Origin of the sequence: Xanthomonas sp. NCPPB 2922 (assembly GCF_041520885.1) — a bacterium.
GTDB classification, from domain to species: Bacteria; Pseudomonadota; Gammaproteobacteria; order Xanthomonadales; family Xanthomonadaceae; genus Xanthomonas; species Xanthomonas campestris.
In genome coordinates this window covers 1-47,051 of record NZ_JBGOFY010000027.1, presented here as the reverse complement: position 1 = coordinate 47,051, position 47,051 = coordinate 1, and the positions used below count along the sequence as shown (strand labels likewise).

Annotated in this window: 30 protein-coding genes, 1 other RNA gene, 1 pseudogene and 1 riboswitch; of the genes and pseudogenes, 18 read left to right on the top strand and 14 right to left on the bottom strand. The window is 65.2% G+C overall.

Annotated features, from left to right (window positions below; genetic code table 11):
- Nucleotides 1–405 precede the first annotated feature (405 nt).
- The 3 genes from ACD584_RS19915 (at nt 406) to mdtD (ending at nt 3,931) form a co-directional block, all read left to right on the top strand.
- Nucleotides 406–657, top strand: a complete 252-nt coding sequence (locus ACD584_RS19915) for a WGR domain-containing protein (protein WP_011037968.1) — start codon at nt 406–408, stop codon at nt 655–657.
- A 12-nt stretch (nt 658–669) separates the two neighbouring features.
- Nucleotides 670–1,734: a uroporphyrinogen decarboxylase gene (gene hemE, locus ACD584_RS19910; protein ID WP_076036604.1), complete on the top strand. Its 1,065-nt coding sequence runs from the start codon at nt 670–672 to the stop codon at nt 1,732–1,734.
- 775 nt (nt 1,735–2,509) lie between these two features.
- Nucleotides 2,510–3,931: a multidrug transporter subunit MdtD gene (mdtD, locus tag ACD584_RS19905; RefSeq protein ID WP_076036602.1), complete on the top strand. Its 1,422-nt coding sequence runs from the start codon at nt 2,510–2,512 to the stop codon at nt 3,929–3,931.
- 614 nt (nt 3,932–4,545) lie between these two features.
- On the opposite strand, the gene ACD584_RS19900 is transcribed toward mdtD, so the two are convergent.
- The 3 genes from ACD584_RS19900 to ACD584_RS19890 all read right to left on the bottom strand — a co-directional run bounded on the left by ACD584_RS19900 (nt 4,546) and on the right by ACD584_RS19890 (nt 15,822).
- Nucleotides 4,546–8,031: an ATP-binding protein gene (locus ACD584_RS19900; protein ID WP_181921312.1), complete on the bottom strand. Its 3,486-nt coding sequence runs from the start codon at nt 8,029–8,031 to the stop codon at nt 4,546–4,548.
- Between the two features lie 606 nt (nt 8,032–8,637).
- The gene (locus ACD584_RS19895; RefSeq protein WP_175611600.1) at nt 8,638–12,198 is read right to left on the bottom strand and encodes an ATP-binding protein; all 3,561 of its coding nucleotides are present in this window, start codon (nt 12,196–12,198) and stop codon (nt 8,638–8,640) included.
- 63 nt (nt 12,199–12,261) lie between these two features.
- Nucleotides 12,262–15,822, bottom strand: a complete 3,561-nt coding sequence (locus tag ACD584_RS19890) for an ATP-binding protein (protein ID WP_076036600.1) — start codon at nt 15,820–15,822, stop codon at nt 12,262–12,264.
- A gap of 96 nt (nt 15,823–15,918) precedes the next feature.
- Here ACD584_RS19890 and ACD584_RS19885 point away from each other — a divergent pair, with 96 nt between their 5' ends.
- From ACD584_RS19885 to ACD584_RS19875, 3 genes are read left to right on the top strand one after another with little or no spacing between them, the layout of a single operon-like run.
- Entirely contained in the window at nt 15,919–16,596 is a 678-nt protein-coding gene (locus ACD584_RS19885; protein WP_076036599.1) for a YceI family protein, read from the top strand.
- Nucleotides 16,593–17,156, top strand: a complete 564-nt coding sequence (locus tag ACD584_RS19880) for a cytochrome b (RefSeq protein ID WP_014508516.1) — start codon at nt 16,593–16,595, stop codon at nt 17,154–17,156. The genes ACD584_RS19885 and ACD584_RS19880 overlap by 4 nt, the downstream gene beginning before the upstream one ends.
- Nucleotides 17,157–17,166: 10 nt before the next feature.
- A complete protein-coding gene (locus tag ACD584_RS19875) occupies nt 17,167–17,736 on the top strand; it encodes a YceI family protein (RefSeq protein WP_011037976.1) in 570 nt (189 codons plus the stop codon).
- Between the two features lie 74 nt (nt 17,737–17,810).
- On the opposite strand, the gene ACD584_RS19870 is transcribed toward ACD584_RS19875, so the two are convergent.
- Nucleotides 17,811–18,047 carry a glutaredoxin family protein gene (locus ACD584_RS19870; protein WP_076036598.1) on the bottom strand — a complete coding sequence of 79 codons (237 nt, stop codon included), beginning with the start codon at nt 18,045–18,047 and terminating at the stop codon, nt 17,811–17,813.
- Nucleotides 18,048–18,131: 84 nt separating this feature from the next.
- Between ACD584_RS19870 and ACD584_RS19865 the strand changes: the two genes are divergently transcribed.
- A complete protein-coding gene (locus ACD584_RS19865; RefSeq protein WP_040940899.1) occupies nt 18,132–19,514 on the top strand; it encodes an L-serine ammonia-lyase in 1,383 nt (460 codons plus the stop codon).
- 20 nt (nt 19,515–19,534) lie between these two features.
- Here ACD584_RS19865 and ACD584_RS19860 read toward each other — a convergent pair.
- Nucleotides 19,535–19,612: non-coding RNA, sX9 sRNA (locus ACD584_RS19860), on the bottom strand.
- Between the two features lie 495 nt (nt 19,613–20,107).
- Between ACD584_RS19860 and ACD584_RS19855 the strand changes: the two genes are divergently transcribed.
- Nucleotides 20,108–21,103 (top strand): alpha/beta fold hydrolase, encoded by a 996-nt coding sequence (locus ACD584_RS19855; RefSeq protein WP_012437747.1) that lies wholly within the window; start codon nt 20,108–20,110, stop codon nt 21,101–21,103.
- Between the two features lie 277 nt (nt 21,104–21,380).
- Here the strand turns inward: ACD584_RS19855 and ACD584_RS19850 are convergent, their stop codons facing one another.
- Genes ACD584_RS19850 through ACD584_RS19840 form a run of 3 tightly spaced genes read right to left on the bottom strand, consistent with a single transcriptional unit; the run spans nt 21,381 to nt 24,711 of the window.
- Nucleotides 21,381–22,469 carry a homoserine dehydrogenase gene (locus ACD584_RS19850; protein WP_175611599.1) on the bottom strand — a complete coding sequence of 363 codons (1,089 nt, stop codon included), beginning with the start codon at nt 22,467–22,469 and terminating at the stop codon, nt 21,381–21,383.
- Nucleotides 22,466–23,683 carry an O-succinylhomoserine (thiol)-lyase gene (locus tag ACD584_RS19845; RefSeq protein ID WP_070690229.1) on the bottom strand — a complete coding sequence of 406 codons (1,218 nt, stop codon included), beginning with the start codon at nt 23,681–23,683 and terminating at the stop codon, nt 22,466–22,468. Before ACD584_RS19845 ends, ACD584_RS19850 begins: the two co-directional genes overlap by 4 nt.
- Nucleotides 23,680–24,711, bottom strand: a complete 1,032-nt coding sequence (locus tag ACD584_RS19840) for a homoserine O-succinyltransferase (protein ID WP_076036597.1) — start codon at nt 24,709–24,711, stop codon at nt 23,680–23,682. The genes ACD584_RS19845 and ACD584_RS19840 overlap by 4 nt, the downstream gene beginning before the upstream one ends.
- A gap of 71 nt (nt 24,712–24,782) precedes the next feature.
- A riboswitch (SAM riboswitch) is annotated at nt 24,783–24,903 on the bottom strand.
- A 139-nt stretch (nt 24,904–25,042) separates the two neighbouring features.
- Here ACD584_RS19840 and ACD584_RS19835 point away from each other — a divergent pair.
- From ACD584_RS19835 to ACD584_RS19820, 4 genes and pseudogenes are all read left to right on the top strand, one after another.
- Nucleotides 25,043–25,933: a M23 family metallopeptidase gene (locus ACD584_RS19835; RefSeq protein ID WP_076036596.1), complete on the top strand. Its 891-nt coding sequence runs from the start codon at nt 25,043–25,045 to the stop codon at nt 25,931–25,933.
- A 115-nt stretch (nt 25,934–26,048) separates the two neighbouring features.
- Nucleotides 26,049–27,653 (top strand): peptide chain release factor 3, encoded by a 1,605-nt coding sequence (locus ACD584_RS19830; protein WP_076036595.1) that lies wholly within the window; start codon nt 26,049–26,051, stop codon nt 27,651–27,653.
- 75 nt (nt 27,654–27,728) lie between these two features.
- A pseudogene (locus ACD584_RS19825) lies at nt 27,729–28,372 on the top strand (hemolysin III family protein).
- Between the two features lie 42 nt (nt 28,373–28,414).
- Nucleotides 28,415–30,379 (top strand): AsmA family protein, encoded by a 1,965-nt coding sequence (locus ACD584_RS19820; protein ID WP_372357325.1) that lies wholly within the window; start codon nt 28,415–28,417, stop codon nt 30,377–30,379.
- 9 nt (nt 30,380–30,388) lie between these two features.
- On the opposite strand, the gene ACD584_RS19815 is transcribed toward ACD584_RS19820, so the two are convergent.
- The 3 genes from ACD584_RS19815 to mtgA are packed head-to-tail and all read right to left on the bottom strand — an operon-like array spanning nt 30,389 to nt 32,572.
- A complete protein-coding gene (locus ACD584_RS19815) occupies nt 30,389–30,817 on the bottom strand; it encodes a CBS domain-containing protein (RefSeq protein WP_076037809.1) in 429 nt (142 codons plus the stop codon).
- Nucleotides 30,777–31,820 carry a glycosyltransferase family 2 protein gene (locus ACD584_RS19810; RefSeq protein WP_076037808.1) on the bottom strand — a complete coding sequence of 348 codons (1,044 nt, stop codon included), beginning with the start codon at nt 31,818–31,820 and terminating at the stop codon, nt 30,777–30,779. The genes ACD584_RS19815 and ACD584_RS19810 overlap by 41 nt, the downstream gene beginning before the upstream one ends.
- 11 nt (nt 31,821–31,831) lie before the next feature.
- Complete coding sequence (gene mtgA, locus ACD584_RS19805; protein WP_050912107.1) at nt 31,832–32,572, bottom strand: monofunctional biosynthetic peptidoglycan transglycosylase; 741 nt, start codon at nt 32,570–32,572, stop codon at nt 31,832–31,834.
- Nucleotides 32,573–32,644: 72 nt separating this feature from the next.
- Here mtgA and ACD584_RS19800 point away from each other — a divergent pair, with 72 nt between their 5' ends.
- The 3 genes from ACD584_RS19800 (at nt 32,645) to ACD584_RS19790 (ending at nt 37,674) form a co-directional block, all read left to right on the top strand.
- Complete coding sequence (locus tag ACD584_RS19800; RefSeq protein WP_011037990.1) at nt 32,645–33,535, top strand: Hsp33 family molecular chaperone HslO; 891 nt, start codon at nt 32,645–32,647, stop codon at nt 33,533–33,535.
- Between the two features lie 153 nt (nt 33,536–33,688).
- Nucleotides 33,689–34,522, top strand: coding sequence for a hypothetical protein (locus tag ACD584_RS19795; RefSeq protein WP_175611831.1), 834 nt, complete (start codon nt 33,689–33,691; stop codon nt 34,520–34,522).
- Between the two features lie 242 nt (nt 34,523–34,764).
- Nucleotides 34,765–37,674, top strand: coding sequence for a TonB-dependent receptor domain-containing protein (locus ACD584_RS19790; protein ID WP_076036592.1), 2,910 nt, complete (start codon nt 34,765–34,767; stop codon nt 37,672–37,674).
- Nucleotides 37,675–37,778: 104 nt separating this feature from the next.
- Here ACD584_RS19790 and ACD584_RS19785 read toward each other — a convergent pair whose 3' ends face one another.
- The gene (locus ACD584_RS19785; RefSeq protein WP_011037993.1) at nt 37,779–38,387 is read right to left on the bottom strand and encodes a TetR/AcrR family transcriptional regulator; all 609 of its coding nucleotides are present in this window, start codon (nt 38,385–38,387) and stop codon (nt 37,779–37,781) included.
- 138 nt (nt 38,388–38,525) lie between these two features.
- Here ACD584_RS19785 and ACD584_RS19780 point away from each other — a divergent pair, with 138 nt between their 5' ends.
- Entirely contained in the window at nt 38,526–39,449 is a 924-nt protein-coding gene (locus tag ACD584_RS19780; protein ID WP_175611596.1) for an alpha/beta fold hydrolase, read from the top strand.
- Nucleotides 39,446–41,920 (top strand): acyl-CoA dehydrogenase, encoded by a 2,475-nt coding sequence (locus ACD584_RS19775; RefSeq protein WP_076036590.1) that lies wholly within the window; start codon nt 39,446–39,448, stop codon nt 41,918–41,920. Before ACD584_RS19780 ends, ACD584_RS19775 begins: the two co-directional genes overlap by 4 nt.
- A 688-nt stretch (nt 41,921–42,608) precedes the next feature.
- Here the strand turns inward: ACD584_RS19775 and ACD584_RS19770 are convergent.
- Entirely contained in the window at nt 42,609–42,962 is a 354-nt protein-coding gene (locus tag ACD584_RS19770) for a DUF1304 domain-containing protein (protein ID WP_076036589.1), read from the bottom strand.
- 56 nt (nt 42,963–43,018) lie between these two features.
- Nucleotides 43,019–44,383: an NTP/NDP exchange transporter gene (locus ACD584_RS19765; protein ID WP_076036588.1), complete on the bottom strand. Its 1,365-nt coding sequence runs from the start codon at nt 44,381–44,383 to the stop codon at nt 43,019–43,021.
- A gap of 375 nt (nt 44,384–44,758) precedes the next feature.
- Between ACD584_RS19765 and ACD584_RS19760 the strand changes: the two genes are divergently transcribed.
- Nucleotides 44,759–46,102 (top strand): serine hydrolase, encoded by a 1,344-nt coding sequence (locus ACD584_RS19760; protein WP_014508534.1) that lies wholly within the window; start codon nt 44,759–44,761, stop codon nt 46,100–46,102.
- Nucleotides 46,103–47,051 lie beyond the last annotated feature (949 nt).

The following is a 47,051-nucleotide window of genomic DNA, read 5'->3' as shown; positions in this document are numbered from 1 at the left end:
CCCAGGCACCTAACGAAGGCGCTCGCCGGCCGCTAGGCCGCCGTCACTCATCTGCAGCACGCAACCGCAGCGCCGATACCCGGAACTCGTAGGAGCGCGCTTGCGCGCGATAGGGCTCCCCGGTAACGCCCCTCGCGCGCAAGCGCGCTCCTACAGAGCAACATCGACCTGATGGGTCATGCCCTGCCCGGCCTGCCAGACAACTCAACAAGACGCTGCGCGTTCACTGCACGCGCTCGCAAAGGCACTGCCATTACGCGGCGCCGTCCTCTGGCCTTGTAGCTGACAACCCGCCGCTCATCCGCCAGCCGCCCGCCACCCCCACATGCAAGGCCTTCGCGATCATGGCAATCGCCCCGCACCCAGCCCACGCAGCCTTCAGCAGCGCCCGGCTACAATTGGCCCATGCGCATCCTCCTGCAACACGATCCGGGCGGCAACGAGCCGCTTCGCTACGTCCAGCTGACCCTGCAACCGGATCTGTTCGGTGGCTGGGAACTGCTGCGCGAGAGCGGCCAGATTGGCGGGCGCACGCAACTGCGACGCGACCAATACCTGCTGCAGGACGAGGCGGACCGGGCCTTCGAAAAAGCCCGCGACACCCAGCTCAAACGCGGCTTCCATGTCATCACCGGCGGCGCCGACGCGCCGCGCTGAGGAATCACCTCCATGCTCAAGAACGACCGTCTGTTGCGTGCCCTGCGCCGCCAGCCCGTGGACCGCACCCCCGTCTGGCTGATGCGCCAGGCCGGCCGCTATTTGCCGGAATACCGCGCCACCCGCGCACGCGCCGGCAGCTTCCTGGGCATGGCCAAGAACCCGGACATCGCCTGCGAAGTCACCCTGCAGCCGCTGGAGCGCTTTCCGCTGGATGCGGCGATCCTGTTCTCCGACATCCTGACCATCCCCGATGCGATGGGACTGGAGCTGTATTTCGTCGAAGGCGAAGGCCCCAAGTTCCGCCACCCGGTGCGTGATGCCGACGCCATCCATCGCCTCGGCGTGCCGGACATGGAAACCGAGCTGCGCTACGTGATGGACGCGGTGCGCTTGATCCGCCGCGAGCTCGATGGCGCGGTACCGTTGATCGGCTTCTCCGGAAGCCCGTGGACGCTGGCCTGCTACATGATCGAAGGCGGCGGCAGCAAGGAATACGCGCGCATCAAGGCCATGGCCTTCAACGCGCCGCAGCTGCTGCACCACCTGCTCAGCACCGTCACCGATGCGGTGATCGCCTACCTGTCCGCACAGCGCGCGGCCGGTGCGCAGGCGCTGCAGGTGTTCGATACCTGGGGCGGCGTGTTGTCGCCGGCGATGTACCGCGAATTCTCGTTGCCCTACCTCACCCGCATCGCGCAGGAACTGGAGCGCGGCAGCGGTGAAGAGCGCACCCCGCTGGTGCTGTTCGGCAAGGGCAATGGCGCCTATGTGTCCGAGCTGGCGGCCAGCGGCGCCGAAGCGGTGGGTGTGGACTGGACGATCTCGCTGGCCGACGCCGCCGAGCGCGCCGGCGGCCGTGTCGCCCTGCAGGGCAACCTGGATCCGGCCACGCTGTACGGCTCGCCAGAGGCGATCCGCAGCGAAGTCGGCAGGACCCTGGACAGCTACGCGTACGGCAACGGCGGCTCGCGCGAAGGCCACGTCTTCAACCTCGGCCACGGCATGTCGCCCGACATGAATCCGGATCACGTTGGCGTGCTGGTGGAAGCGGTGCAGACGCTGAGCAAGCGGTGAAGTAGCAAGCGATCGACAGCCACTGCTGTCGATCGTGCACGACATCGGTCTGGGCCGATGGTGAAGACCGATGTCGTGTGATGGGGTGCTGTCCGCGCGATGCGACAGCGACTGGTGAGCCCACGCCTTAACCCATGAAAATGGCGCTCAAACAAGCCTACTGACATATACCAAGCTGGCGAACATACTGCCGTGCGTTTCACACAGGTGCGCACAAAAAGCACCGACGCGGACGCCGAACGCCTGGCCCCGGCGCAGTGTCCAGCAGTACAACCAAGCGTCAATCGATGCAGCCCCGCACGACCGTTGGGAACACCAAGACACTGGCAAACGCCGAACGTCGGCGCGGCACCACGCGATCGACAGCACCACCCACTCATCGATTGCTCACGCTCCGCATAACCATTGAGCACGCAAGCTTGAGGCGCAGACGCCGAACACCTGGACTGCCCGCCGCGATGGACGGCACAACCAAGACGCCGATCAATGAAGCCCTGCGCAACCGTTGAGCGCAAGGCAACGACGCAGACGCCAAAACGTTTGCTACGGCACGGCACTGCGTGATCGGCGGCAAGTTAAGTCGACGATCAATGCAGCCTTGCGCAACCGCTGAACCCACCAGACAGGGAGATAGACACCGAATACCGGCCCCGGTGCGGCGCAGTCGAGAGCACAACCAACCCATCGATCGATAAAGCCCCGCAAATGCGCACACCCTTCCGAGTTCCTGCACAGCGCGGCGAGGATAATGCCTCGTCCTCTCGACGGAGCCCCCATGTCTCAGCCCGTTCCCGTCATGCGCGCCTATGCCACCATCAAGCCGCTGTTGTGGCTGGTGTCGCTGGCCATCTTCATGCAGATGCTGGATGCGACCATCGTCAACACGGCGCTGCCGTCGATGGCGCGCAGCTTGCGCGAGAGCCCGCTGCAGATGCAGTCGGTGGTCTTCAGCTATGCGTTGGCGGTGGCGATGTTCATCCCGGCCTCGGGATGGATCGCCGACCGTTTCGGCACGCGCCGCACCTTCCTTGCCGCGATCATCGTGTTCACGCTGGGCTCGTTGCTGTGCGCTGCCGCACAGCAGTTGCCGCAGCTGGTGGCTGCACGCGTGGTGCAAGGCATTGGCGGTGCGATGTTGCTGCCGGTCGGCCGGCTGGCGGTGCTCAAGACCGTGGCGCGCGCCGACTTCCTGCGGGCGATGAGCTTCATCGCGATCCCGGCGCTGATCGGGCCGCTGATCGGGCCGACGCTGGGCGGCTGGCTGGTGGAGATCGCCTCCTGGCACTGGGTGTTTCTGATCAATCTGCCGATCGGCGTGATCGGATTCATCGCCGCACTGAAGATCATGCCGGACCATTACGGCGACGCACGCAAGCGCTTCGATCTGGTCGGCTATCTGATGCTGGCGTTCGGCATGGTGGCGCTCTCGCTGGCGTTGGACGGCATTGCCGAGCTTGGCCTGCGGCATGCGTTCGTGATGTTGCTGGCGATCGGCGGGCTGGCCGCGCTGGCCGGCTATTGGCTGCATGCGGCCAGCGCGCCGGCGGCGCTGTTCCCCTTGGCGTTGTTCAAGGTGGCCAGTTACCGCATCGGCATTCTGGGCAATCTGTTCGCGCGCGTAGGCAGCGGCTCGATGCCGTTCCTGATCCCGCTGCTGCTGCAGGTGGGTCTGGGCATGAGCCCGATGAATGCCGGGCTGATGATGGTGCCGGTGGCACTGGCCGGCATGGCCGCCAAGCGCGCTGCGGTGAAGCTGGTGGGCCGCTTCGGCTACCGCCGCATCCTGATGCTCAACACCGTGCTGGTGGGCCTGGCGATGGCCAGCTTCGCGCTGATCAGTGCGGGCCAGCCGCTGTGGCTACGGGTGCTGCAGCTGGCCTGCTTCGGCGCAGTGAACTCACTGCAATTTACCGTCATGAACACGGTAACCCTGCGCGATCTGGATCGCGACCAGGCCAGCCCTGGCAACAGCCTGCTGTCGATGGTGATGATGCTGGCTACCGGGTTCGGCGCGGCAGCGGCAGGTAGCTTGCTGGCGGCGTTCAACACGCATCTTGGCGACAGCCACGGCGCTACTGCGGCGTTGCACACCACCTTCCTGTGCGTCGGCGCGATCACCTTGTCTTCGACGCTGATCTTCTGGCAGCTCGCCGAAACGCTGCCGCATCCCAAGCAAGTGGAGGAAGTTGCCGAGTGAGCAGGCTTGGGTGATGCGGGTGGTGCCGCGCTGATGGCAGTTGATTGCCGCTGCGACATGCGCGTGCGGTTCTCGTTACGGCAGTTACGTGACTGCAGTAGAAGCCCACAATTTCGGCGCATTTGCGCATACCGCCGTCACGCCGCCGACTATCAGTCACGCTGCCGCGTTGATGCGCGTGGCATCGCGGACACGTGCACTTACGCCTCACCTCCTAATGCATAGCCGGCCACGCTCCCCAGCCGAAACGCACCGGCAACGGATGCAGGCGGCATGCTGCTTCAGCACTTGGACAAGCGAACGTTGCTCCCGCTTTTCTCATGCACGGCATGCCCTGCGGCGCCGAAGGCAATCTCTGCATCACCCGCCATAGCCGCGCTAAAAACGCCGTTCGCGGTGCAAACATCGCAATGCGTTCCAGCGTATCGCCAGTGAGCGGCGTGCTCAGGACAATTCCAAGTCGCCTGTTCCACCTCGCGCGCCAGGCTCAGACTCCTTGCACGGTCGCACACGCCTAATGTGTCAGCACGCGTACCGACCAGCATGTCGCCGTTGACGGGCTGGCGCAGGAAATACCAAAGCCGCTTTGCTCCACTCCGCGCACCAAGCCCGCGCTACAACTCCTCGCGCGGACGCACTCGCCGCAATGCCTCGGCAATCGTATCGGCCAGCATGTCGCCGGTGAGCGGTTTGCGCAGGAAACTGTCGAAGCCTGCCTGCTGCGCCATGGGTTCGGCGGCTTCGTCGGAGCGTGCGGTCACCGCGATCAGCGGCATGTCATAGCCGAAGACGCGCAACTGCCGCGCCAGTGCGAACCCGTCCAGCCCCGGCAGATCCAGATCCAGCAGTGCCAGATCGAATGCGTTATCCGCGGCCTCGGTGAGGGCGGCCAACCCGTGCGGTGCGTGCACCACCGAATGCCCTTGCGCGCGCAGCAGGCCCACGATGACCTCGGCGATGGTGGGTTCGTCTTCCACCAGCAGGATGCGCAAGGGCGCCACGTTCGCGCTGTCGCGTGCCACCTCGCCGGCCAGCACGGCATTGGACGCGACCCAGCGCAGCGGCAGGTCGACGACGAAGCGCGTGCCTGCGCCCAGGCGGCTGATCACTTCGATATGCCCGCCCATCGCCATCGCCAGCTCCTGGCAGATGGCCAGGCCCAGGCCGCTGCCGCCGTAGCGCGAGGTGGTCTTGGCGCCATCGCCCTGCTCGAAGCGCTGGAACAGGCGCGCCTTCTGGTCGGCATTGATGCCCGGCCCGGTATCGGCCACCTCGAAGCGCAGCCCCTGGTAGGAACCGAGCGTACTGAGCTTGAGCCCGACCACGCCGCGCTCGGTGAACTTGATCGCGTTGCTGAGCAGGTTGAGCAGGATCTGGCGAATACGGGTGGAGTCACCGCTTGCGGTAATGTCGCCAAGCAGGCCGACTTCCAGGCTGAAACGCAGCCCGCGCTCCTGCGCCAGCGGCGCCATCAGCGCTTCCACTTCGGCCACCAGCTGGCGCACCGAGAACGGCTGCAGATCCAGCTCCAGGCGACCGGACTCGATGCGCGCCAGATCCAGCGCATCGTTGACCAGCCGCAACAGATGCGATCCGGCGCGCCGGATCGATTCGGTGTAGCTGCGCTGCTTGTGGTCCAGCTGCGTCTTCAGCAACAGCTCGCTCATGCCCAGCACACCGGTCATCGGCGTGCGGACCTCATGGCCGAGCGTAGCCAGGAAGCGTGTCTTGGCCAGCGACGCCTGCTCGGCCAGCTCCTGCTTGTGCACGGCCAGCTGCCAGGCGTTGAGGCGACGCAGGCGGCGGCGATACAGCAGCACCGCTGCCACTACGACACACAGCGCCAGCAGGGTGAGCAGCACCAGCCCCCACGGACTACGCCACCACGGCGGCAGCACCTGGAACGTCAGCGTCTGGCTGGCCGACCAGATGCCGTCGGCAGTGCGGCCCTGCACTTCCAGCGTGTAGTCGCCCGGTGGCAGGCGCGAGAACAGGCGCTCGCCGCTGGGGCCGACATCGATCCAGTCCGGGTCGTAGCCACTGAGACGGAAGCGGTAACTGGACGAATCCGGATGCGTAAAGGTGGGCATGCGCGCCACGATGTGCAGGTCGCGGTCGTCGTCAAGAATGGTGAGCGGCTCCTGCCCGGTGATGTCGAGACCACGCTCGCCACGCCGTACCCCAACGCGCTCGATGAGCAGTGGTGGCCTGCGGGTATTGGGATGCATCGCGGTGGGATCGAACACCACCACCCCATCCGGCGCCGCACCGACAATCTGCCCGCCAGTGGCCTGCACCAGTGTCCGGTTGATCATCAGCGGATTAGGCAGCCCGTCGTGCACACCGTACACGCGCACCAATTTGCTGCCGGGGTCGATCCGGATCAGCCCACGCTGGCTCGACACCCAGGCCACCCCACCGGCATGGACCACCAACCCGTTGGGCGCCACCATCGGGAATTCCTGGTCCTTGCCGATGCTGTCCAGCAGCTTGAGCTGGGTGCCATCCCACAGATACCGGCGTATTTCGCCGACCACGCCCAGCCAGACCACGCCGCCTTCGGCGAACCGAAACACATAGGTGGCCTGGGACGGCGCACCGGGAACCGGCACAAACCGATCCGCACGCGGGTCCCAGCGCCGCAGACCGGCGTTATTGGACAGCCAGACCTGGCCGTCCGGGCCGGTGCCGATGTCCAGAATGGTCAGCGGCTCCAGCCCATGCGTGCCGTTGACGATGGTCCGCACCAGGCTGCCCTGTGCATCGCGCAGCTGCAGGCCGTATTCGAGCACCGACACCCACAGCTGCCCCTGCCCATCCTCTGCCATCCACAGGGGGCGATCGGCGGCCCCCTCGGCATCAGGTGCCACATCTGCACGGATGGGCAACCGTTTGACCTGCCGGGTCCGCGGGTCGTAGCGCACCAGCGTGCCTTCGACGCCAATCCAGACCACCCCACGTGTGTCCTCGAAGACCGAGTCGGGCGGATGCAGCGGGTCGATGTGCTCCAGATGCGTCTGCAAACGGCCGGTGGCAGGGTCGAGCCGTTCCAGCACACCTTTGCTGCCGACCAGCCACACCCCGCCCGAGGCCGAGGCGACAGTCGCCAGAACGGACGTATTGGCCAGCGAGTGAGGCTCCTTGGGGCGATGCGCCAACACCGCAAAAGTGTCCCAATGCGGCAGCAGGTGCCACAGGCCACCTTCCAGCGCGGCAAACCACAGCCCGCCTTCCCGATCTTCGTAGGAGTCGATCCAGTTGCGATTTACCAAACTGTGGGCAGTGAAACTGTAGATCGGCACGCGGACCACGTCGGTGCCGGTCTCAGACAGCGCCATGCCGGCGTTGGTATCGAGCCAATAGCGCCCACGACGATCGCGCAACAAGACGTTGTAGACACGCTGGTTCGCGGGCATGTTTTGCCACGGATGGGGACTGAAACGCCCCTCGGCATCCAGGCGAAACAGCTCGCCTGCTCCATCGGTCACCCACAACGTATTGCCATCGCGCTCCAGACGCAGCCGGCCCACCGTCTGACTGCTTCCCGGCAGCGCCACACGCGTGAACTGCTTGCCGTCCCAGCGCACCAGCCCGCCCGGGGTTGCAATCCACAGCGTCCCGTTGGGCGCCACGCGGAGTGCGTTCACCGCGTCGGCGGGCAGGCTGGCCGAGTCGCCGGGCACATTCAAGAACTGCTGCATGCTGCCATCGGGGCGGCGGCGATACAGCCCGTTCGCTGCAGTGCCGAGCCAGATGTCGCCGTTCTGGGTCTGCGCCAGCGACCACACCGTGATCTGGCGCAATTCGGGGAACTGCGCATTCTCCAGGGGCTTGAAAGTGCGTGTCTTGGCTTCGAGAAACCCGGCACCGCCATTTTCAAAGCCCATCCAGACCCGGTTGTCCTGATCGACGCAGATGGTCCAGATCGCGTTACCGGTCAGGCCTTCTTCCATCCGCCAGATGCGGTAATTACGCCCATCGAAGCGGGCCAGCCCGTCGTCGCTGGCCAGCCATAGGTAGCCCTGCTTGTCTTCGGCCAGCTCACCAATGACGTCCGATGGCAACCCGTCTGCAACCGTGACCTGATTGGGCACCGGCATCACCGGCGCACGCGTGGCCAGTGCCGGTGACACGGTCACGCACAGGCTCAGCAACAATAAGGCGACAACCCAATGGAGAACGGACGGAAAAAGGCGCACTGGACACGTTTCACGACAAGTCGCCGCATAGTGCGGGCCACGCGCTGCGCCGGCAAGCGCGAGCAACCTCAAGCGTTCACGCTGGCAATCCGCGACGGGTTGGGCACCGCACTGCTCCGCTGGGCCATCGGCTGCATGCGTGCAGTGTCTTCCCGAACAGCCGCAGCGAGGCATCTGTACTTGCGAACGCAGAGCGTTGCGCTAGTAGCAACGCATAGCGTTGCGCTAGTAGCGTCAACCGGCTTGCCCGGATCAGGCCGGCAGCGTGTGGCAGCCCGCGGCGAAGCAGCGCGCATGTCGTTACCGACGCGGGACGCATCAAGTCGGTCCTTGTCGAGTGGCAGCTCTACCGCCACTCAGGATCAACTACTGCCAGGCGCGATCGTCGCCACGCACTGCTGGGCGAATCGAAGCACTGCACGCCCGCTCGGCGCCGCGTTGACCAGCGCTACGCCGAGTCTTGCATCCGGTCGCAGTAGAAGATCACCAGTGACAGAAGTCGCCAAGTCACCCAAGCAGCGGCGTTGCCCGGTCACGCTCGCGTGCCACAGCCTGCACGGCGGCGATCGCCTCGACCAGCATGTCGGCAGTGACCGGCTTGCGCAGGAACCCATCGAATCCGGCGGCCTGTGCCTGGGTTTGTGCGTCGCCATCGGCGCGTGCGGTCACCGCCAGCAGTGGGAATGTGTGCCCGAGCCGACGCAGTTGCGCCGCCAGCGCAAAGCCATCCAGCCCGGGCAGATCCAGGTCCAGCAGCGCCACATCGAACTTGCCGTCGACCGCTTCGGACAAGGCCGCCAAACCGTGTGCGGCATGCACCACCCGATGGCCGCGCCCGGCCAACAGGCCGCTGATCACCTCGGCCACAGTGGGGTCGTCTTCCACCAGCAGGATGCGCAGCGGTGCGCCAGCTGGCGTGCGCGCCTCGCCGGCAACCGGACGCAGGGGCGAGCGGTCGATCGGCAACGGCAGATCCACGGTGAACTGGGTGCCGACCCCGAGCCGGCTGCGCACGCGGATCTTGCCCTTCATCGCCACGGTGAGTTCCTGCGAAATGGCCAGGCCTAATCCGCTGCCCCCGTAGCGCGCATTGGTGCGCGCGCCCTCGCCCTGTTCGAAGCGTTGGAACAGGCGTTTTTGTTGCTCCGGCCCGATGCCCGGCCCGGAATCGCGCACCTTGAAACGCAGGCAGTCGCCCTGCTGGCTGACGGTGAGCCCCACCTCGCCGCGCTCGGCGAACTTGATCGCATTGCCGAGCAGGTTGATCAGGATCTGACGCACGCGCGTGGCATCGCCCACCACCACCAGCGCGGCGGGCAACTGGTTGCGATAGTGAAAGCGCAGGCCGCGTGCCTCGACGATGGGATGCATGAAATCGGCCAGTTCCTGGGTCAGCTGCGACGGTTCGAACGGCTGTTGCACCAGTTCCAGCTTGCCGGCCTCGATGCGCGCCAGATCCAGCGCGTCGTTGACCAGCCGCAGCAGATGCGCACCCGCCTTGCGGATCGCATCGACGTGGCTGCGCTGTTTTGCGTCCAGCGGCGTGGCCAGCAGCAACTCGCTCATGCCCAGCACGCCGGTCATGGGCGTGCGCACTTCATGCCCCAACGTTGCCAGGAAATTCGACTTGGCAATCGATGCCTGCTCGGCAAGCTGCTGACGCTGCCGCGCCAGCACCCATTCCTGCTGACGCCGCACCCGCCGCCGCCACGCCCACACACCCAGGCCGAACAGCAACAGGCACACCGCCGCCGCGACCATCTGCGCCGCCGGACTCAGCCACCACGGTGGCTGCACCTGCAGCGTCAACGCTGGTGCGGCGACCCAGTCGCCGGTGCCTGCGCGTGCCTGTACCTGCACCTGGTAGTCGCCCGGCGGCAACCGCGAGATGACACGCTCGCCGGTTGCGCCCTGCTCCACCCAACGCTCGTCGTAGCCGTCCACGCGATAGCGATAACGGGCAAGCCCCGGATCCACGAACGACAGCAGCCGTGCGCTGATGCGCAGGTCGCGGTCACGGGCCTGCAGCACGATCGGCCGCTTGTGTGGCACCTGCTGCGGGCGTTCGGCATCGTTGCGGCGTACCTGTACCGACTGGATCACCAACTGCGCCTGCGGCACCGGGGCGAACGGCCGCGTGGGATCGAACAACACGATGCCGCTGGTGGTCAGCGCCAACACCTGCCCGCTGGGGCCGGTCACTGGCGGACGCATCGAAAATTCGCTGTCCGGCAGGCCGTCGCGTTGACCGAACATGCGCACCTGCGGTTGGCCGCGTCGGTAGGCGAACAAGCCACGCGAGGTGGTGGCCCACACCGTGTCAGTGCCCCCTAGCGCCAGGCCACGGATCTCGGTGGCCGGCATCCCCTGCGCATGGCCCACGCGCTCAAGCAGCGTGGCCTTGTGGCCATCCCAGCCATATCGCTCCAGCGCCCCGGGGCGCCCGGCCCAGAACTCGCGTGGCGACACGAATGCCAGTGCATAGACCTCGTGCTCGGCATCGTCGATCACCCGGCGGAAGCGCTCGCCCTGCCAGACCCACAGGTCATCGCCAGCCGCTACCCAGGCCGAGCCGTCTGGCCGGATGGTGAGCTGCTGCACCATGCCGCCGGGTTCGCTGAGATCGGTCCCGAAGCGGAACTCCGCCAGCAGGCGCCCGTCTGCGGCACGCCGTTGCACGCCACCTCCCACAATCGACAGCCAGAACTCGCCATCGATCCCGCGCGCCATCAACTCCGGTCGCTGGCTCTTGTCCTGGTCAACTTGCAGCCCAAGCCGGCGCTTTTTGCCAGTCGCAGGGACGTAGTGGGTGACGTCATCCCGCAGCGCAATCCACAGGCTACCGTCGGCGTTGGGCAAGACCGATTGCACGGTGTCCCCGCCCAGCGCCGCGCTGTGCACCACCGGCACCACGTCACCCTGCGCACCAAGCCGATACACCCCGTCGCCGGTTGTCACCAGAAAGCTGTCGCCATCGGCAGCGGCATTGACCAGGTACAGGCTTTCCAGCGGTTTGCCCTGGGTCTGCAAGATGGTGGAAAAGCGTTGCCAGTCCGGCGGCAGATACGCCAGGCCCTGTGAAATCAGCCCCAGCCACAGCCCGCCCTGGCGATCCTGCAGCAGATCAAGCACGCCACTTTCTGCGGTGAGAAACCCGCTGCCACGGTCACCGTCCATGACCCGCAACGCGGTCTCTCCGGGGGCCACGCGAAAGAACCCATCGGCGGCAGCGACCCAGTAGCCCCCGTGGACGTCGTGCACCACGGTCCCGGCGCGCACGTTCTCCGCGCCCTTCCACGGCGCAGGCTCCAGCACGCCAGCGGGCGTGACCCGGTACTGGCCCTTGCTGCTGCCCACCCACAACGTGCCATCCGGATCCTTGCTGAGCTTGAAGACCGTGGCACTCAGGCGCTCGGGTGCAATGCGCACGAAACGCTCGCCATCGCGCATCACCAGCCCGCTGCCGGTGCCGATCCACAACCGGCCGCGTGCGTCGGTCAGCATGCTCATGATGGTGTCGCTGGGCAGCCCGTCCGGCGCATCGGGCGTGGCACGGAACACCGTGAGCCGGCCATCTTCTTCGCGCCGGCACAGGCCACCGTTGCTGGTTCCGATCCAGAGTGCGCCCTGCGCCTGTGCCAGCGCCCATACCTGACCGGCGCAGGCGTTGCTGACGGCGGGAAAGCTGACAAAGCCCTCGCGCTCGGCATCGAACATGGCCAGCGGCGAGCCATTGATGCCCAGCCAAACCCTGTCGCGGTCATCGACCAACAGCGTTTCCACTTCGTTGCCGGGGATCGAGCGCGCGCTCAGTGGGTCGTGCTGCCACACCTGCAAGCCGATGCCGTCATAGCGCGCCAGCCCATCGCTGGTCGCGGCCCAGACATACCCCTGCCGGTCCTGTGCCAAAGCCAGCACCATGCGCGAGGGCAAGCCATCGCCCGGACCGAACCGGCGCATGCGTGGTGTTTCGATCTGTTCTGCCGCCAGCGCACTCGCGCCCATCAGCAGCAGCACCGCCGCCAGCACCCAGCTGGCATGTTTCCGCAACTGCACTGTGATCCCCATCGTCCCTGCATTCCCCAATGCCATCCGCCAGTCGCACTGTACCCGCACGCTGGCGTTCAGGACTCAGACCGGCGTCTCCGGCGGCGCCTTGTCCATCGCATCATCGGCCAGGACCTGGGCCAAGGCCTGTGCCAGGAGGTCACCGGTGAGCGGCTTGCGCAAGAACCCATTGCATCCGGCGGCCAACGCCTGGGGCTCGGCATCGGCATCGGCGCGCGCGGTCACCGCCACGATCGGGAAGCGCACGCCGCGTGCGCGCAGCTGCGCCACCAGCGCCGCGCCATCGAGCCCCGGCAGGTCCAGGTCGCACAGGCCCGCGTCGAAGCTGCGCGCGCTCACCTCGGCCAATGCCGCCAGGCCATGCAACACGTGCGTGACGTGATGCCCGCGCCCCTGCAGCAGGCCAACAATCACCTGCGCCACGGTCACGTCGTCTTCGACCAGCAACAACTGCAGCGGCGCCTGGTGCACCGGCGGAACCGCACGCGTCACCACGGTAGTCGAAGGCGCCGGCGTGCTCACCCAGCGCAGCGGCAGCTCCACCACGAAACAGGCGCCCTGCCCCAACGCGCTACTGACGCCCACCGACCCGCCCATCGCCGCTGCCAGCTCGCGACAGATCGCCAAGCCCAGCCCGCTGCCGCCATGCCGCGTGGTCGTGCGCCCTCCTTCGGCCTGTTCGAAGCGCTGGAACAGCCGCCCACGCTGCTCTTCACTCATGCCCGGCCCGGTGTCACTGACCTCCACGCGGATACCGCCGCCGCCCGCCTGCAGGGGCAACACGCGCAGACGCACCTGCCCGCGCTCGGTGAACTTGACCGCGTTGAACAACAGGTTGAGCAGGATCTGCTGGACACGGTTCGCATCGCCATGCAGCGCGCGCGGCAGGCTCTCATCCAGGTGGCACTCGAACGCAAGCTGCTTCTGTTCGGCACTGGGCCGCACCAGGTCGACCACCTGCCGGATCAACTGACGCAGATCGAAATCGCGATCGTCCAATGCCAGCTTGCCCGCCTCGATACGCGCCAGATCCAGCGCATCGTTGACCAGCCGCAGCAAGTGCTTGCCCGCCGACTGGATCGCACTGGCATAGCCCTGCTGGCGCCCATCCAACGGCGTTTGCAGCAACAACTCGCTCATGCCCAGCACACCGGTCATGGGGGTGCGCACTTCATGCCCAAGCGTCGCCAGAAAACGTGTCTTGGCCTGCGAGGCCTGTTCGGCGAGCTCACGCTTGTGCTGCGCCAGTTGCCATTGCGCACGCATACGCACGCGCCGGCGATAAGCGGCGGCGAGCAAGACACCCAACATCATGCCGACCAAGACCATCACGGCGATGCCGAGACGGCTGCGCCACCAGGGCGGATTGACGATGAATTCAAGCGTCTGCACCTTGGAGGCGTTACCCAACGGGTCGATCCCCTGCATTTCCAGCACGTAGTCGCCAGGTGGCAAGGACGAGAATTCGCGCATCCCGCTGGCATCGTGATCCACCCAGCCGGTGTCGAAGCCACTGAGGCGGGTGCGATACCGGTTGGCCATAGGGTCCACGAACGACAGTAGCCGCATGTTGATGCGCAATTGGCGATCATCTGGCGAGAGCGAAAAACCACCGCTGATCGGCAGCATGCGGCGCCGATCGGCAAGCTGCACGCTGACCGTTTCCAGGCGCATTGCCGGGGTGAACGAGGGCACGTCCGGCGCCTGCGTGTCGATCAGCACCGTGTAGCCATCGGCCGTTCCGCCGACGAGTACACCGTTACGGGCCATCATCAGACAGCGGTGGCTGAACTCCAGACTGGTCAATCCGTCGCGCACGCCGAAGCTGCGGATGCGTGCCTGCGGCGTGCGCGGATCGATGCGCCACAGGCCGCGAGGCCCGGACATCCAGAGCCGGCCGGCGCCATCGCGTTCCAGCCCGTAGGCGTCCATCGCCGGAAAACCCTCGGCAGAACGGATGCGGCGTTCCCGTTTCCAGACTTCGCCATCACTGGACCAACGCTCAAGACTGCCTGCGCGATACAGCCACAGGTGCGTTGCATCTTCGACCACGAAGGCCTGAAGCGTCTCGTCCGTCTTCAGCCCTGGCACCGAGACGAAGCGCCGCGTTGCGGCCTGCCACGCATACATGCCGCCGAAGGCGCTCAACCACATCCGCCCATCCGGCCCCTTGCGGATCTGCGGCGACACCACTTCCGTCAGCCCATGCGGATGCTGTTGATTGATCGTCTCCAACAGGCGTCCGGTGGCCAGATCGCGCTGCTGGATGACTTGCTCGTAAGCGGCCCACACCGTGCCGTCGCCCGGTTCACCGATCCACAGTGCCGCTTCGGCCGGGCCTTCGTCGCTGAAGTGCTCCAGCGCGCCGGTGCGCAGGTCCAGGCGCGACAATCCATATTCACCGCTGGCCAACCAGAGCTTGCCGCGGCTGTCTTCCAGCGCGGTGGTGATCTGCATCGTGCCCAGATCCGCAGCCTGGATGCCGGTCTGAATCAGGGCGCCGGATGATGTGTCGTAGCGCAGCAGACGCCCGTTGCCATCGAACTGCCATAGCCCGCCGGATCGCGCTGCCGGTGCAAGACTGCAGGACAGCCCCTTGCCCTGATCGTTGACCTGTTTGAAGGCCGCAGTACGACGCCAGTCTTCACGCAGATAGGCCAGACCACGCCCATGCAGCGGCACCCAGATGCCGCCATGCGGGCTGCGCCAGATGGTAGTGACGTGCCGGTTGGACACCAACGGGGAATCACCATTGTTGACGGGGACCGGTGGCTGCCCGGGCCGTGTATGCCAGAGACCTTGCTCGGTCCCTAGCCAGAACTCGCCATCGCCTGCGTCGGCAACGGTCCACACTCGGTTGCCCGCCGCAAACATCGGCGCCCACGACGGTGTGTGCCAGACGCCGGAGGGATCCATGTAACGCAATCCGGTGTCGGTGGCGGCCCACAACCGTTGCCCCACCCACTGCAGCGCATTGATGCCACTGTCGTCGCCATCCGGGTGCACGCGGTGCGCGGCCAGACCATCGTGATACGCCAGGCCGCCGAGCGTGCCGATCCACATCCGGTCGCGATCATCCAGCGCCAGCGCGTACACCGCGCTGGGCGCCAGCGGGTCGTCCATCTTGGCCAGATCGAGCGAGGTGAACGTCCCCTTTGCATCCAGGCGCAGCACGTTGCCGGTGGACATGCCGAACCAGATTTCGTCGCCGCGCCCTGCAATCGCGTAGACGTCACCAAACGACAACTCCGGCACCTTCTCAGGGAGGTAAGCGGTCAAGGTGGCGCGATCGGCGCTCAACATCGCCACACCGGCTCCGCCCAGCGCCAGCCAGATGCGATCCTGTGCGTCGATATAGATCGCCTGCAGCAGATTGCTTCTTAGCGAGCGTGGGTCGGCTGGGTCGTTGCGCCACACCTTGAACCCGGCGCCGTCGTAGCGGATCAACCCGTCGCCGGTGGTCATCCACAAATAACCGGCGCGATCCTGCGCAATGGCGGTGATCATGGTCGACGGCAGCCCATCGGCCGGGCCCACGATGCGGAACCTCGGAATGGCCGGCACCTCTGCCAACGCAGGAACCCCTGCCAGGACAGCAAGCACGACGAACAACAGCAAACGCATGTGGGCATCCTTTCCACGTCCAGCCCGCATGCTCGCAACGGATCGTTGCGAACGCAAGCCAAGCGCGCGCTGCCGGGATGTGTCTAGAATCCGCCCATGACGCCTCTCGCCCGCCTGCTGGCCTTCCCTGCCCTGGTCCTGACCAGCCTCGCCGCCACCGCCGCGCCGGTGCGCTACGCGCTGGATCCGGTCCACACCCGGGTGCTGTTCGCGGTGGAACATGCCGGGTTTTCCAAGGCGTTGGGCACCGTGTCCGGCAGCAGCGGCACCCTGGTGTTCGACCCGGACGACTGGGCGGCGGCAACGCTCGAGGTCACCGTGCCGCTGCGCCGCGCGGACCTAGGCGATGCGAAATGGAACGAGGCCACCCTGGCACGCAACCTACTCGACGCCGAGCGCTTTCCTGACGCGCATTTCGTCTCCACCAAGGTCGAGGCCAGCGATGCGACCCACGCCAAGGTCACCGGCAACCTCACTCTGCACGGGGTCACCCGGCCGGTCACGCTGGACGTCACCCTCAACGCGCTCAAGCGGCATCCGTTACCGCCATTCCGCCGCACCGCCGGCTTCTCGGCCACGGCCACGCTCAGCCGCGCCGCGTTCGGCGTGGATGCCTGGAAGTCGATGATCGGCGACACCGTCGAGCTGCGCATCGAAGCCGAGGCCGTCCGCGAAGGCCGCGCCGACAGCGACGACGATGGCAGCAAGACCACCGACCCCGCCGCGCCGGAGCAACCCGCGCCAGCGACCACCGATACGGAGAGCGGCCGATGAGCCTGAAGAATGTCGAGCGCTGGGGCGGCGTCAGCCAGACCCTGCACTGGTTGATCGCGCTGCTGATCCTGGTGCTGGGCATCGTGGGCCTGACCATGGGCGAGCTGCCCAAGACCCCCAAGTATTTCTGGGTCTACACCGCGCACAAATCCGTGGGCCTGACCGTGCTGGCCCTGGTCATCGCCCGCCTGGGCTGGCGGCTATATGCCGGCGCCCCGCCACCGGTGCCGGGCACGCCAAGCTGGCAGGAACGCATCGCCGGGTTCACCCACTGGCTGCTGTACGCGATGATCTTTGCGATGCCGCTGTCCGGGTGGCTGTACGACTCCACCAGCGGGCTGCGCCCGTTCCGCTGGTTCGGCCTGTTCAACGTGCCCAAGCTCAGCGCACCGGACGAGCAGCTGCGCGCGGTGTCGCACGCCGTGCACGAATGGGGCTTCTGGCTGTTGATTGCCGTGGTCCTGGCGCATGCCGGCGCCGCGCTTTACCACCATCTCTTCCAACGCGATGCCACGCTGACGCGCATGCTGCCGCGTGGCTGGCTCTCCCCCAAACCGTAAAGGATGTCGCATGTCTTCCAGGCTGTTTGCCTCCCCCCTGCTGGTTGCGTCTGCACTGGTCGCCACCTTCGCCGCCGCCCCGGTGCTGGCCGCCGACTATGTCCAGGCGCCCGGCTCTTCGCTGGTGTTCGCCAGTAAGTACGACGGCGAAGTGTTCACCGGCACCTTCCCGGGCTTCGACACCACGCTGAGCTTCGATCCCGCCAACCTGGCCGGCGCCAAGCTCGATGTGCGCATCCCGCTGGCCGGTGCCAAGAGCGGCAACGGCGACCGCGATTCCACCCTGCAGGGGCCGGACTTCTTCAACGTGGCCAAGTTCGCCACCGCGCGCTACCACGCCGAGAAATTCCGCGCGCTGGGCGGCAACCAGTACGCCGCCGACGGCACCCTGGAGCTGCGCGGTGTCAGCAAGCCAGTCACGCTGACCTTCACCTGGACGCCCGGCGCGCAGCCGGTGCTGGCCGGCAAGGCCACCGTCAAGCGCCTGGACTTCGGCGTGGGCGGCGGCGACTGGACCGATACCAAGACCATTCCCAACGAAACGGCAATCAGCACCAAGGTGGTGTTCAAGGCGAAGTGACGCGCCACTGGCCGCACCAGGACGCGGCCACTGAACGGCGGACTACCTCGTCGGGTCCGCCGTTTTTTTATGTCTCATGCATGGGGTGCAGCGTCCAGCCAGGCGCGCAGACGTGGCGCATCGAATGGCCAGTCCAGCTCCCGCCCTACCGGGTCGCGCAAGACCGGCACACGCAGACCATAAGCGGACTCTAGCGCCGCATCGTCGTCGATGAACACGCTGAAGAACGCGCCTGCGCGCGCCTGGGCCAGCACTTCCACGGCCTGGTCGCAGAGGTGGCAGTCGTCGCGCTGGTAAAGGGTCAGGGCCATGCGGGGTCTCATGCTGCGCTGCAGCCGTGCTGCAATCGCCAAGCGCTTAGAATAGCGGGCTTCTTGCTCACCTCTCCGGCACGCATGGCTGTCAGTACGTTCGACCTGTTCAAGATCGGTATCGGTCCGAGTTCCTCGCATACCGTGGGGCCGATGCGCGCCGCCGAGCGCTTCGTCCACCGCTGGTTGCTAGATACCGGCCGCTTGCAGGAGGTGACACGTCTGCGCGCCGAAGTCTTCGGCTCGCTGGCGTTGACCGGGCGCGGCCATGGCACCGACAAGGCGGTACTGCTCGGGCTGGAAGGGCATCGCCCGAACCTGATCGACCCGGATGTCATCCCCGCCACGCTCGAGCGCATCCGCAGCAGCAAGCGCATCAACCTGATGGGCCAGCACGCAATCAGCTTCGACGAAAAGCGCGACCTGCCGATGAACAAGCGGCAGAAGCTGCCTTACCACACCAACGGCATGCGCTTTACCGCCTACGATGCAACCGAAGCGGTGATCGCCACGCGCGATTACTACTCGGTGGGCGGCGGTTTCGTGGTCAACCAGGACGACGCCGCCGACGACCGCATCGTGGCCGACGAGACTCCGTTGCCCTACCCGTTCCTCAGCGGCGACGAGCTGCTGGCACAGTGCGCGCGCAGCGGCCTGAGCATTGCGCAACTGATGTTCGAGAACGAAAAGAGCTGGCGCAGCGAAGACGAGATCCGCGCCGGCCTGCGGGAGCTGTGGAATGCCATGCAGTCGTGCGTGGCACGCGGCATTCGCGAAGAAGGCACCCTGCCCGGCGGCCTGAACGTCTCGCGCCGTGCGCCTGCGCTGTACCGCGAGCTCTCCTCCAAGCCCGAAGCGGCGATGCGCGACCCGTTGACCACGCTGGACTGGGTCAACCTCTACGCACTCGCCGTCAACGAAGAAAATGCCGCAGGCGGCCGCGTGGTCACCGCGCCCACCAACGGTGCAGCCGGCATCATTCCCTCGGTGCTGCATTACTTCGATCGTTTTTGCCCGGGCGCTTCGGAACAACGCATTTTCGACTTCCTGCTCACCGCAGCGGCAATCGGCATCCTGTACAAGGAAAACGCCTCGATTTCCGGCGCTGAAGTGGGCTGCCAGGGCGAAGTGGGCGTGGCCTGCTCGATGGCCGCCGGCGGCCTGGTCGCCGCGCTCGGCGGCAACCCCGGGCAGATCGAGAATGCAGCGGAAATCGGCATGGAGCACAACCTCGGCCTGACCTGCGACCCGATCGGCGGGCTGGTGCAGATCCCCTGCATCGAACGCAACGCGATGGGGGCAGTGAAAGCCATCAACGCCAGCCGCATGGCCATGCGTGGCGACGGCAAGCACAAGGTGTCACTGGACAAGGTCATCAAGACCATGCGCGACACCGGCCGTGACATGCAGGACAAGTACAAGGAAACCAGCCGTGGCGGGCTGGCGGTGAATGTCATCGAATGCTGAGCCAGTGCGTGGTTTAGAGCGGCTAACAAAACGTAGCGAGCAGTCGTCAGGTGGGTGCGGACGGCGCTGAGGAACCGGAGTGTACGTGGGGGGTACATGCCGATTCCGAGCACCGGCCGCGCCCGCCTGGCGGCTGCGCAGTCGTTTTGATCGCTGCTCTTAGTGCGTGCGTGACACAAGACCGGCCATCATTTGCTGGACGCAAGCGGTGACCGGTTGGACAACATGACAGTACTACGCGCGGACGCTGCGCTTGTTCCAAGCAGCGGCCGTACGGCACCGCGGCGCGCCGTTGATACGTTGATCGCAATCGCCCGCGTGGTGCGCGTGGCACCGTGTTGCCCTCGCACGCGTCTGCGATTCTTCTTTTATTTCTCCACTCGCCTGTTCTGACAAGCGCGCGTCAAATCGCGATGGTCAGCGCGACGCTAGCTGCCAACCAAACCGTTGCTCGACAGTTCGATCCAGGTACAGGCGCGACGCCCTTGTACAGCGCAAGCGTTGAGTGGCGCTCAGTAGCGGCCGCCACGTGCTGTACGCGCTCACCACAGCGCGCTGTGTAGCCTTGCGGCATTGCTCACCTGGAGATCGCGATGCGACACCTTGCCTGCTCTCTCGCCCTGGCGCTGGCCTGCGGCCCGCTGATGGCCCAGGAGGCCAGTTACGGCCCTCGCCTGGAAGGCTTCGATTACCCCTATCCAGTGAAAACTTACGCCTTTACGTCGCAACAGCAGGCGCTGGAGATGGCGTACCTGGATGTTGCGCCAACGGGCAAAGCCAACGGGCGCACCGCCGTGCTGCTGCACGGCAAGAATTTCTGCGCCGCCACCTGGGAGCAAACCATCGCCGCACTGAGCAAGGCCGGCTACCGCGTGATCGCGCCGGACCAGGTGGGCTTTTGCAAATCCAGCAAACCGGCCGCCTATCAGTTCTCGTTCGCACAGCTCGCCGACAACACGCATGCCCTGCTGCAGAAGCTCGGTCTCCAGCGCGCCGTGGTGGTTGGGCACTCGATGGGCGGCATGCTCGCGATCCGCTATGCACTGATGTACCCGCAAGCGACCGAGCACCTCGCGCTGGTCGACCCGATCGGGCTGGAAGACTGGAAGGCCGAAGGCATTCCGTGGCGCAGCGTGGATGCCTGGTACGACAACGAGCTGAAGATCAGCTTCGAGCGCATCAAGAAGTACCAGATGGACGTGTACTACGCTGGCCAATGGAAGCCGGAATTCGAGCGCTGGGCGCGCATGCAGGCCGGCATGTCGCTGGGCAACGGCAAACAGGCCGTGGCCTGGAATCAGGCGCTGACCTACGACATGGTGTTCAATCAGCCGGTGGTCTATGAGCTGCCCAAGCTCGCCGTGCCAACCACGCTGTTCATCGGGCTCAAGGACCGTACTGCCATCGGCAAGGACACCGCACCGCCAGCGGTGAAGGCGCGCGTGGGTGACTACACCAAGCTGGGCAAACGCGCCGCCGAGGCCATTCCGAATGCCACGCTGGTCGAATTCGCCGACCTGGGACATTCGCCACAGGTGCAGGATCCGGTGCGCTTCAATGCTGAATTATTGAAGGCGATTTCCCGCTAGCCAGTTGCGGCGCGCGTGTCCGGACATGCGCGCCGCTAGTACCAGGCGCGTGCGCGATCACCACGCGCCTAACGCCGATTGGGAACACGTGGTTTAGCGCGCAATTCCAATTCTGTCGGAAGCATTCCACGGGGCTGCATGCGGTCACCTACGCGCTGCCCCAGCTCGCACGCACCGCAGGAGCCGACAGCGCAGAGGCGACACCGCACGGGCCGAACCGCAGCATGCTTCGCACGCGACAGCACCAACAAGGCGTCGGGTGCGAAGCACCGCAACCTCAGCCAGCAACGATCCGCAACACATCGTCCAGCAACGCCGCCGCGGTCACTTCGGCACCGGCGCCCGGCCCTTGAATCAACAGCGGCTGGTCGCGGTAGCGATCGCTGCTGATGGCGACACGGTTATCGGTGCCCGCGCCGCCCGCCAGCGGGTGGTCCAAAGCCAATTCGCGCAAGCCCACGCTTGCCCCATGCCCGTCTACGCGGCCGACGAACCGCAGGCAGCGGCCGGCGGCACGGGCCTGCTGCCAACGTGTCTGCACCAGCGCATCGAGCGTTTCCAGGTGCGCGTCCACCGCCTCCGGCGCCACGGACGCCAGCGCGGCAGGCACCAGCGATTCCACATGCACCTGCTCGGCTTCCAGCGGTTGCCCGGCCGCACGCGCCAGGATCAACAACTTGCGCCGCACGTCCTCACCGGAGAGATCGATGCGCGGATCGGGCTCGGTGTAGCCGGCCGCCATCGCCTCGCGGACGCACGCCGAGAACGGCGTACTGCCATCGTAGCGATGGAATAGCCATGCCAACGACCCCGACAACACCCCTTCGATCGAATGAATCTGGTCGCCGCCGGCCACCAGTGCACGCACGCTGCTGAGCAAGGGCAACCCAGCACCCACGGTGGCACTGTCGCCGTAATACGCGCCGCTGGCGTGACGCGCGGCATACAGGTCCTGCGCACGCGACAGTGCCGTGCCCTGGCCCAGCTTGTTGGCGGTCACTACATGCACGCCGCGGGTCAGCCATTCCACGTGCCAATCCGCCACCACGTCGCTGGCGGTGGCATCCACCAGCACATCGCCGGCGCGCAGCGCAGTGGTTTCTGCCCACGGCTGCAGCTCCGCACGGCCACGCGGCGCCGCGTTGGCCAGCTGCAATGCCTGCTCCGCGCCGGCACCGCAATCGTGCGCAATGCGCGAGTTGGCCAGCCAGTCAAAGCGCGGCAGGCGCAACTGACGTTGCTGCAAGGCGGTGTAGCGCGTCACGAAGGCACGCCCCACCTTGCCGGTACCCAACAGGGCGAGTCGCGGTGTGGGCGTCACGGCAGCCACCGGCGAACGGCGCGAGACAGGCAGCACGGCGCTCACGCGTCGACCTGTTTGCGCGCGACCGCACTCAACGCGGCTTCCGCACGTGCCAGGCCGGCGCGCAGATCGATCAGCAGATCCTCAGCGGATTCAATGCCCACCGACAGCCGCAACAAGCCATCGGAAATACCGGCCGCAGCGCGCGCTTCGGCGGTCATCGCCGCATGCGTCATCGAGGCCGGATGCGCGATCAGGCTTTCCACGCCGCCCAGCGATTCGGCCAGGGTGAAATAACGCAGCCCGTCGACGAACGCACGCACCGCCGCCTCACCGCCATTGAGCTCGAAGCTGATCATCGCGCCGAAGCCCTTCTGCTGGCGTGCCGCCAACGCATGGCCAGGATGCGATGCCAGCCCGGGGAAATACACCTGGTTCACTGCCGCGTGTTCGTCCAGCAGCACCGCGATCGCATCGGCGTTTTCCTGATGCACGCGCAGGCGGGCATCGAGCGTGCGCAGCCCGCGCAAGGTCAGGAACGCATCGAACGGCGAACCGGTCAGGCCCAGGGCGTTGGCCCACCACACCAGCTGTTGATGCAGCTCCGCATCACGCGCGATCACCGCGCCGCCCACCACATCGCTGTGGCCGTTGACGTACTTGGTGGTCGAATGCAGCACCAGATCGGCGCCAAATTCCAGCGGCTTTTGCAGCGCCGGCGACAGGAAGGTGTTGTCCACCACGGTCAGCGCGCCCACCTTGTGCGCGGCCTCGATGACAAAGCGCAGATCGGTGATGCGCAGCAACGGGTTGGACGGGGTTTCGATCAGTACCAGCTTGGGCGACTGCGCCAATGCATCGGCCAGCGAGCGCGGGTCGGTGAGGTCGGCGGTGATCAGGGCGAAATGGCCCTTCTTGGCCAGCGCGTTGAACAACCGCCAGCTGCCGCCGTAGGCATCGTGCGGCACCACCAGGGTGTCGCCAGGCTGCAGCAAGGCGTTGAGCACCAGGTTGATCGCACCCATGCCGGTGGAGGTGATCACTCCGCCGGCGCCGCCTTCCAGTTCGGCCAGGGCTTCGCCGAGCAGGTCGCGGGTGGGGTTGCCGCTGCGGGTGTAGTCGTATTGGCGCTTGTTGCCGAAGCCGTCGAAGGAGAAGTTCGACGACAGCACGATCGGCGGCGTCACCGCGCCGTAGGCGGTGTCCCGGTCGATTCCGGCACGGACGGCGGCGGTGGCAGCGCTACAGGGCGCGTCGGCAGGGTCACGAAAGCTCATGCGGTTTCTCCGGTCGTGCGAAGGGCAGTGGTGAGGATCGCGTCGATGCGATCGATTTCTTTGAGGAAGGCGTCGTGGCCGTAGGGCGAGCGCAGCACGCGCAAACTGCCGCGCTGGCCCAGCCCTTCGACCAGGCTGACCAGATCGGCCAGCGGCACCAGGCGGTCGCCTTCCACCGCGACCACCACCGTGGGCACGGCGACCGCGGCCGGGTCGATGCGGTGCAGGTCGATGGACTCGGACAGGCGCAGATAGGCGTTCACCGGCGTGCGCGCCACGTATTGGGCGCCAGCGGCATCCAGATAGTCTTCGGCGGCCACGCGCACGCGGCCATTGATCACTTCCGGCGGCGCATCGAAGCGCTCGCTGAATTCTTCCGGGGTGCGGTAGCTCAGCATCGCGAACTGGCGTGCCAGGGCGAGCCCGTGGTGCTCGGCGCATTGCAACTGGCCAAGCGCCACCGCGCGCCGCTGCAGGGCACGCCATGCGGCGGCATACGGATGAGCCCGATGGGCACCACTCACCGCAACCAGCGTGTGCAGCCGCGCCGCATGCCGGGTGGCGAATTGCAGGCCGACCAGGGCGCCGTAGGAATAACCGACAAAGCCGTGCAGGCGCGCGATGCCCAGCGCATCCAGCAGTGCGGCGATTGCATCGGCCTGGTCGGCGGTGTCGATCGGCGCATCCAGGCTGCCGTCTGCACCGAGAAAATCGAAGGCCAACAGTCGGCGCGACGCCGGGTCCAGCGCGCGGCCGGCACCGACCAGCCCCTCCACCCAACCTTTCTCGGGAAATACCGCGCTGGCAGCGAGATGGCGATGGGCCGAAATTCCGCCCGCCACGAACACCACCGGCGCCTGCTCCGCGCCAACCAGTTCGTAGCGCAGGCGCAGCTCGCGTTGGCCGGCGTGGCGCATCGGTAGATTGATGACGAGCTCGCCGCACACGGCAGGCGGGGCGTCGCCATCAGCGGCGGGCGTGTAGGTGTCGGCGGTGGTGAGTGGCGATGCTGTGGTCACGAGGCTCATGGCGATATCCGGGGTGGATCGGCCATCGAGCTTCGCGGGAGCTCGCGTTCGACGTGCGGAGGGCACGATTCGAACCATCTTTCGGCGGACGCGGAGGTCCCCGCAGGATTTGGCACCAAACGCGGGCGCTTGCGCGCTCCGCTGGCTGCCCCGGCATCAAAGGGCCTGTCCCTCCGCCGGTCTCGATGGTGAGGCTACGATGCCACCGCCTTTTTGCGATGTCAATCTCTTCATGCGGATGGAAAGATATATTTTCATCCGATACCACCTGGCTGTGATGGACCGCATACTTGCGCCCCTCTCGCCCGACCTCGACTGCAGTCGCTCGCCCATGCTTCGTGCCGCCGTTTCCGCCGTCATCCTGCTGTTGTGCATCCCCGCGGCACCGGTCGCCGCGCAGCAGCGCTGGCATTGGCCTGGCGCAGCGGCAGTGGGCGCAACGCCACCTGCAAGTGCGTCGCAACGCGCCGAAACCGCCGCCGCGCCGGGCCCGGCCCTGCAGCTCGAATGGCATGCACCGGTGTATCTGGCCTGGGCCGTCAATCCACTGGACGGCCCGGCCGAAGTGCGCCTGAGCGCGCCGCCCAGCGCCGACTACCGCGCCGTGCCGCAGCTTCCGTTGGTGCAGTCGCTGGGCGCGCGCGAACGGCGCCTGCTGGCCCGCGTGTACCCGGTCAGCCAGCGCAGGCCCCTGGACGGGCTCGGCCTGCGGCTGGAGGTGGTGCCCGGCGACCCGCAGGCGCAACTGCAGGAAGCGCGCTATCAACTGCCGTTCCGCGATGTGCCGATCCAGGTGGACCAGGGCTATGGCGGCCAGTACAGCCACAGCGACGATCCCAACTGGTATGCCATCGACTTCGCCCTGCCCGCCGGTACCCCGGTGCTGACCGCCCGCGACGGCGTGGTCATGGAGATCCAGCAAGGCGCCGACCAAGCCGGCCCGCATGGGCCGGACGCCGGTGGCGGCAACCTGGTGCGCCTGCTGCATGCCGACGGCAGCATGGCGATCTACGCCCATCTGGCTCCGACGGGCGTGCTGGTGCACCCCGGTCAGCGCGTGCGCAGCGGCGAGCGGCTCGGCAGCGCCGGCAGCACCGGCTTCAGCACCGCGCCGCACCTGCATTTCGCGGTGCAACGCAATGTCGGCCTGCGGCTGATCTCGCTGCCATTCCGGATGAGTGGCCCACAAGGCGAGCTTCACTTCCCCTCGCCCGCGCCCTGACGCGTGCCGCCAGCGCCAGCCAGGCTCCCTGGCCTGCCGCAGGCCGGCGCACCGAAGCCGCTATAATCATCGGCTTCCTCAGTTTCCGCAGGCGTCCGACCGGGCGCGCTCCCTCATGTCCGAAGTCTCCAACGAAGCCGCGCGCCGCCGCACCTTCGCCATTATTTCCCATCCCGACGCCGGCAAGACCACGCTGACCGAAAAGCTGCTGCTGTTCGGCGGTGCGATCCAGATGGCCGGCTCGGTGAAGGGACGCAAGGCTGCCCGCCACGCCACCTCGGACTGGATGGCGCTGGAAAAAGAGCGCGGCATCTCGGTGACCTCCTCGGTGATGCAGTTCCCGTACGAGGACAAGATCGTCAACCTGCTCGACACCCCCGGCCACGCCGACTTCGGCGAGGACACCTATCGCGTGCTGACTGCGGTGGACTCGGCGCTGATGGTGATCGACGTGGCCAAGGGCGTGGAAGAACGCACCATCAAGTTGATGGAAGTCTGCCGCCTGCGCGACACCCCCATCATGACCTTCATCAACAAGCTCGATCGCGAAGGCAAGAACCCGATCGACCTGCTGGATGAAGTGGAAACCGTGCTGGGCATCCAGTGTGCCCCGGTCACCTGGCCGATCGGCATGGGCCAGCGCCTGAAGGGCGTGGTGCATCTGATCACCGGCGAAGTGCACCTGTACGAGCAGGGCCGCAACTTCACCCGTCAGGACTCCACCATCTTTCCCTCGCTCGATGCGCCGGGCCTTGCCGAAAAGATCGGCACCCAGATGCTGGACGAACTGCGTGAGGAACTGGAACTGGTGCAAGGCGCCAGCAATCCGTTCGACCTGGATGCCTACCGCGCCGGGCAGCAGACGCCGGTGTTCTTCGGCTCGGGCGTCAACAACTTCGGCGTGCAGCCATTGCTGGATTTCTTCGTCGAGCACGCACCGCCGCCGCAGGCACGCGATACCACCGGCCGCCGCGTCGAAGCGGTCGAGCCCAAGTTGAGCGGCTTCGTGTTCAAGATTCAGGCCAACATGGACCCGCAGCACCGCGACCGCGTGGCGTTCATGCGCGTGTGCTCGGGCAAGCTCACTGCCGGCATGAAAGCGCTGCATGTGCGCAGCGGCAAGGACGTGAAGCTGGCCAACGCGCTGACCTTCATGGCCTCCGATCGCGAGATCGCCGCCGAAGCGTGGCCGGGCGATGTGATCGGCATCCACAACCACGGCACCATCTCCATCGGCGATACCTTCACCGAAGGCGAGTCGCTGTCGTTCACCGGCATTCCCAACTTCGCGCCGGAATTGTTCCGCCGCGCACGCCTGCGCGACCCGCTCAAGCTCAAGCAGTTGCAGAAGGGCCTGGCACAATTGTCCGAAGAAGGCGCCACGCAGTTCTTCCGCCCGCTGATGAGCAACGACCTGATCCTCGGCGCGGTCGGTGTGCTGCAGTTCGACGTGGTGGCCTACCGGCTCAAGGACGAGTACGGCGTGGATGCGATCTTCGAACCGGTGAGCGTCACCACCGCACGCTGGGTGCACTGCGACAACCCCAAAAAGCTCGAAGAGTTCCGCGAGAAGAACGCCGGCAATCTGGGCATCGATGCGGCCGGGCAACTGGTGTATCTCGCACCCACCCGGGTCAACCTGCAGCTGGCCCAGGAACGCGCGCCGGACGTGCGCTTTTCCGCAACGCGCGAACACGCTTACGCCACCGCGGTCGATTGACCGCCACTTGAATCGCCACAAGCCAGCGCCACCGCTGGCGATGCGATTTTTGCGCGGTTACGGTACCTTTTGGGCATGAATGCAGATGCCCCCCCTCCACCGACCTGCGCGATGAAATCGCCAGTGCGGTGACCCACGGCCTGGGCGCGATCGCCGCACTGGCCGGTGGCTCGGTCCTGATCACCCTGGCCGCGATTTACGGCGATGGCTGGCAGCTGGCCACCACCATCGTTTTCAGTGCCACGCTGATCCTGCTGTATGTCGCATCCACGCTGTTCCATGCCATCCCGCACGTGGGTGCCAAAGCCCGCCTGCAGGTGCTCGATCACTGCGCGATCTATCTGCTCATTGCAGGCACCTACACGCCGTTTATGCTGATCAACCTGCGTGGGCCATGGGGCTGGAGCCTGTTCGCTGCGATCTGGACCATCGCCGCAGCGGGCGTGATATTCAAGCTGTTTTTCACTGGCCGCTTCCGGCTGCTGTCGACCATCCTGTACCTGGCAATGGGCTGGCTGATCATCGTGGCGATCAAGCCGCTGCTGGCAGCGGTCGACACCTGGTCTCTATGCTGGCTGCTCGCCGGCGGGATCTTCTATACGTTGGGCACCTACTTCTACCAACGCGACACGCAGCGCTATTTCCACGCCATCTGGCATCTGTTCGTGCTCGCCGGCAGCGCTTGCCACTTTGTGGCGGTCACCGCGCAAATCGTGTGACCGATGGCGCGTTCGCGCGCCGTGCACGAGGCTTCGCCAACCATGGGTCGGGTGACTACCCCGACCGCTCCCATCGCCGCCCGCCCTTCTCGCCAACCACGCCGACGCCGCTGGTTGATCGGCACCGGCATCGTGCTGGCACTGATCGTGATCCTGGTGCTGGTGTTCGACTGGAACTGGTTGCGCGGCCCGGTGGAGCGCGCAGTCAGCGCCAAGACCGGGCGCGAATTCCACCTGGGCCATCTGGATGTGGATCTGGGCCGCATCGTCACCGTGCGCGGCGAACAGCTGAGCCTGGGCAACGCCGCATGGTCCAAGCGCGGCCCCATGGCGCAGATGCGCTCAGCCGAAATCGATGTCGAATTCTGGCCATTGCTGCGCGGCAAGGTCCGCCTGCCGGAGATCCGGCTAGAGCACGCCAAAGTAATACTGGAAGCCGGCGACGACACCCACCCCGGCAACTGGGTGTTCGAGACGAGCGGCGGCGATGGCACCCTGCCGCGACTGGGCCGGTTGCTGGTGCAGGACGGCCGGCTGCAGTACATCGATGCGGCCAACAAGTCTGACGTGGACGTCGCCATCAACAGCCTGGCACCACCGCGCAGCGATCAGCGCGCCGCACCGATCGGCATCGACGGCAAGGGTCGCTGGAAGGGCTATCCCTTCACGCTCAAAGGCAATACCGCCTCGCCGCTGGAGCTGAGCCAGACCGAGCACCCGTTCCGGATCGACCTGCGCGGCAGTGCCGGGGCCACCCGCACCCACGTGCGCGGCACGCTGACCAATCCGTTTCAGTTCCAGGTGTTCGACCTGCAGATGGCATTGAGCGGCCAGGACATGGAAGACCTGTATCCGCTAACCGGCGTGGCGATGCCCTCCACCCCGCCGTACACGCTGGATGGCCGCCTGCGCCGCAACGGCGATATCTGGCGCTACGAAGATTTCACCGGCAAGGCCGGCGATAGCGATCTCTCAGGCACCGCCGAAGTGGATCTGCGCAACAAGCGCCCCTTCCTGCGCGCCGATCTGGCCTCCAAACGCCTGGATTTCGACGACCTCGCCGGGTTTGTCGGCGCACCGCCCAAGACCGGCGCCAACGAATCGGCCAACGCCGAGCAAAAGAAGCAGGCAGCGCAATTGGCGGCCAACAGCCGCGTACTGCCCGACACGCCCTATGACCTGTCCAAATTGCGGGCGATGGATGCGCAGGTGCGCTGGCGCGCGCAGCGCATCAATGCACCGTCATGGCCACTGGACGACATGGATGCATCGCTGCGCTTGAAGGATGGATTGCTGCAGCTGGATCCACTCAATTTCGGCGTGGCGGGCGGCGATATCCGCTCCACCATCCGCATGGACGCACGCAACCCGGTGATTTCCACCCAACTGCAGGCCGCGATTCGCGGTATCCGCCTGGACAAGCTGTTCCCTGATGCCACCCTGGCCAAGCAGGCGTCTGGTGCGATCGGTGGCGATCTGGATCTGAAAGGACGTGGCAACTCGATCGCCACCATGCTCGGTACCGCCGACGGCTCGATCGGTGTGGGCATGGGCCGCGGTCACGTGGGCAACCTGATCATGGAACTGGCCGGCCTGGATATTGCCGAATCGCTGAAATACCTGGTCACCCGCGACCGGCAGATTCCGGTGCGCTGCATCTTCGGCGACTTCGGTGTGCGCGATGGCGTGATGCAATCGCGCGCATTGGCCTTCGACAGCACCGACACCATCATCATCGGCGAAGGCAGTATCAGCTTGAAGGACGAGCAGCTGGATCTGCTGCTGCGCCCGCGCCCGAAGGATCGCAGCATCCTCAGCCTGCGCTCGCCGCTGCGGATCGGCGGGACCTTCAAGGACCCGTCGTTCCGCCCGGATTTCAAGGCGCTGGGCGTGCGTGGCGCCATCGCGGTTGCACTGGGCAGCATCGCCCCGCCCGCTGCCCTGCTGGCGACCTTCGAACCCGGCCCCGGCAAGGACAGCGACTGCGGCGGCAAGTACGCGCAGTAACGCCTCGCCTCAGCTGGCGATGTAGCGCTGCAACTGGTCGATGTCCTGTTGCTGCGCTTCGATCACCGCCTTGACCAGATCGCCGATGGAAATCACGCCCTGCACGCGGCCGTTATCCACCACCGGCAGATGCCGGAAACGCCCATCGGTCATCAGCTGCATGCAGTGCTCGACCGAGTCTGCGGGCGACACCGTCACCACCGCGTGGCTCATGATCTCGGCCACGCTGGTGCTGGACGAGGAACGGTCCCGCAACACCACCTTGCGCGCGTAATCCCGCTCGGACACGATGCCAACCAGGCGCTCGCCCTCGATCACCAACACCGCAACGATGCCCTTGTCGGCCATCAGACGGATGGCCTCGATCACCGCGGCGTCGGCCGCGACGGAAAACACCTCAACCTGCTTCATCCCCAACAGCTGCCGTACCGTTTGCATGGCCTGCTCCGCGATTGGACTGGTCGCCCGAGAATACTCCCGCCGCGCCGCGATACGTATCGATCAGATACAGCGGCCGTTGCTTGGCCTCGTCGTACAGGCGCCCCAGGTACTCGCCGATCATGCCCAGCGCGATCAGCTGGATGCCGCCCAGGAACAGGATGATCGACATCATGGTCGGCCAGCCGGGCACCGGGTCGCCCATCAGCGCCGCCTTGACGATCACCCAGCCACCGAACCCGAACGCCACCAGCGCCGTCAGCATGCCCAGGTAGGTGGCCGCGCGCAGCGGCACGGTGGAGAAGCTGGTGATGCCGTCCAGCGCGAAATTCCACAGCCGCCACACCGTGAACTTGCTGCGCCCCGACAGGCGCGGCGCGCGCCGGTACGGCAGCGCCACCTGGCGAAATCCCACCCAGCCAAACAGCCCTTTCATGAAACGATGGCGTTCGCGCAATTGCTGCAGCGCCTGCACCACCCGAGGCGAGAGCAGCCGGAAATCACCGGTGTCGGCAGGAATCGGCGTCCGCGACAACTGCCGGATCACCCGGTAAAACGCATGTGCGGCCGCACGCTTCAACCAGCTCTCGCCCTCGCGAAACACCCGCGTGCCGAAGATGTTGTCGTACCCGGCGCGCCACAACGCGACGAACTCGGGAATGAGCTCCGGCGGATCCTGGCCATCCGCGTCCAGCAGCACCACCGCACCCGGCTGCACATGGTCCAGCCCGGCCGAGATCGCCACTTCCTTGCCGAAATTACGCGATAAGCGCACTGCACTGACCTGCGCATCGGCCTCGGTGAGCGCCTGCAGCACCTGCCAGGTGTCGTCGGTGCTGCCATCGTCGACATACAGCACGTGCGTCTGCACGCCGCTCAGGCCAGCCAGGACACCCTGCAGGCGCGGGTGCAGCAACGGGATGCTGGTCGCTTCGTTGAAGGCGGCAATCACCACGGTCAGGCGTTCCGCGGTGAGCGGAGCGTTCTGATCGGCCGGCAGCATCGCGGTCGCGCTCATGGCGCCTGCAGATAGCCGGGGCCACCCAACTGACGGGCCTGGCGCTGGATCCACGCAGTGCGGCGCTGCACATAAGCGCCGGGGCGGCGCGCGTCATAGCGCCGCGGCGATGGCAGTACCGCTGCAAGACGCGCCGATTCGGTCGGCGTCAGCCGCGACGCATCCTTGCCCCAGAATTGCCGCGCCGCCGCTTGCGCGCCGTAGATTCCGTCGCCGAATTCGGCCACGTTCACATACATCTCCAGGATGCGTTGCTTGGGCCAGAACAGCTCGATCAGCAGCGTGTACCAAGCCTCCAGCCCCTTGCGCACCCAACTGCGGCCTTGCCACAGGAACACGTTCTTGGCGACCTGCTGACTGATGGTGCTGGCGCCGCGCACGCGGCCACCGCGCGCGTTGTAGTCGCGTGCCTTCTCGATCGCCTGCAGATCGAACCCATGGTGAGACGGAAACTGCTGGTCTTCGGCGGCCACCACCGAAATCGGCAGGCTGGGCGCGATCTCGTCGAGGTCGCGCCACTGATGGTGCAGCGAGAACCCCGCCTCGCCCTCGCCCCAGGCCTCCAGGTAGCGGCCCACCATCACCGTGCTGATGGGCGGGTCGATGATGCGCAGCGCCAACACCTGCAGCACGCTCGCTGCAGCAAACAGCAATGGTGCCGCCAGCATCCAGCGCAGCCAACGCCGCGCCCGACGCGGTGGCCTGGCCTGCTTGTCATCCAATCCGTCCGTCCCCATTGTTCGCTACGACCTTCATCCCGATGCCTGCCGCATTATCCGGCACTGGCGTCCCTTACGTCCGACGCTCCCATGACCGATCACGATCAGCTTTCCCGTTTCCTGTTGCCTGCCGCCGGCGTGCGTGGCGTGCATGTGCGTCTGACCCAGGCCTGGCGCGACATCCAGGGCGCTGCCCACTACCCGCCATTTGCACGCCAGTTGCTTGGCGAAGCCGCAGTCGCGTCCGCGCTGTTCACCGGCCACACCAAGGTGGACGGCCGGCTGTCGGTACAACTGCGCGGCAATGACCGCCTGCGCACGCTGTTTGCCGAATGCACCGCCGCCGGCACCTTGCGCGGCATCGTCCAGATCGCCGACGGTGCCGATGCGCCCACCGATCTGCGCGAGCTCGGCGACGATGCCCTGCTGGCCATCACCATCGAGAACCCCGGCCTGGACCCGCGCGAACCACAGCGCTACCAGAGCCTGGTGGGCATGCAGGCGCCGGATCTGGCCGAAGCCTTCGAAACCTACTTCCTGCAATCCGAGCAGCTACCCACCCGCCTGCTGCTGGCCGCCGGCCCAGACCAGGCTGCTGGCCTGCTGCTGCAAAAGCTGCCCGGCGACGAAGGCGACACCGACGGCTGGACCCGCGTCGGCGCCCTGTTCGACACCCTGGGCGCCCCGGAACTGCTTTCGGTCGCCGGTGAAGACCTGCTGCATCGTCTATTCCATGAAGAAGCGCCCGAATTGGTGGGCAACAAGGCGCTAAGCTTCGGCTGTTCCTGCTCACGCGAGCGCGTCGCCGCCATGCTGCAGTCGCTGGGCGAAGACGAAGCGCGCGCGGCAGCGGAGCCGACTGGGGAAGTCGAGGTGCGGTGCGAGTTCTGCGGGCGTGAGTATCACTTCCCGTTGACCGAGCTGGACGTACTTTTCAGCGAGGCGCAGCCATCGCAGGATGCGCCAGAACGGTTGCAGTAGAGCATCTGGCAAGCGACGTTCTGGGGAGAGCGAGGACTTGTTAAATATTCATAAACACCCTAGCATCCTCACTGCCCGCTATCGGGAACTTAACACCTGCCTCTGGGTCTGAACTCTGGTATGCGACACCTTCTGCGCCTTCCGCTCGCTCTCTTGGTTGCCTTCGCGGCAGCCAGCGGCGTGCACGCGCAGTCGGCAGCCCAGATCCGTGAAAGCACCATCTTGCCGGTATGGAACAAGGGCAGCGGCAAGGTCGAAGCCTTCCTCTATCTGGAACCGACCGGCGAGCAGAAGGCCGGCGCGCGCTGGCATTTCGGGCGTAATTCGCTCGATGCCGCGTTCGGCCTGACCTCCGGCGATTCGCTCGGCCTGCTGTGCAACAGCAGCCGCGGCACCAATATCAGCGGCCTTGCCAGCCATTGCCTGCTCGCAGGTATCGGCGATGACGAAGAAGACAGCGCGGCCGCTTCGCGCCGTGTGTCTGCCACGCTGGGCTTCAACCGCAACGGCGCACGCGCCGGCGTAACCGCGGGAACCGGCCGCGACACCCTGCCCTCCTGGCTGATCGGTGCCGGCAAGGCCCCACTGACCCGTGTGGAGCAGAACGATCTCACCGTCTTCGGCCAGAAGAACATCGGCCGCGAAGGCTTCGTGTCCATCGGTGGCACCTACGCCCGCGCCCGCCTGGTGCCGCTGGCCGACGTCTCGCCGGCCATTGCCGACCAATGGGACAGCAAGACTCTGAGCGTCGGCGGCGGCTACGGCGCCTTCAGCGCCAATGTCATCGGGCGCGTGGTCGACGTCCCCGGCCAGCCGGAAAAGTGGGAAGGCCTGGGCCTGGGCCTGACCTGGCGCACCCCCTGGAGCGGCCAGCTCACGGTCGGCGCGGAGAACGTCATTTCCCGCGGCAAGAACCCGTTTGCCCCGAACAATGAGAGCAACAGCGACGGGACCATCCCGTACGTCAGGTACGAGCAAGACCTGTAAGCCTCTGATTCGAAAAAATAATTTAGCAACGCCACCGGTCACCAGCCGGTGGCGTTTTGCGTTGTGGCCGACCGTTCGTCGCCCGATTTCACGTCTTTCTTCTTTTTCATTAACGGGACTTTAATTCCTGACGCAACGCATATACCATCGGTTCACCCTGACGTTTTGGATCCGCTTCTTCGGATCCCCCGCCGGGCCAACAAACCCTTGGCAGTACCCAAGATCACTTGGAGAGAGAGCTAATGAATTTCAAGTCCAACAAGCTGCGCGATGCGGTTGTCTTCGCGCTCGTTCTGGGCGCAGGTAACGCTGCGTTGTCTTCGACCGCCGTAGCGCAAAGCAAGACCGCCGATGAAGCAGCGACGCTCGACACCATTACTGTCACCGGCAGCCGCATCTCCACGCCTGGCCTGACCACCAGCAGCCCGGTCACCAGTATCGAACGCGAAGACTTCATGCGTACGCAGCCCGTCGCAGTTGAAGAATTCGTCAAGCAGTTGCCGAGCGTCTCCCCGACGGTTGGCCCCGGCACCAACAACGGTGCAACAGGTGCGGCCGAACTCGATTTGCGTGGTCTTGGCTCGAATCGCACCTTGGTGCTTGTCGATGGCCGCCGCCCTGTTCCTTACGATCTTTCCGGCGTTGTTGACACCAACACGATCCCGGTTGCGCTCATCCAGAGTGTCGATCTGCTGACCGGTGGTGCATCGGTGGTTTACGGTGCTGACGCCATTGCTGGTGTGGCCAACTTCATCCTGCGCCGCGATTTCGAGGGCGTTGAAGTTCAGAGCTCGTACGGCCAGTCCAAGTATGGCGATGGCGCACGTCAGCGCATCGAAGCCACAATGGGCGCCAACTCTTCGGATGGTAAAGGCAACGTCGTTTTCAGCGTTGGCCATACCAAGGTTGACCCCGTGTTTCAGGGTGACCGGGCTTGGGGCCAAGTATCGCGTTCTTCCGGTAGCGGCAACCCGCAGGGATCGGGCACGACGGTTCCCTCGCTCATCGCGGGACCTCCCGGTGTCTGGGGAACGCCTGGCGATGACGGCACCCTCGATGGCAGAGGCCAGATTGATCCAGCAACGGGTCTGATTGTCAGCGACATCCAGACCTATAATTTCAATCCGGTTAATCTCTTCCAGACCGGGCTTGATCGTTATCAAGCAACCGCCCTGGGCCGTTACGAGATCAATGAGCATGCGGAAGCCTACGGACAGGTGAACTACACCCGCTCGCGCGTGGAAGCATCGTTGGCGCCCACTGGCCTGTTCCAAGAAGCATTCGATATGCCGATCGGCAATCCGCTGATTCCCGAGCCGGCTCGTCAACAGCTTTGTCAGGCCTATGGCATCGACGCGGCCAACTGTGTCCCGGGCAACGCCACGATGATTGAAGGCCTGACGATCGGGCGTCGCTTGACCGAACTGGGTCCACGCATCAATCGCTTCGACACCAAGACCTTCCAGGTAACCGCAGGCCTGCGTGGCGCGATTACGGACAACTGGAAGTACGACGCATTCTGGTCGCATGGTGAATCTGAGCGTTTGTCCGAATCACGCAACTGGGGATCGCTTTCCAAGACGCGCCAAGCGTTGATGTCGCTTGATGGCACGACCTGTATCGACCCCAGCAACGGCTGTGTACCGCTCAATATTTGGGGTGCCGAAGGTTCTGCTTCGCCCGAAGCGATCAACTTCGTCAATTTGAGTGCGTTCTCTGTCCAGAACGTCGAGCAAGACAACGCGGCCTTGAACTTTTCTGGTGACCTGGGTGGATTCAAGAGCCCTTGGTCCGACTATCCGATCGGCGTTGCTGTAGGCGCAGAACATCGTCGTGCAACTGCCGCTACGCGCTCTGACGGCCCGACGCAGATCCAAGGCGAAGTCATGGGTACCGGTGCTCCTGTTCCGGATCGCCAAGGTGGCTTCACGATCAATGAAGCGTTCGGTGAATTCATCGTCCCGCTTGTTGATAACGCACCAGGCTTCTATGCGCTATCGCTGGAGGCGGGCTATCGGTATTCCGACTTCTCGACCAACGCTGGTACTGGCGACAAATACGGCAGCTTCAAGTACGGGCTCAACTGGGCACCGATCGAAAGCCTCCGCTTCCGCGGCATGTTCCAGCGCGCAAACCGTGCACCGGGCATTGGTGAATTGTTTGCACCGCAGGTGACGGGTTTGGGCAATCTCGACACGGATCCGTGTGCGGGTGGCGCAATCAATGCGGGGCAGGCAAACACGCCTGGGACATTGTCCAATCTCTGCGTCCAGACAGGTGTTCCAGCCGGCTCCGCAGGACTCGTTGCACAGCCAAATGCTGGTCAGGTCAACATCCTCAGTGGTGGTAATCCGCTGTTGACGCCGGAGCAGGCGGATACGCAGACAATCGGCCTGGTATGGAATCCCACCTCTGACTTCGCAATGACGCTGGATTATTGGAAGATCGAGATGGAGAAGACCATCTCCTCGCAGAGCGTTGACGACGTAATTTCCGGCTGCTACGACCCCGCGCTGAACCCGGGCCTGGCGTTTAATGGCAACTGCGCACTGGTTGGCCGGTCGCCGCTGACGGGCACCTTCAACGGTACGACGTCTCCTGGCATCTCGCTGATCCTGAGCAACCAGGGCACACTGAAAACCGACGGCTTCGATCTTGGTCTTAAGTACGGTTTTGATTTGCCGGGCACGCTGGGCCGCCTGAATCTGGCGTATGACGCAACACTCGTGACGACGTTGGAATCGCAGGCGACGCCAGAGTCCGAAAACCGCGATTGCCTCGGCCACTACAGCGTCAGCTGCACACCCAACTCGAAGTACCGTTCGATCCTGCGTTCCAGCTGGTCTTACAACGATCTTTCCGTCTCGCTGGCTTGGCGCTACAGCAGCAAGATGGAAGTGGAGCCCAATACCGGCACCTGGTTTGCTAGCTACAGCGAGATTCCCTCGTATAGCTACTTCGACTTCGGCGTTAACTACAAGCTGCCGTTCAACGCAGAGGTTAATCTGTCGGTGGCCAACCTTATGGACAAGAAGGCGCCAGTGGTCGGAAACACGATTGGCGACACCACAGAGAACAGCGGCAACACGTTCCCCAACTTCTACGACGCCATTGGTCGTTTCTATACGCTGGGTGTGACGTTCTCGTTCTAAGCGTCTGAGTCTGTTGTGTAGAAGGCGGGCCGGTTATCCGGCCCGCTTTTTTTGTCCTGCATTTCAGGCTTGTGGCCTGCGCAAGAAGCAGTTCAGCCTTTCGCCTACCCCGGAATCAACGTCTGAATCACATGCTCGACGTAGGCTTCGAAATCTTCGCGGGCCTGCTTGGGTTGCTGCAGTTGCAGCGAGAGCTGCAGGAAGCCGACGTAGGCAGCGTAGGCCAGGCGGGCGCGGTGTTGGGCGTCGGTGCGGCTGAGGCCGGCTTGGCGGAACGAGGCGATCAGGTAGTCGAGGCGGCGCTGCGAGACACGGTCGATGACCGGGCGTACTGCGGGGTGATCCAGCGCCTTGAGCAACTCGCTGTAGATCACATGCGGCTTGACCTCGTGCGCAACCAGCTGGAACAGCGCGCGCAGGCGAGCGCTTGGATCGGGCACGTCTTCCAGGCTGCCGAACACTTCCTTCTGTTCGAAGATTTCCCAGCGTTCGAGTGCGGCCTGCAAGAGTGCGTCGCGCGAGGGGAAGTGCCAGTAGAAGCTGCCCTTGGTGACGCCCAGACGGCGCGCCAGCGGTTCCACCGCAACGGCGCCAACGCCTTGTTCGGCAATCAGATCCAGCGCAGCCTGCGCCCAATCGTCGGCGCTGAGGCGATTGCCGCGGCCGGAACTGGCGCGGGGAGTGGCAGGGCTGGATTCGGTGATGTCGTTCATTGTGACGATTTAACCATACGCTCGGGTCGGTTGCAGTATGCGCCATCTGCCGATAGCGCAAAGCGCGGCAATTCAACGGTTTAACCGTCCATACCAGGGAGTATTGACATCACCCGGGCGGGATCCATACCATTAGGTATGGTCAGCCATCCCTCTAGCCTCGCCGAGACTGCATCCCTTGCTCGCATCAGCGTGGGAGATGCGTCGTTGGCGGTTTCGCGGCGTGGTGCTGGCAATGCGCCCACCGTGTTACTGGCGCATGGATTCGGGCAGACACGTCATGCCTGGGAAGCGACGGCCACGGCACTGGCGGAGGCCGGCTATCAGGCGCTGTCGTTCGACGCGCGTGGGCATGGCGACTCCAGTATCAATCCTGCGTCCCTGCCCTATTCGGCGGCGCAATTTACCGATGACCTGATCGTGCTGGCGGGTGAGTTGCCCGAGCCACCGGTGCTGGTAGCTGCGTCGATGGGCGGGCTGTTCGGCCTGCTGGCCGAAGCGCGTTGGCCGGGCTTGTTTCGCGCGATCGTGCTGGTGGACATCACGCCACGCTGGGATACCACCGGCATGGAGCGCATCCTGTGCTTCATGACCGCGCATCCGCAGGGGTTTGCATCGCTGGATGCGGCTGCCGATGCAATTGCCGCATATCTGCCGCAGCGCCCGCGTAAGAGTGCCGCGCAACTGCAGTTGCTGCTGCGCCAGCGCAGCGACGGGCAATGGCATTGGCATTGGGATCCGCGCCTGGTCAGCGAACTGGCGGGCCAGGATAGCCAGGCGCAGCAACAGGCACTGATGGAGGCTGCCGCACAGGTACGGTGCCCGATGCTGCTGATCAGCGGCGGACGCAGCGATCTGGTCACGCCGCAAACCATCACTGAATTCCTGTCGATCGCCCCGCATGCGCAGCACGTGCAACTGCTGCACGCCACGCACATGCTGGCCGGCGACGACAACACCACGTTTACCGCCACCGTGTTGCATTATCTGGACGCACTTCCCTCGGTTGGCATCAGCACCGCGTCCAACATTACCGAGCATGTCACTGGAGCAAGACCATGAGCATCGTTGCACCGTTCCTCCTCGTCATCCTGGCGGCGGGCATCGCTGCCTATCACCGCATGCGCCTTGCCACGTGGGTCGCGCTGAGCGCCTGCGTGCTGGTGGCGTGCTGGCTGTTGGGGGGCAACCTCACCGCCACCATCGTTGCAGCCGCGCTGGTCGTGCTGATTGCAGCGCCGGTTTTGTTGCCGTTCCTGCGCAAGCCACTGCTGACCACGCCGTTGATGGCGTTCTTCCGCAAGGTGCTGCCGCCGCTCTCGCAGACCGAGCGCATTGCGCTGGAAACCGGCTCGGTCGGTTTCGAGGGCGAGCTGTTCACCGGTGATCCGGACTGGCAGAAGTTGCTCAACTATCCCAAGCCGCAGTTGACCGCCGAAGAGCAGGCGTTCCTGGATGGCCCGGTGGAAGAGCTGTGCAAGATGGTCAACGACTGGGAAATCACCCATGTCCACGCTGACCTGCCGCCGGAGCTGTGGGATTACATCAAGAAGCACAAGTTCTTCGGCATGATCATTCCGAAGCAATACGGCGGCTTGGGTTTCAGTGCGCTGGCGCACCACAAGGTGATCCAGAAGCTGTCGTCGATCTCCAGCGTGGTCAGTTCCACCGTCGGTGTGCCGAACTCGCTCGGGCCGGGTGAGCTGCTGCTGCATTACGGCACGCCGGAACAGAAAGATTATTACCTGCCCCGTCTGGCGGTGGGTGCCGAGGTGCCGTGCTTCGGCCTGACGGGCCCGTTCGCAGGCTCCGATGCCACGTCGATTCCGGATTACGGCATCGTCTGCAAGGGCGAGTGGAACGGCGCCAACGTGCTCGGCGTCAAGCTCACCTTCGACAAGCGTTACATCACCCTGGCGCCGGTTGCGTCGCTGATCGGTCTGGCGTTCCGCGCCTATGACCCGGACGGCCTGATCGGCGACAAAAAAGACATCGGCATCACCCTGGCACTGCTGCCGCGCGACACCCCAGGGGTGGAGATCGGCCGCCGCCACTTCCCGTTGAATTCGCCGTTCCAGAATGGCCCGATCCATGGCGAAGAAGTGTTCATTCCGCTGAGCCAGTTGATCGGCGGCGTGGAGATGGTCGGCAAGGGCTGGAACATGCTCAACGAGTGCCTGGCCGTGGGCCGCTCGATCACCCTGCCCTCCACCGCCAGTGGCGGTGGCAAGTACGCTGCAGTGGTGACCGGTGCGTACGCACGCATCCGCAAGCAGTTCGGCCTGTCGGTTGGCCGTTTCGAGGGCGTGGAAGAAGCGCTGGCGCGTATCGGCGGCAAGGCGTATGCGATTAGCGCACTGGCGCAGGCCACTGCCGCAGCGGTTGATCGTGGCGATGTACCGTCGGTGCCGTCGGCGATTGCCAAGTACCACTGCACCACCATGGGCCGCGAAGTGGTAAGCGACATGATGGATGTGATCGGCGGCAAGGGCATCATCCTGGGGCCGCGCAACTTCGCCGGCCGCGCCTGGCAGGCCGCACCGATCGGTGTGACCGTGGAAGGCGCCAACATCATGACCCGCAGCCTGCTGATCTTCGGCCAGGGCGCGATCCTGTGCCATCCGTGGGTGATGAAGGAAATGAAGGCGGCGCAGGATCCGGATACGCGTCGCGGCCTGGAAGAGTTCGACCAGAGCCTGTTCGGCCATATCCGCTTCGGTATCTCCAACGCCGTGCGCTCGTTCTGGTTCGGCCTGACCGGTGCGCGCATCGGTGCGGCGCCGGGCGATGCGTACACGCGTCGGTTCTTCCGCAAGCTGGATCGTTATTCGGCCAACCTGGCCTTGATGGCCGACGTGTCGATGCTGATGCTGGGCGGCAAGTTGAAGTTCAAGGAGTCGCTGTCCGGTCGCCTGGGCGATGTGCTGAGCCATATCTACATGACCAGCGCGATGCTCAAGCGGTATCACGACGAAGGCGCACCGGCGACCGACCAGCCGCTGCTGGCCTGGGCCTTCCACGACAGCGTGCACAAGATCGAAACCGCGCTGTCGGCGGCACTGCGTAACTTCCCGATCCGCCCGGTGGGCTGGCTGATGTGGGTGCTGATCTTCCCGCTGGGCCGCCGTGCCGAAGCACCGGGCGACCGCCTGGGCCATCGTGTGGCATCGATCCTGATGGCACCTAACGAAGCACGCGATCGCTTGGCACAGGGCGTCTTCCTCACACCATGCGCCAACAATCCGGGCGGCCGTATCGCCAGCTACCTGACCAAGGCCGTGATGGCCGAGCCGGTGGAACGCAAGTTCCTGAAGGCGCTCAAGACCAAGGGTATCGAGGCGTTGGATTTCCCGGCGCAGCTGGACGAAGCCGTGGCCGAGGGCGTGCTCACCCTGGACGAGCGCAAGCTGCTGGAAGAGCTGCGCGAGATCATGATGGACACGATCACCGTGGACGATTTCGATCCGCACGAACTGCGCGCGGCCAGCTTCTACGACAAGCCGCAGGCACAGCAGCCGCGCGAAGCCGCGTAAGGGCAGCAACGAGGAACAAGCACAACGGCGAGCTCAGGCTCGCCGTTGTTGTTTCTGGCGCTTGACCCGTGAGCGCAGGCGAACGTGCCGTTGTCAGCGAGTGGATGGTCATGCCGACTGATCCGGCAGCGTTGATGAGAAGGGGATGAGCGACTCGTCGCGCAGCGTCTTTGCAACGGCGGGCTCAGGCTGGCCGTTGCTGTTCTGAGGTGGCAAATGCGCACTGGCGAATGTGCAAAACGCTGTAGGCATCGCGTGGAGCGATTGCGCCGATGGGTCCGGCCGCGTTTTGTCTCAGAGAGATGCAGGCTTGTTGCACAGCGTCTCTGCGAGCGGATTGTGCTTCGCCACTGTTGTCTCTGGAGCCTGGCGAACGAGTGCTTGCCGCGCGCAAGAGAGCAATCGTCATTGCACCTGCACTACTGCGCTGATTGGCCTGGCTGTGCATCGCTGCGGAGGTCACTTGGCACCCTGCACAATCTCGTTCGGCGCAACGGGAGGTGATCTCTTTCCACTTCTAGCGCTGGCGTCGCCAGGCAGCAGCACAGCGCCCTACCCGAGCGCCAACGGAAGACACGCTGGAACGCGCCCAACAAACCGACGATGCGCTGCCAAACTCCCGCCTAACGTGCCCTGCACGCCGGTTGCAGCGCGTCGGCCGCTCACCGCTACCAAAGCAATAGCGACTTCAACCCGGTAACCACAGCAGTGCCAATGCAATCAGCGCCGGCAACGCCTGCACGAAGAAGATGCGGCGATTGACGCTGTAGGCCCCGTAGCAGCCCGCCACCACCACACAGCCCAGGAAGAAGCCCAGCACGTCGATGCGGGCCTGCAGCGCGCCCCAGAACAGGCCGGCGGCAAGGAAGCCGTTGTAGAGCCCCTGATTGGCCGCGAGCACGCGGGTGGCCTGTGCCTTCTCCGGCGTGTTGCGGAAGGTCTTCAGGCCCAGTGGGCGCGTCCACAGCACCATCTCCAGGACCAGGATGTAGACGTGCAGCAGCGCAACACACAGGCCGGCAACGATGGCAAACATGGACATAGGGACTGGCTCGATCAAGGTAGGCGCCAGCATAGCGGCGATGACTGGCGTGCGGCTTACTCGCGCGCGCGTCCTGATGCCGCATCGCGTTCGGCGGGGAGCTTGCGTGCCTCATGCAGCACGCCCAGGGCGCCTACCGTCATGCCGCATGCGATCAACACGCCCACACCGAAGACGACACTGGAACCGAACGCCGACACCACCTTGTGGATCCACACAACGCTCAGATCGCCGCCGCGGTAGACCACGGTGTCGATCGCGGCCCCGGCCTTGTAGCGCCATTCGCGATCGACGCGCGTGTATAGCGTCTCGCGCGCCGGCTTGGCCAGGGCAAACTCGCTGGAACGGGTCACCACCTGCACGATCGCCAGCATCATGGGCAACGGTGAGGCAGACAACACGGCGAATCCGAAGATGATCGCCGCGCCAGGAATCAGCAGCGCGGGTGCAATGCCGAAGCGCGACAACAGGGCGCGCGTGACCAGTAACTGCAGGATCAGCGTGAGCGCATTGACCGCCAGATCGATGTTGGCGTAGTAGGCGGTGCTCGCTGCCGCATCGGTATACAGGCGCCGCACCAGCGCGGCCTGCTCGTTGTACAGCAGCGTGCCAACGCCCACACCAAACACCACCATGACCGCGAGCCAGCGCAGCAGCGGCTCGCGCACGATCAGCTTCAGCCCGCCCAACACGTCGCCGCCCATCGGCACTTCGCCGGAGGTCACCTGGCGCTCCTGCTCGCGTGCGACCGCCCACAGGCGCAGGCGCAACAGGCACACCAAGCACATCCCCAGAAAGCCGGCCGACACCAGCATCAAGTGCGCAATGCCGATCCGCTCCACCAGGGTGCGGGTGAGGATCGGCCCCAGGAACGCGCCGATGGTGCCGGCCGCACCGATATAGCCGTAATAGCTGCGCGCCTCCGCATTGCTGAAGACATCGGCCATGAAGCTCCAGAACACCGCCACGGCGAACAGGTTGAACACCGCCGTCCACAGAAAGAACGCCATTCCGCGCCCGGGAACACCGGTGTCGAACAGCACATAGAACAGCAGCAGCGTGGCGATAAAGAAGCCGTATACCACCGGCAGAAACACACGGCGCGGGTAGCGGCTCACCAGCGCCCCGTAGATCGGTTGCAGGAGCAGGGTGATCAAAAAGGTGCAGGTAAACAGCACCTGCAAGGTGAAGTCCTTCAGCGGCATGCCGTGTGCACCGAAGAACGCAATCATGCCGGCCGGAAAGATTGCCGCCACATCCGCCGATGCACCCATCGCTTCGCGCACCGGGCGCAGCACGTAGTAGCCACTGAGCAGGCAGAAGAAGTACAGGAACGACCACGCCAACGGCGGAGAACTGCGCAAAGCACCCGCCAGGTGGGCCACCGATGGACGCGAAGATGACTGGCCGTTCATCGGCATGACAACGTTCGGTGCGGCGAACTCGACAACAAGACCATGGCAACGCAGCGCCCGCAGGAAAGCGCGCAAGTTAGCCGATGCACGCGTTCGCAGCCAGCGGCGCCAAGCACTTGCGCGGTTTTAACGGTCCTGGCGAGGCCTGCCCGGCACCTGGGCACGCGGCTTGCAGCTGCCTGATCGTGGTGTCTGCATGCCCGCCCAGGCGCGCTGCATGCGGGGTTTTTCACAAGCAGAATCATCAATAGGATCAATACGATGCCCATTCATCTTCCGGCAGTTTGTGCTATTGCAAAGCGCGGCGCTAGAATCGCCGGAGGCAGTGGAACAGGCGGGAACACCATGACAGAAATACGCAGGCGCCGACGGTTCCGTCCGTTGGCCGTTGGGCTGTTCGGGGCATTGCTGCCTCTGGCGCTTTCTTCCACCGCGCAGACCCCTGCCCTGACTGCCAATAGCTTGCAGCCGGCGACCGCCGCGCAGTCGCCCACGGCTCCGTTGCCTTACCGCACGTCGCTGCCTGCCAGCAGCGTGCTGGCGCCTGCCGCCGGCTTCGATGTGCCTTCGTTCGAGTCGATGGCCGACCAGCTCACCTACGGCAACCGCGTACCTGGCATGGCGATGGCCATCGTGCAGGGCGGCAAGGTGCTCAGCGCGCGCGGCTATGGCGTCACCGACGTCAATCATCCGCAGCCTGTCGACGGCCACACCGTGTTCCGGCTGGCGTCGTTGTCCAAGGCCTTTGCCGGCACCATGGCCGGGCTGCTGGTCAACGACGGCGTGCTGCGCTGGGACAGCAAGGTGGTGGATTACGTCCCCGGCTTCCAGCTCAGTGACTCCACTGCCACCCGTCAGCTCACCGTGGCCGAAGTCCTCAGCCACCGCGTCGGCCTGACCCGCAACGCCTACGACCGCGACATTGAATCCAACGCCGACTACTACTCGCTCAGCCACAAGCTGGCAGCCGCGCCACTGCGCTGCGCGCCTGGCGATTGCTATGCCTACCAGAACGTCGCCTTCAGCCTGGTCGGTGATGTGGTGTTCGCGGCCTCGGGCAGCTTCTATGAGCAATCGGTGGAGCGCCGCATCTTCAAACCGCTGGGCATGAACGATGCCAGCATGGGCCTGGCCGGTATCCAGGCCAGCCCGCATTGGGCACGCCCGCATGTGCGCAGCCGCAATGGCTGGGTGTCGCTGACGCCCAAGCCGACCTACTACCGCCTGGCACCGGCTGCCGGCGTCAATGCCAGCGCCAGCGACATGGCGCAGTGGCTGCTGGCCCACACCGGGCATCGCACCGACGTGCTGCCTGCACCGCTACTGGCGACATTGCACGCACCGCTGATCTCCACACCGGGCGAAATGCGCTCGGGCTGGCGTCATGAGCGCGTGGATGCGGCCAGCTATGCACTAGGCTGGCGCGTGTTCGACTACGCCGGGCATCAGGTGATCTTCCACGCCGGCGCCGTGCAGGGCTATCGCGGCCTGGTGGCGTTGCTGCCCGAACGCGACCTCGGCATTGCCATCATGTGGAACGGCGAAAGCGGCCTGCCCTCGGGCATGCTGCCGACCATCCTCGACCGCGCCCTTGGCCTGCCGGCCAAGCGCTGGCTGGATATCGATGTGGACGGCGACTTCGGCAGCGAGAACATGCTGGCCGAGCGCCCCGATCCGGCCGGCAAGGGCGCCTCTTCCGGCAAGTCGGTGGCATCGCCGCGCTGACCCTGGTGGCTGGATAACGCATAGATCGAAAGGCGGCTTCGGCCGCCTTTTTTGTTGCCTTGCTGGGAGGCGGTGCGATGGATTCGGGCAGCCGATCGTTGGTGCGTGGATTGGCGGGCCTGCGCCCGAGCCTGCGGCTGGTGCGTGAGTGCGTGAGTGCGTGAGATGCGATGACACCCATGCCAACTGAAGTTGCCGATGGCAGGTGAGATGCCGTTTCGCTATGCATGCTTGCTAGCCGCGCTTGCCTCGACGTTATCCGACCCACAGGGCCATGACGCGGACGAAGTGCAGGCCACACACGGCAGCACCGTGGGCCAGCTCGACGACAATGAGCTGCTCTAGCTCTACTGCGCTAGCGCGGGTTGTCCGGCGCAGCACGCGGCTGAGCGGCCTCCCGGGCACACATGAGGCGGAAGCAACACGTGGCTCGTCGCTGTATTTACGTACCAGGTAACCCGCAAGCGCTCAGTGCCTTTGCACTCGACCAAGCGAGCCTGCGCCACTGATGGCGTGGTGATCGGCACGCTCTGTGCCGGCTGGCCACTAGCAGCGAGCTTCCGAAGCTCATGTTGGCCTGCCACTGGCAGATAGCTCCCAAAGCTCGTACCGGCTGACCACTGGCAGACAGATGACGAGGCTTGTGTCGGTTGACCTTTGGCGGACAGATTCCGGGGTTGGTGATAGACAGCCACTGACGGGCAGACCCCGAAGCTCGTGTCGCTGCGAACAGATTCCGCGTTTGATGATGGAAGGGAAATGGCGATGGCAGGCAGGTAGCGGCAGGGTCACCGCCATCTGCAGGCGGTTATGCACATTGAGGCGCTTCGAAAACGATGCCGGTAATGCAATCGGCGGATCGACCCGGGGGATCTGCAACGACTGCAAGGAAGTCGCTGGCGTGGTGGTCAACTGAGCTGAAGATCGGTTGCTGCAACTACAGCTATGA

Bases quoted from the DNA above. Each gene is read 5' to 3' on its own strand.
- ACD584_RS19870 (WP_076036598.1), bottom strand. From the start codon at position 18,047: ATGGCCCTGACCCTTTACCAGCGCGACGACTGCCACCTCTGCGACCAG.
- ACD584_RS19900 (WP_181921312.1), bottom strand. From the start codon at position 8,031: ATGCCGGTGCCCAATCAGGTCACGGTTGCAGACGGGTTGCCATCGGAC.
- ACD584_RS19780 (WP_175611596.1), top strand. From the start codon at position 38,526: ATGGTCAGCCATCCCTCTAGCCTCGCCGAGACTGCATCCCTTGCTCGC.
- ACD584_RS19785 (WP_011037993.1), bottom strand. From the start codon at position 38,387: ATGAACGACATCACCGAATCCAGCCCTGCCACTCCCCGCGCCAGTTCC.
- ACD584_RS19845 (WP_070690229.1), bottom strand. From the start codon at position 23,683: ATGAGCTTTCGTGACCCTGCCGACGCGCCCTGTAGCGCTGCCACCGCC.
- ACD584_RS19820 (WP_372357325.1), top strand. From the start codon at position 28,415: ATGGGTCGGGTGACTACCCCGACCGCTCCCATCGCCGCCCGCCCTTCT.
- ACD584_RS19890 (WP_076036600.1), bottom strand. From the start codon at position 15,822: ATGCGTTTGCTGTTGTTCGTCGTGCTTGCTGTCCTGGCAGGGGTTCCT.
- ACD584_RS19800 (WP_011037990.1), top strand. From the start codon at position 32,645: ATGACCGATCACGATCAGCTTTCCCGTTTCCTGTTGCCTGCCGCCGGC.
- ACD584_RS19830 (WP_076036595.1), top strand. From the start codon at position 26,049: ATGTCCGAAGTCTCCAACGAAGCCGCGCGCCGCCGCACCTTCGCCATT.
- ACD584_RS19915 (WP_011037968.1), top strand. From the start codon at position 406: ATGCGCATCCTCCTGCAACACGATCCGGGCGGCAACGAGCCGCTTCGC.
- mdtD (WP_076036602.1), top strand. From the start codon at position 2,510: ATGTCTCAGCCCGTTCCCGTCATGCGCGCCTATGCCACCATCAAGCCG.
- ACD584_RS19840 (WP_076036597.1), bottom strand. From the start codon at position 24,711: ATGAGCCTCGTGACCACAGCATCGCCACTCACCACCGCCGACACCTAC.
- ACD584_RS19895 (WP_175611600.1), bottom strand. From the start codon at position 12,198: ATGGGGATCACAGTGCAGTTGCGGAAACATGCCAGCTGGGTGCTGGCG.
- ACD584_RS19835 (WP_076036596.1), top strand. From the start codon at position 25,043: ATGCTTCGTGCCGCCGTTTCCGCCGTCATCCTGCTGTTGTGCATCCCC.
- ACD584_RS19885 (WP_076036599.1), top strand. From the start codon at position 15,919: ATGACGCCTCTCGCCCGCCTGCTGGCCTTCCCTGCCCTGGTCCTGACC.
- ACD584_RS19875 (WP_011037976.1), top strand. From the start codon at position 17,167: ATGTCTTCCAGGCTGTTTGCCTCCCCCCTGCTGGTTGCGTCTGCACTG.
- ACD584_RS19790 (WP_076036592.1), top strand. From the start codon at position 34,765: ATGAATTTCAAGTCCAACAAGCTGCGCGATGCGGTTGTCTTCGCGCTC.
- ACD584_RS19815 (WP_076037809.1), bottom strand. From the start codon at position 30,817: ATGCAAACGGTACGGCAGCTGTTGGGGATGAAGCAGGTTGAGGTGTTT.
- ACD584_RS19855 (WP_012437747.1), top strand. From the start codon at position 20,108: ATGCGACACCTTGCCTGCTCTCTCGCCCTGGCGCTGGCCTGCGGCCCG.
- hemE (WP_076036604.1), top strand. From the start codon at position 670: ATGCTCAAGAACGACCGTCTGTTGCGTGCCCTGCGCCGCCAGCCCGTG.
- ACD584_RS19770 (WP_076036589.1), bottom strand. From the start codon at position 42,962: ATGTCCATGTTTGCCATCGTTGCCGGCCTGTGTGTTGCGCTGCTGCAC.
- ACD584_RS19765 (WP_076036588.1), bottom strand. From the start codon at position 44,383: ATGCCGATGAACGGCCAGTCATCTTCGCGTCCATCGGTGGCCCACCTG.
- ACD584_RS19865 (WP_040940899.1), top strand. From the start codon at position 18,132: ATGGCTGTCAGTACGTTCGACCTGTTCAAGATCGGTATCGGTCCGAGT.
- mtgA (WP_050912107.1), bottom strand. From the start codon at position 32,572: ATGGGGACGGACGGATTGGATGACAAGCAGGCCAGGCCACCGCGTCGG.
- ACD584_RS19775 (WP_076036590.1), top strand. From the start codon at position 39,446: ATGAGCATCGTTGCACCGTTCCTCCTCGTCATCCTGGCGGCGGGCATC.
- ACD584_RS19880 (WP_014508516.1), top strand. From the start codon at position 16,593: ATGAGCCTGAAGAATGTCGAGCGCTGGGGCGGCGTCAGCCAGACCCTG.
- ACD584_RS19810 (WP_076037808.1), bottom strand. From the start codon at position 31,820: ATGCTGCCGGCCGATCAGAACGCTCCGCTCACCGCGGAACGCCTGACC.